Origin of the sequence: Larkinella bovis, from assembly GCF_042655385.1 — a bacterium.
GTDB lineage: Bacteria > Bacteroidota > Bacteroidia > Cytophagales > Spirosomataceae > Larkinella > Larkinella bovis.
In genome coordinates this window covers 192640-250310 of the sequence record NZ_JBHSMA010000007.1, presented here as the reverse complement: position 1 = coordinate 250310, position 57671 = coordinate 192640, and the positions used below count along the sequence as shown (strand labels likewise).

44 protein-coding genes and 1 pseudogene (1 of these 45 running past the window's edge) are annotated in these 57671 nt (G+C 53.1%); 34 read left to right on the top strand and 11 right to left on the bottom strand.

Translation table 11 applies throughout. The features are described from left to right. Together ACFPMF_RS20500 and ACFPMF_RS20495 are read right to left on the bottom strand one after the other, a co-directional pair. Positions 1-1948, bottom strand: the 5' portion of a protein-coding gene (locus ACFPMF_RS20500; protein ID WP_379848602.1) for a glutaminase family protein. Its footprint begins 548 nt before the window's first position; 1948 of the gene's 2496 nt are visible here — the first part of the coding sequence; it begins with the start codon at positions 1946-1948; its stop codon lies beyond the left edge, outside the window. Between the two features lie 104 nt (positions 1949-2052). Next, complete coding sequence (locus ACFPMF_RS20495; RefSeq protein ID WP_379848601.1) at positions 2053-2499, bottom strand: pyridoxamine 5'-phosphate oxidase family protein; 447 nt, start codon at positions 2497-2499, stop codon at positions 2053-2055. A gap of 235 nt (positions 2500-2734) precedes the next feature. Between ACFPMF_RS20495 and ACFPMF_RS20490 the strand changes: the two genes are divergently transcribed. Together ACFPMF_RS20490 and ACFPMF_RS20485 are read left to right on the top strand one after the other, a co-directional pair. Then, positions 2735-3553: a universal stress protein gene (locus ACFPMF_RS20490; RefSeq protein ID WP_379848600.1), complete on the top strand. Its 819-nt coding sequence runs from the start codon at positions 2735-2737 to the stop codon at positions 3551-3553. A gap of 20 nt (positions 3554-3573) precedes the next feature. Then, complete coding sequence (locus ACFPMF_RS20485; RefSeq protein WP_379848599.1) at positions 3574-4461, top strand: universal stress protein; 888 nt, start codon at positions 3574-3576, stop codon at positions 4459-4461. Between the two features lie 11 nt (positions 4462-4472). On the opposite strand, the gene ACFPMF_RS20480 is transcribed toward ACFPMF_RS20485, so the two are convergent. Then, complete coding sequence (locus ACFPMF_RS20480) at positions 4473-5819, bottom strand: D-arabinono-1,4-lactone oxidase (RefSeq protein ID WP_379848598.1); 1347 nt, start codon at positions 5817-5819, stop codon at positions 4473-4475. Positions 5820-5910: 91 nt separating this feature from the next. Continuing rightward, a complete protein-coding gene (locus tag ACFPMF_RS20475; protein WP_379848597.1) occupies positions 5911-6606 on the bottom strand; it encodes a porin family protein in 696 nt (231 codons plus the stop codon). A gap of 262 nt (positions 6607-6868) precedes the next feature. On the opposite strand from ACFPMF_RS20475, the gene ACFPMF_RS20470 reads away from it, so the two are divergent. Both ACFPMF_RS20470 and ACFPMF_RS20465 read left to right on the top strand, forming a co-directional pair. Further along, a complete protein-coding gene (locus ACFPMF_RS20470) occupies positions 6869-7054 on the top strand; it encodes a hypothetical protein (protein ID WP_379848596.1) in 186 nt (61 codons plus the stop codon). A 114-nt stretch (positions 7055-7168) separates the two neighbouring features. Next, positions 7169-7438, top strand: coding sequence for a hypothetical protein (locus ACFPMF_RS20465; RefSeq protein WP_379848595.1), 270 nt, complete (start codon positions 7169-7171; stop codon positions 7436-7438). Positions 7439-7546: 108 nt separating this feature from the next. On the opposite strand, the gene ACFPMF_RS20460 is transcribed toward ACFPMF_RS20465, so the two are convergent. Together ACFPMF_RS20460 and ACFPMF_RS20455 are read right to left on the bottom strand one after the other, a co-directional pair. Further along, a complete protein-coding gene (locus tag ACFPMF_RS20460) occupies positions 7547-7867 on the bottom strand; it encodes a hypothetical protein (RefSeq protein WP_379848594.1) in 321 nt (106 codons plus the stop codon). 118 nt (positions 7868-7985) lie between these two features. Next, entirely contained in the window at positions 7986-8453 is a 468-nt protein-coding gene (locus tag ACFPMF_RS20455) for a GNAT family N-acetyltransferase (RefSeq protein ID WP_379848593.1), read from the bottom strand. 104 nt (positions 8454-8557) lie between these two features. On the opposite strand from ACFPMF_RS20455, the gene ACFPMF_RS20450 reads away from it, so the two are divergent. Beyond that, entirely contained in the window at positions 8558-9331 is a 774-nt protein-coding gene (locus ACFPMF_RS20450) for a MerR family transcriptional regulator (RefSeq protein ID WP_379848592.1), read from the top strand. 70 nt (positions 9332-9401) lie between these two features. On the opposite strand, the gene ACFPMF_RS20445 is transcribed toward ACFPMF_RS20450, so the two are convergent. Then, the gene (locus ACFPMF_RS20445; RefSeq protein ID WP_379848591.1) at positions 9402-10226 is read right to left on the bottom strand and encodes an alpha/beta hydrolase; all 825 of its coding nucleotides are present in this window, start codon (positions 10224-10226) and stop codon (positions 9402-9404) included. Between the two features lie 128 nt (positions 10227-10354). Between ACFPMF_RS20445 and ACFPMF_RS20440 the strand changes: the two genes are divergently transcribed. Further along, positions 10355-12358, top strand: coding sequence for a prolyl oligopeptidase family serine peptidase (locus tag ACFPMF_RS20440; protein ID WP_379848590.1), 2004 nt, complete (start codon positions 10355-10357; stop codon positions 12356-12358). A gap of 54 nt (positions 12359-12412) precedes the next feature. On the opposite strand, the gene ACFPMF_RS20435 is transcribed toward ACFPMF_RS20440, so the two are convergent. From ACFPMF_RS20435 to ACFPMF_RS20425, 3 genes are all read right to left on the bottom strand, one after another. After that, positions 12413-13684, bottom strand: a complete 1272-nt coding sequence (locus tag ACFPMF_RS20435; protein WP_379848589.1) for a replication-associated recombination protein A — start codon at positions 13682-13684, stop codon at positions 12413-12415. Positions 13685-13796: 112 nt separating this feature from the next. Further along, complete coding sequence (locus ACFPMF_RS20430; protein ID WP_038123154.1) at positions 13797-14387, bottom strand: RNA polymerase sigma factor; 591 nt, start codon at positions 14385-14387, stop codon at positions 13797-13799. 158 nt (positions 14388-14545) lie between these two features. Then, a complete protein-coding gene (locus ACFPMF_RS20425; protein ID WP_379848588.1) occupies positions 14546-16333 on the bottom strand; it encodes an adenine deaminase in 1788 nt (595 codons plus the stop codon). Positions 16334-16456: 123 nt separating this feature from the next. On the opposite strand from ACFPMF_RS20425, the gene ACFPMF_RS20420 reads away from it, so the two are divergent. The 4 genes from ACFPMF_RS20420 (at position 16457) to ACFPMF_RS20405 (ending at position 24276) form a co-directional block, all read left to right on the top strand. After that, positions 16457-18124: a UxaA family hydrolase gene (locus ACFPMF_RS20420; protein WP_379848587.1), complete on the top strand. Its 1668-nt coding sequence runs from the start codon at positions 16457-16459 to the stop codon at positions 18122-18124. An 82-nt stretch (positions 18125-18206) separates the two neighbouring features. After that, entirely contained in the window at positions 18207-18980 is a 774-nt protein-coding gene (locus ACFPMF_RS20415) for an SDR family NAD(P)-dependent oxidoreductase (protein WP_379848586.1), read from the top strand. 357 nt (positions 18981-19337) lie between these two features. Then, positions 19338-22658 (top strand): SusC/RagA family TonB-linked outer membrane protein, encoded by a 3321-nt coding sequence (locus ACFPMF_RS20410; protein ID WP_379848585.1) that lies wholly within the window; start codon positions 19338-19340, stop codon positions 22656-22658. A 19-nt stretch (positions 22659-22677) separates the two neighbouring features. Further along, a complete protein-coding gene (locus tag ACFPMF_RS20405; protein ID WP_379848584.1) occupies positions 22678-24276 on the top strand; it encodes a SusD/RagB family nutrient-binding outer membrane lipoprotein in 1599 nt (532 codons plus the stop codon). 96 nt (positions 24277-24372) lie between these two features. Here the strand turns inward: ACFPMF_RS20405 and ACFPMF_RS20400 are convergent, their stop codons facing one another. Beyond that, entirely contained in the window at positions 24373-25932 is a 1560-nt protein-coding gene (locus ACFPMF_RS20400) for an FG-GAP repeat domain-containing protein (RefSeq protein WP_379848583.1), read from the bottom strand. A 546-nt stretch (positions 25933-26478) separates the two neighbouring features. On the opposite strand from ACFPMF_RS20400, the gene ACFPMF_RS20395 reads away from it, so the two are divergent. The 24 genes and pseudogenes from ACFPMF_RS20395 to ACFPMF_RS20280 form a co-directional block, all read left to right on the top strand. After that, positions 26479-29589 (top strand): SusC/RagA family TonB-linked outer membrane protein, encoded by a 3111-nt coding sequence (locus ACFPMF_RS20395; protein ID WP_379848582.1) that lies wholly within the window; start codon positions 26479-26481, stop codon positions 29587-29589. A 9-nt stretch (positions 29590-29598) separates the two neighbouring features. Then, entirely contained in the window at positions 29599-31185 is a 1587-nt protein-coding gene (locus ACFPMF_RS20390) for a SusD/RagB family nutrient-binding outer membrane lipoprotein (RefSeq protein ID WP_379848581.1), read from the top strand. Positions 31186-31297: 112 nt separating this feature from the next. Next, the gene (locus ACFPMF_RS20385) at positions 31298-34645 is read left to right on the top strand and encodes a VCBS repeat-containing protein (RefSeq protein ID WP_379848580.1); all 3348 of its coding nucleotides are present in this window, start codon (positions 31298-31300) and stop codon (positions 34643-34645) included. A gap of 5 nt (positions 34646-34650) precedes the next feature. After that, positions 34651-35967, top strand: coding sequence for a vanadium-dependent haloperoxidase (locus ACFPMF_RS20380; protein ID WP_379848579.1), 1317 nt, complete (start codon positions 34651-34653; stop codon positions 35965-35967). A gap of 70 nt (positions 35968-36037) precedes the next feature. Further along, complete coding sequence (locus tag ACFPMF_RS20375; protein WP_379848578.1) at positions 36038-37477, top strand: alpha-L-fucosidase; 1440 nt, start codon at positions 36038-36040, stop codon at positions 37475-37477. 27 nt (positions 37478-37504) lie between these two features. Continuing rightward, positions 37505-37858, top strand: a complete 354-nt coding sequence (locus ACFPMF_RS20370) for a hypothetical protein (RefSeq protein ID WP_379848577.1) — start codon at positions 37505-37507, stop codon at positions 37856-37858. Continuing rightward, positions 37859-39976 (top strand): carboxylesterase family protein, encoded by a 2118-nt coding sequence (locus ACFPMF_RS20365; protein ID WP_379848576.1) that lies wholly within the window; start codon positions 37859-37861, stop codon positions 39974-39976. It abuts the gene before it with no gap. Between the two features lie 128 nt (positions 39977-40104). Then, entirely contained in the window at positions 40105-40959 is an 855-nt protein-coding gene (locus ACFPMF_RS20360; RefSeq protein WP_379848575.1) for a fumarylacetoacetate hydrolase family protein, read from the top strand. A 48-nt stretch (positions 40960-41007) separates the two neighbouring features. Beyond that, entirely contained in the window at positions 41008-41412 is a 405-nt protein-coding gene (locus ACFPMF_RS20355) for a four helix bundle protein (protein WP_379848574.1), read from the top strand. 18 nt (positions 41413-41430) lie between these two features. Then, positions 41431-42255 (top strand): amidohydrolase family protein, encoded by an 825-nt coding sequence (locus ACFPMF_RS20350; protein ID WP_379848614.1) that lies wholly within the window; start codon positions 41431-41433, stop codon positions 42253-42255. 86 nt (positions 42256-42341) lie between these two features. Continuing rightward, positions 42342-43124, top strand: coding sequence for an L-fucose dehydrogenase (locus tag ACFPMF_RS20345; protein ID WP_379848613.1), 783 nt, complete (start codon positions 42342-42344; stop codon positions 43122-43124). Positions 43125-43176: 52 nt separating this feature from the next. Further along, a complete protein-coding gene (fucP, locus tag ACFPMF_RS20340; RefSeq protein WP_379848573.1) occupies positions 43177-44472 on the top strand; it encodes an L-fucose:H+ symporter permease in 1296 nt (431 codons plus the stop codon). Between the two features lie 81 nt (positions 44473-44553). After that, positions 44554-44880, top strand: a complete 327-nt coding sequence (locus ACFPMF_RS20335; RefSeq protein WP_379848572.1) for an L-rhamnose mutarotase — start codon at positions 44554-44556, stop codon at positions 44878-44880. Between the two features lie 75 nt (positions 44881-44955). After that, entirely contained in the window at positions 44956-45741 is a 786-nt protein-coding gene (locus tag ACFPMF_RS20330; protein WP_379848571.1) for an endonuclease/exonuclease/phosphatase family protein, read from the top strand. Between the two features lie 67 nt (positions 45742-45808). Continuing rightward, positions 45809-46546, top strand: a complete 738-nt coding sequence (locus ACFPMF_RS20325; RefSeq protein ID WP_379848570.1) for a (Fe-S)-binding protein — start codon at positions 45809-45811, stop codon at positions 46544-46546. 81 nt (positions 46547-46627) lie between these two features. Then, positions 46628-47137 (top strand): hypothetical protein, encoded by a 510-nt coding sequence (locus tag ACFPMF_RS20320; protein WP_379848569.1) that lies wholly within the window; start codon positions 46628-46630, stop codon positions 47135-47137. After that, positions 47134-47334 (top strand): helix-turn-helix transcriptional regulator, encoded by a 201-nt coding sequence (locus ACFPMF_RS20315; protein ID WP_379848568.1) that lies wholly within the window; start codon positions 47134-47136, stop codon positions 47332-47334. Before ACFPMF_RS20320 ends, ACFPMF_RS20315 begins: the two co-directional genes overlap by 4 nt. Positions 47335-47372: 38 nt before the next feature. Then, complete coding sequence (locus tag ACFPMF_RS20310; RefSeq protein WP_379848567.1) at positions 47373-48734, top strand: lactate utilization protein B; 1362 nt, start codon at positions 47373-47375, stop codon at positions 48732-48734. Between the two features lie 55 nt (positions 48735-48789). Next, positions 48790-49380, top strand: a complete 591-nt coding sequence (locus tag ACFPMF_RS20305) for a LutC/YkgG family protein (RefSeq protein WP_379848566.1) — start codon at positions 48790-48792, stop codon at positions 49378-49380. Positions 49381-49438: 58 nt separating this feature from the next. After that, complete coding sequence (locus tag ACFPMF_RS20300) at positions 49439-50002, top strand: GNAT family N-acetyltransferase (protein WP_379848565.1); 564 nt, start codon at positions 49439-49441, stop codon at positions 50000-50002. A gap of 30 nt (positions 50003-50032) precedes the next feature. Then, positions 50033-50749 (top strand): (d)CMP kinase, encoded by a 717-nt coding sequence (cmk, locus tag ACFPMF_RS20295; protein WP_379848564.1) that lies wholly within the window; start codon positions 50033-50035, stop codon positions 50747-50749. Next, entirely contained in the window at positions 50746-51822 is a 1077-nt protein-coding gene (locus tag ACFPMF_RS20290) for an NAD(P)/FAD-dependent oxidoreductase (protein ID WP_379848563.1), read from the top strand. The genes cmk and ACFPMF_RS20290 overlap by 4 nt, the downstream gene beginning before the upstream one ends. A 57-nt stretch (positions 51823-51879) precedes the next feature. Continuing rightward, positions 51880-55107, top strand: a complete 3228-nt coding sequence (locus ACFPMF_RS20285) for a hypothetical protein (protein ID WP_379848562.1) — start codon at positions 51880-51882, stop codon at positions 55105-55107. 675 nt (positions 55108-55782) lie between these two features. Then, positions 55783-57671, top strand: a pseudogene (locus tag ACFPMF_RS20280) (hypothetical protein); the annotation flags it as partial.

Below are 57671 nucleotides of genomic sequence, written 5' to 3'. Positions count from 1 at the left end.
GGGCGAGGTGCCCCGCGAAGTCGTCGGTGCAAAGCTGGTTGGCCGGGTCAAAACCGTCTTTTTTGAGGTATTCCACCCAGGTCGTCAGCGTCTGCCAGTGTTGCCGGGCATACTCGGCGTTCTTCTCGACGACGGCAAGGGCGGCTGTCAGGATGATCATGTTCCCACTCTCTTCCACGGGCATGTCTTCGCCGTAGGTTTGTCCGTTGGCCAGCGGATAGGTGCCCACATCATGGGCCGCAAACGGTTTGGTCCACTTCCCGCTTTTCGAATACTGGAAAATCGGCTCCATCATGCCTTTCAGCAGGGTCGGATTATAGACCAGAAAAAGCGGGGCCGACGGGTACGTGATGTCTACGGTACCGATGGAGCCGTTGCTGAAATTTTCTTTCGAGAAAAACAGCACTTCTCCCTTCGGTCCGGCGACGGTTTTATGGGCCGCAATCGATTGGCGGTAAGCCAGCTGGCAAAGATCGGCGTATGCTTTTCCACCCGATTTCTCGGCGTCGGTATAGAGTTGCTGGTCAAACTGCCGGCATTGGGTCAGCAGTTGCGGGTAGTCTTTTTCGGCGGCCGCCAGCATCCTTTCAGCGGTCATGGATTCGTCGCGACGCCACCAGCCGCGCAGGTTTTTGCCGAAATACTGGACCGAATAAATGTCGTCGTAGCCCAGGATAACGTGGGCGGTTTTTGGGGTTTGCGTGACCGTTCCGAGCGACTGCGAAACCGCCAGGGAACGGTTGTCGGCGGGGGCCGGCCGGCTGCTTCCGCTGGCGACCTTGCCCTGACTGATAAAGCTGCGGAACAGCGCGGCCGGTTCACCAATGCCCGTTTGGGTGGTCGGGGCCGATGGCGCGGCCAGCAAGGCGTACCCCCAGTCGATCCGAACGTCATCGCCCTTGCGGCCCAGCACGTTCTGTTGCGTGGTGCCGATGGACAAAACCGTCAGACCCTCCACCGTCGAACGTTTCCCGGCGACTTCCTGCAGCGGCTGGTGAACACTCAGCAGGCCCGAAGCCGCCGTGAAGACCTGCACCGTATGCGGTTTGCCATCGGTCGATCGGGCCGAATAGGTAATATACGAAGCCGGACGCGCAGTTACCTCCAGATTGTTAAGCAGGAAAGGGGTGGTAAACGTCACGGTCAGGGCGACCGGTCCGGCGGCAAACTGGTACTCCGTTTGGGTCGCCTGAACGTTTACACTTTGCTGGTTGGCGATCTCAACCGGACCGCCGAGTTTGACCGTCTGCTCATCCACCAGACCGGCATCGACGTAAGCGCCCCCTCTCGGATTGATGCAATGGACGGCCAGGAGGTTGATGCCTTTTTTCAGCGCAGCTTTGGCGGCCGGATCGAGCGGAAATACTTTGTAATCACTGACGTGACGGTGACCGCTATCGAAGGCTTTTACGCCGTTGATATACACCACCACATCGTCGTCGTGGCTCAGGTACAGGACGAGGTTCTCGAAATTCAGATCCGAAACCGTTACCGTCCGGCGGTACCAGACTTCTTTGGTTTTCCAGATCGTGGCTGGTTTGATCGGGTTGCTGGATGCACCGTCGCCGATCGGCGCTTTACCGGCTTTCCAGTCGCCGGAGGGGTTGAAATCCGGTTTCTCCCAACCATCTGACGGTTTCTGAAACGTATAGGTCAAATCGTAGGCGGTCGTTTGCGCCGTTGGAACCACGGTTTTCAGGGTGGTCAGGGGGGCACCCATAAACCGGTAGGTGCGGTTATCGACGCGAACCAGCCCGTCGATCGGGAAGTTTTTACCGGTCCAGTGGCGGGTGGGCGAGTCGGTCAGCCGGTCGTTGAACGACCAGATGCTGGTGTACGGATCGAGGGTAATCAGGGGATAGGCGGGCGGACGCTGGGCGAGCGCCGACGAACCCGCCAGCACCCAAAATAGAAAGAGAAAAGAGGAGTTGAATCGGTGCTTCCGCATCATAAAACGAGATTAATTGCGTACAATTCCATCGGGAAATTGGTCAAAAAATAGCCAGACGGTGCGAATGTAGCAAAAATCATTGGATGGTGCCGGGCTCTCCGCTATTTTGGTGCCGTATAGCACCGCCCGGTTTTGTGCTGAATCCGAATCCGAAAAACGACCGGGTAAACCGCTTTATGCTCAACGGGTTCAATTTCGCCGGGGTATCCCATTTTTTCGTCGGCAAAAACCGGGATTTTTCGGTTTCTCAGCAGATAAAGGGCATAATCGCGTTCATCCCCCTGCAATTCTTCGAAAATCCCTTCAATCACCACGCTGCGCCAGGTGCCGGGGCTGAGCATTTCGTCGATTTCAAACGCGACCTGCGGGTTTTTTCGGACCAGTTCGGTTTTGGTACCTTCGCGGGTCAGGCCCAGAATGAAACAGCCGTCGAAGTAATACATCAACGGTTCGACGAGAATTCGGCCTTCGGCAGCACAACCAATCCGGCCAAAATACTGGTTGACCAGCATCGCATCGATGACTTCGGGAGTAAGTTCGCTCAGCATAACAGGAGAAGCGGCTGGGTGTGAAAACCGCATCGTTAAAAGTACCAAGAACCTGAGGTCGGAAACATGCCGTTTGTCAGGCGAAAGACTGACTTTTATCCCGGAGGAACTTGAGGAGCATCAGGGCCTGAAATGGGCACTTCCGATACCTTTGCTGCCAGGAAAACCATTCGGATTCCGACCCGAAAACGCCTTCGATTTACGCACCTATCCGAGTTTAACCCTTGTTCCGCTCATGAAAGCCATCGTTTTAGCTACTGATTTTTCCGAAAACGCCCGTTCTGCATCCGAATTTGCGGGACAACTGGCGGCTCAACATAACGCCAGGCTGATACTCCTACACGTCTACCAGCACCCTCTGCAACTGGAACTGCTCCGGACGGTTTTTACGCCCATGGAAGAAAAAGTGAAACGAAGTGCCCGGCGAAAACTGTACCGGTTGCGGGACAAACTGCAACAGGTTGCGGGTGGACAGCTTTCCATTACGGTTCTGGCACGCGAAGGGGCTACGCTCGAAACGATCGAACGGGTAGTGAACGAAGAGAAGGCGGATTTGCTGGTGATGGGGACTGCCGGAGCGCGGTCTGCGGGTGTTCGCTATTTCGGTAGTCAGGCTACAGACATGATTCCACGGACCACGGTTTCCCTGCTGCTGGTTCCGCCGGGTGCGAAATTTGTGCCATTCAAAAACATTGTGCTGGCGGTCAACCTGGAAAAACCGGTCAGTGCGCATGCGCTGGACGGCGTGATGCGGTTTGCCAAGCGGTTTGAAGGGTGTCTGAATCTGATTTGTGTCAGCCAGAAACCGGGCGATCCGCTGGTGCAGCAGGCTGCCGAAGAACTCCGGCAGTTGCTCAAACACCAGCCGCATACGGTCAGCCTGGTTCCGGGCGAGGATCTGACGACCACCATCCTGCACTTTGTCGCCGAAAACCGGGCCGATCTGGTTATGATGTTACCCAAGTCGCGGAACCGCATCCTGCGGTCGCTGCTGGAAACCCGTACCCAACGTCTGGCGCGCCAGTCCGATGTGCCGGTTTTAGCCGTTGTTTAACCACCTATCCTCTAAGCTCTATGAAAAAGATTTTGTTGCTGACCGATTTTTCGGAAGCGTCCGAGAAGGCCATCCATTTTGCCCAAAAACTGTTTGACGATACGGCGGTTGAATTTGACCTGCTGCACGCATACCCCATCGAACCCGAAACGATGTACGAAGTCGGTATTCGGATGAAAGAAGCCGAACGGCTGGCATTCCGGAGTTTGCAGACCCAATTGTCGGAACTTACGGCGCATTTTCACCCGCCGTTTCATGCCTATCATCTCCTGACGGTTCCGGGAAACCCCGTTGATGCGGTGGAAGCTGCGCTTGAACAGAAGGCTTACGATTTCGTGGTGGTGGGAGCCAGCGGGGCCGGTTTTTTGCCCGTTCTGGGTAGTGTGGCCACCGGTCTGATCCGGCATGCCAAAACGAACGTGCTGGTGGTTCCGAAAAATGCCGCGATTCAGCCCCTGCGGGACGTGGTGCTGGCCACGGACTATGCGACCTTGCTCGACCCGACCTGCCTGGAACCGCTGAAGGAGCTGACGACGCGCAAAACCGCCCGGTTGACGGCGTTGGCAGTCGTCGATCAGCCCGCTAAAACAGCAACGGCGGAAGCTCTGGAACGCTACCAGCAGCAAATCGAGCCGGTTTTTGACACTATTTTTACCGAGCCGTATTTTCTCCGGGATGAGGATGTTGACCGGGGAATCGATACGTATCTCGATACACATACGGTGGATTTGCTGGTGACCGTTCCCTACCGGAAATCCCTGCTGGATGCCGTCTGGAACCGCAGCCTGACGCGTCGGCTGGCGTATAATCCCCGGGTTCCCTTACTGGCGCTGTATGATCCCGAACCGGCGGAACGCTCCGCACCGGAAGCGCTTCACCCAAAAGCAGAAACCGAAAAACCGGCCTGATCCGACCGCCGTTATTTTCCAAAAATATTCGTGTTCAGAAACGCGTTGCGGAATTTGCCTTTCGGGTCGTAGTCGGTCAGCAGTTTGCGGAATTCGGGTAGTTTTTCGTAGCGGGTCTGAAGCTGGGCGGGCGTGATGCTGAATAACTTGCCCCAGTGGGGACGCACGCCGAACGGCGCCAGTTCTTTCTCGATCATCGGCAGGAGGTTTCGGACGGCAGGCCATTCCGGTTTCCAGGTGAAGTGAATGGCGACGGACGGCTGCTTATAACACGGACTCATCCACAGATCGTCCGCGTCGATGGTGCGGATTTCCGAAATAAACAGGTGCGGGCTGATGCGATCACGCATTCGCTCAACCGCCAGAATGGCTTCGACGGCGTTTCGGGCCGGCACAAAATATTCGGATTGCAGCTCTTTCCCGCTACTGGGTGTGAAGCCCATCCGGAAGTGGGGCAGCCGTTCGTACCAGGGACCGGGGACGCCCATCTGTTCGGTGCAGTTCACGGCCGAAAGCTCGGCGATGGGGTGGAGGTTTCGGGTTGCCAGTCTGGCTCCGTAAAATTCCGGTTTGGCAGCCGCCGGTTTTCCGGCACCCATGCGCTCTTTCAGCCAGACTTCGTTGACGCGTTTCTTCTGCCAGTCAGTAAACAGGCTCACACTATAGGCGCTCTTCTCGATGGCGTCAAAATGATTTTTAAGCTGGTCCAGCGGCAGGTTTTCGTACACAAACTGGCGCATTTTGAACGTCGGCTGAATGTCGAGCGTGACTTTGGTGACGACGCCCAAACCGCCCAGGTGTACCACCGCAGCCCGGAATGCTTCGCCATCTTTCGCGCGGGATAACGTCCGGACTTCGCCATTCGCCAGCACGATTTCCAGGGCGGCTACGGCGGTCGATAAGTTGCCGTTTTTGACGCCGGAACCGTGGGTGGCCGTGGCACAGGCCCCCGCAACGGAGATATGGGGCAGCGAAGCCAGGTTGTGCAACGCAAATCCTTTGCGATCTAAATAAGTTGCCAGATCGCCGTATTTCAGATTGGCATCGACCGTCACGGTTTTCGCCTTTGGGTCCAGCGCCAGCACCTGGTGCATCTCCAGCAGCGAGATCATCTGGTGCGTGCTGTCGGCAATTCCGTTGAAGCAGTGACGTGTCCCCAACACCTTGAGTTTGTCGTACTTTTTGACCAGTTCCTGAACCTGCTGAAACGTCCGGGCCGGGTAGAGTTTATCCGTGCTGTACTGATAATTACCCGCCCAGTTTCGGGGTTTGTCATCGGCGATCCAACCGGTTAAGGGAGGCAAAACGGGCGCTGCCAGGAGCGTCGAAGACAGTTTCAGGAAGGTTCGCTTTTTCATGACGGGATTACGGCGTTGGTATCGTTTGACCGGTTATTCCTAAAAAGGCGACAGGCGGTTTTTCATACTGAGTATGACTTGCGAAATCCAGTTAAAAACCGAATCCAACGGTCAGTTGCCAGAGGTTTGAACGCGTCGATGACGTTTTGTTCAGGTCGTTTGCTTCCGAAATCGTGGGTTTGCCCAGGCCCCCTTCGTATCGAAGGTCAAGTTGCATTCCGGCTAGTGATAACCCAATCCCGGCCTGATAGCCAAACTGAGCCTGTTTGGTAGTCTCCCGGAAGGCCTGCGTCGTGTAGTGTTGGAGCGACTCTTTCAGGTTGCCGCTGAGAACCGGCAGCGAAGCCATCGGCCCTGCATTGAGCCGCAGCGGTCCCAGCCGGACGCCCAGCAAAACCGGCACGTCGATGGTCCCGACCTTGACGTTTACCGACTGCGTGGCCAACCCCTGGCGAATGATATCGAACTTGCCACCTTTCACCGAAAACAGCACTTCCGGTTGCAGGTAAATCTTGCTGCCAAACCGGGCATACAAACCGCCCGTGATGCCGAGGGTGTGGGTGTCGTTTTGCTGAAAAAAGTCGTAAACAACCTGCCCGCCCGACATCACCGGCAATCCGTTACCATCCAGGCGGGGTGTCTGGTAGGACAGGTCGTTGAGCTTGGAGAAATTGGCCCCGGCTTTCAGGCCGAACGAAAAGCGTTTGCCGGACGATTGAGCCCGGCTCACGGCCGGAACCAGCAGGAAACAGAGCCATACAAGGAGAAGAGAATACGGTTTTTTCATGGTATTTGTTGTTGCATCAGCGCGTTATCTCCCAAAATAGCGGCCGAAAACCGGGCGGAGAAAGCCAATACGGGATGAGTTGCGAAGCGGGCTGCGCCAACTGTTACAAAAACCACCTGGATTGATTGGGCCGGAAATTCGTTTCGGGGGTTTCATGACGGGGCTGGTCCCGGTCCGTTTCGACGATGGTTTGTTTTGAAAACCGATTTTACCGGACTAACTTTCAGCCCATCGAAAACCGCATTGACCTTATCAAGATCGTATGAAAATAGCGTTTGAAACCACCCCGAAAGAAGTCGAAATTGTGCAGCTTACGCTTAGTAAGCTGGTCAACGAGCTAAAAGGAAACCCCGAAGCGCTGGCGAAATGGGGGTTAACGCAGGTCGATCTGGGGCGGATCGAGCGGTTTCGGGATACAATACGCGCAGCGCCGTTGACAGAAGAATAAGGTGGATGGAAAGACCGGAAGGTAAGCCGGTTCTGGTGTCTGGTTTTCCGGGTGCCTGACTCTGGAAATCAAACCGTTGGGGTGACTTTCGACGCAGGGCAACGTCTTAGGAGTATGAAAATACTCCTGCTTTCCGGGCTGCTATTGGCCGGACTTCGTAATGCTGGCGACGCGCTCCGTACGCCTTCTCTTTCCTTTGTTTCGGATACGGTTTTCGTTGAGACTGGTCACCGGGATCTTTACCTGCATCCGTCCGCCGACCGTCCGTCGGCGGTTCGTCAACCCGCACGGCCGTTGAAACAAACGAAGCGGTTTGCCAAAGGCTTGCTTTTCTCGATGATGGTGCTGGTGGTCATCGGATGGCTCCGTCAGCGCGAACGATAAGGACCCGTTACCGGACAGGTTTGTTTTTTCGTCAGGTACGCCAAAAGAAGGGAGGGCGGGGAAAGACGAGGAGTGTTCTTCCCGCCAGCGTATTTTGGGAAAACACCCTTAGGCGGCTTCCTCAAATAACGTCACATTCGTGACGGCCCACTCCCCCGCAACCATCGGCATGCCGCGCAAAACGCCCCGGTTATTCGTACAAATCAGGTAAAGGTCACCGGACTGAAAAATGGCGACAATCGTTTCGCCGGAGGTTTCGGACGGTTTTCCCACGGTTTCGGTCAGGCTAAACCCGTTGTCATCGAAGGTAATCGAATAAATCCGCTGATCGGTGGTTTCGTACCGATGTTTCAGCATCGATTTTCGCAGAATGCCGTACACTTTCTCGGCTTCATCCGCATTTTTAGTCGAAGGAACGAAGAATTTCATTTTAAAACAGTTTTCAGTTTTCGGTATACGGTTTTCAGTTTTGGGTGGGGTAAGGTCGGCGAAACAGCGTGCGTCAGCGACTGAAAACCGTAAACGGAAAACGGCGTACCATACAGGCTTACTTCTTCCACATCAATGTGCTGCGCTCCTGATCGACGAAGCCGAGGGATTCGTACAGACGCTTGGCGCGGACGTTGTATTTTTCGGTTTGCAGCAGAACGACCGACACGCCAATCTGATCGGTCAGTTGCTGAATGCCCCGCAACACCCGGCCCCCCCGGCCCACGCCCCGGTGGGCTTCTTCGATAAAGAGTTCGTCGACCAGGGCGGTTTTTCCGCCAAACTCCAGGGCAAAACCGTAGGTCAATACCACGTAGCCCACCGGTTGCCGGTCGTGGTCGATCAGCCAGAGTGATCCCAGCGACGGAGTATCCAGCATCTGCCAGATCAGGTCCCAGCGTTGTGCGCGGTCGAACGGGTAATTGAAATGCTGGCAAAACGTCTCCATCATGCGCAACAGGGTGTTGGCATCGGCGGCATTCTGGGCCGGGCGGAGCTGATCGGTAGTGGGCTGATTGGTTTCCAAGGCCGTTAAAATAGAAAAACTTTAAAGAAACTTCATTTTTTTCTTGACTCTCCCCTTACGTCATAGCCTACATTTACGGCATCAATTCCAGTAAGAAGGTGATAATGAGAACGTATTCGGTAAAAAAACTGGCAAGTCTAGCGGGGGTCAGTGTGCGCACCCTTCACCACTACGACCGGCTGGGTCTGTTGAAACCATCCGTCCGCACGGAAGCCCGGTACCGGCTTTACGGCGAAAAAGAGCTCATCCGACTGCAGCAGATTCTCTTTTACAAGGAGCTGGATTTTTCGTTACTGGAGATCCGGCAGGTACTTGAAGACCCCGAATTCGATCTGGTAACCGCACTTCAGAGCCACAAAACCGCGTTGTGCGAACGTCGGGACCGGCTTACGACCTTGCTGGGCACGATTGATAAAACCCTTTCAAAACTAAAAGGAGAACAAATCATGTTAACCGACGAAGAATTATACGCAGGTTTCCCGAAAGAACAAGCGGAAGCCTACCGGCAGGAAGCCGTTGCCCAATACGGAGAAAAAGTAGTGAAAGAATCGGAAAACAAACTCCGCCACCTGAGTAAAGCCGAATTTGAGCAGTTAAAATCCGAAGGTGAAGCGATTTACCGGACTTTGGGCGAGTTGATGCATAAAGACCCCGCCGATCCGGCAGTGCAGCAGCAGATTGCCCGGCATTTTGCGCACATTCGTAAAATGTGGGGCCCGTCGGTCGGCAACGGCAATCCGCTGGCGGCTTATCGGGGGCTGGCCCAATTGTATGTCGATGATCCGCGCTACACCAGCCAGAACGGCGAACCGAATCCGGCCTACGCTCACTTTCTGAACCAGGCCATGGTGTACTTTGTGGATTCGCAGGGGAAATAGGGTTTAAGGTTTGAGGTTTAACGAGTTGTGCATTGCCTGCGTCAGCCCGTTAAACCTTAAACCTCAAACCTTAAACGTTTTTATCAAAATACTGCTGCATGAATAGCAACTGGTAGTTGAGGGCGCTGGTCCAGTAGGGCCAGTTGTGGGCACCGGGGCGGGTAATGTAGTCGTGGGCAATGTTTCGCTCCAGCATTTTCTCGTGCAGGTGGTTGTTCACCCGGAAGAAAAAATCCTCCGTTCCGCAGTCGATGATCAGCGCCAGCGAACCCGGTGTCAGCAGATGGAGCATGTTAATGACGGTATTCTGCTCCCAGCGGTCGGGGTATTGGGCGTAGGGGCCGAGCTTTTTGGCCATGTCCCAGTTGTTGGGAAACGGCCGGATGTCGACGCCCCCGCTCATGCTTCCGGCGGCCCCGAACACGTCCTGGTGTTTAAACGCCAGGTACAACGCCCCGTGACCACCCATGCTCAGGCCGGTTATCGCCCGGCCTTTGCGGTTTTTGATGGTTTTGTAACGCCCGTCCACCCAGTTCACCAGTTCGGTAGCCACGTAGGTTTCGTATTTGGACGACGGATCGGCCGGGCTGTCAAAATACCAGCTGGAGAAATTGCCATCCGGGCACACGATGATGGTTTGGTAGGTATCGGCGGCCTGGTGAACCGAAGGCGCTTTTTTGACCCAGTCGGCGTAGTTGCCGCTGTAGCCGTGCAACAGATACACCACCGGAAATTCCCGGCCGCTTACATAGGAGTCGGGCGTCAGCACCACCGCTTTGATGGTTTTCTTCATGGCGGCACTGTACGTTTCGACGGTATCGACTTTCGACGCCAGCGCGGCCTGACAGGTTAGGAAAAGAAGGGCAAGAATGCGTACAAGACGGTTTTTGAACATACGGTTTTCGGTTTTTTAGTCGAGGGAAGGAGGGAAGCGAATGCTTCGGACGCGTGCCTCTTCACTCAGTCCGCCAAAAATAAAACTTTTTGTATCTTCACCGGCGCATTCCTCTTCAGAACAAACGCATGAGATCCATTTTCTTTCTTTGCCTGCTAACGGGCACTGTCCTGGGGCAACCACCTGTCAAACGCCCGATTCAACCAGCCGACATTCTTCGACTTCAGACGATCAACGACCCACAGGTATCGCCCGATGGCGCCTGGATAGCGTATACGCTATCGTCGGTCGACAAGGAAAAAGACAAGCGGAACACCGACCTCTGGATGATCAGCTGGGATGGCAAACAGTCGGTGCAGCTGACGAATGGCCCCGAGGGCGAATCGTCGCCCCGCTGGAGCCCGGATGGGCGGTTTTTGTCGTTTGTGGCGACGCGTAACGGAGACAAAGACTGTCAGTTGTGGCTGCTTGACCGGCGGGGAGGAGAAGGTAAAAAAGTGACCGAGCTCAAGGGCGAACTCGAAGAATATGAATGGGCCCCCAACGGCAAAACGCTGGCGCTGGTCATTCGGGACAAGGATTATTCGGATTCGGCGAAAACCAAAATCCGGAAACCGTACGTCATCGACCGCTACCATTTCAAGGAGGACACCAAAGGCTACCTCGATCGGCGGGCGGCTCACCTGTATCTGTTCGATGTGGATACCCGCAAACTCGATACCTTGACGAGCGGTACGTACGATGAATCGTCACCGGTTTGGTCGCCCGACAGCAAGCAAATTGCTTTCGTTAGTAACCGCACGGCCGATCCCGACAAAAATGAGAATACCGATCTGTTCGTTATCGATGCCCGACCCAAGGCCACAGCGAAGCAGTTGACAACCTGGGCGGGTTACGACCGGAGCCCGGTCTGGAGTCCCGACGGGCTGCAGATCGCGTACCTGCGTTCGACGGCGGCTACCCCTTTTATCATGTATGATCAGCCGGTTTTGGCCCTGCTTTCGCCCAACGGCGGGGAGCCTAAGCTGCTCTCGGCAGCGCTGGATCGCCCGGTTCGGAATCCGCGCTGGTCGCCCGACGGGAAGTCGATTGCGGTTTTGGTCGATGATGACCGGCGGACCTACGTGGGCGCGTACGACCTGGCAACCGGTCAGCTCAGCCGGTTGGCCGGGGGCGACTGTGCGTTTGCCGATCTGGAGCAAAACCCGAAAGGCGGTTGGGCTACCTTGATGAGTAAACCGCAGTTACCGGCAGAAATTTACGTTGTTGAAAAAGGCGAAACCCGCCGGTTGACCACGATTCAGGATGATTTTGTGGCACCCCTTATGCTGGCGAACGTGGAAGGGTTTACCTCACGCAGCAAGGATGGAACGCAGGTATCCAATATGCTGTTCCGGCCCGCTCACGTTCCGGCGGGGCAGAAACTACCGACGATCCTGTTCATTCACGGTGGTCCGGTTGGGCAGGATAATTTCGGTTTTGACCTCTCGCGGCAGCTTCTGGCGGGGGGCGGTTTTGTCGTAGCCGGGGTCAATTACCGGGGCAGCAGCGGGCGCGGGCTGGCGTTCTGCAAAGCTATTTATGGAGACTGGGGGAATAAGGAAGTGGTTGATATTCTGGGGGCTACGGATTATCTCGTTGCCAATGGTATTGCCGATCCGGCCAGGCTGGGCATCGGTGGATGGAGTTATGGCGGGATTCTGACCAACTACACCATCACGACCGATCAACGGTTTAAGGCAGCTGCCAGCGGAGCCGGAAGCTCGTTGCAGATAACCATGTACGGATCCGATCAATACGTCAACCAATACGAAAATGAATTGGGGCTTCCCTGGAAAAATACCGATAAATGGCTGAAAGTGTCGTTTCCATTCCTGAAAGCCGACCGCATCAAAACACCGACGTTATTTATGGGGGGCGAAAAAGATTTTAACGTGCCCATTGCCGGCAGTGAGCAGATGTATCAGGCGCTGCGTTCGCTGGGCGTTCCGACGCAACTCATCGTCTACCCGAATCAGTTTCACGGCCTTTCGGTTCCGAGTTACCAGGTCGACCGGTTTGATCGCTACCTGAAATGGTTTGATCAGTACCTGAAAACCTCCGTGGCGGTTCTGGAACCCCAAAAACCGTAAGGCTAACCGACTCGCCGGTTTTTCTTCTAAAAACCGGCGAGTAATTGGGTTGTTTTAGTAGTCATACCACTCACCCCACCAGCGTTGGAGCTGCTTCCGGATTTCGTTTTCGCGGGCATTCTGGCCGGGTTCGTAAAGTTTGGTGCCTTTCAGGTCGTCGGGCAGGAAATTCTGCGGAGTAAAATTGCCTTCAAAATCGTGCGCGTACTGGTAATTTTGGCCGTAACCAATCTGTTTCATCAGCTTCGTGGGAGCATTGCGCAGGTGTAGCGGCACGGGTTGATCGGCGGTTTTCTCGGCCAGGGCCATCGCATCGTTGATGGCCACGTAACTTGCGTTACTTTTGGGGGAGGTTGCCAGGTAAACCGCCACTTGCGACAACACGATCCGGCATTCGGGATACCCGATGGCTTTCACGGCCTGTATGGCGTTGGTGGCCATGATGATGGCCGTCGGGTTGGCGTTTCCAATGTCTTCTGAAGCCAGAATCAGCATCCGGCGGGCGATAAATACGGGATCTTCCCCCGCGACCATCATGCGGGCCATCCAGTACAAAGCCGCGTTGGGATCGCTGCCGCGCAGGGATTTGATGAAGGCCGAAATGATGTCGTAATGCTGTTCGCCGGATTTGTCGTACCGTGCAATCTGCTGCTGGGCTACGGTGGTTACCAGCTCATCGTCGAGGGTCATCTCCTGGTTATCCGGACGCGACGTAACCACTAATTCCAGCAAATTCAGGAGTTTACGGCCATCACCGCCCGAAAGCCGCATCAGCGCGTCGTACGATTGAATGGTGATTTTTTTCGCTTTGAGGTAACTGTCTTTCTGCAAGGCGTTGTCGACCAACTGCTTCAATTCATCGACCCCCAGTGACTCCAGAATATACACCTGGCAGCGGGATAAAAGGGCCGAATTGACTTCAAACGAGGGATTTTCGGTGGTGGCACCGATTAGGGTAATCGTGCCCTTCTCAACGGCTCCCAGCAGCGCATCCTGCTGGCTTTTATTGAAGCGGTGAATTTCATCAATGAAGACGACGGGCGGGAACAGTCCTGACGGGCGGCTCAATACGTCACGAATGTCTTTAACGCCCGAACTGATGGCGCTCAAACTGAAAAAAGGCCGTTTGGTGGCTTCTGCAATCAGTTGAGCGAGGGTGGTTTTGCCAACCCCCGGCGGCCCCCACAAAATCATGGAAGGAATGCGGTTGGATTCGATCGCCCGTCGTAACGCCCGGCCGGGGCCAATCAGTTTTTGCTGACCAATGACATCGTCGAGGGTGCGCGGGCGCATCCGTTCGGGGAGGGGCGTGGTAATCGGGTTCATGCAGGATTTGCTGTTTGGCGTTTGTCGATTCGGGGTACAAAGGTAGAGAACCTGAAACGGTAAACGCCAAACAGCGGGCAATAGTTAAACCCGTTGAGCCGAAAAAGGGCGGTTAAAGGACCACCTTCTCCGGCGAAATGTATTTTTTAAGATTGGTCAACGCGCCGAAAATCAGGTTGTAAACCGACTGGATATTGATCTGCATCAGCGACGAGATTTCTTCGTTGCTCAGATTCTGGTAATACCGCAGATAAACGGCTTCGCGCTGACGGCGGGGGAGCTTTTCGATGGCTTTGGCGACACAGGAGTTGACGTGGTCGTCCTCTTCGAAGGAAATCAGCGTCGATTCGTGGGACGGGGCACAGCCCGGGAGCCATTCCCGGTCATTTTCCACGTCGTCCTGGCTGCTGAATTTCATCTCGGCGTTCAGGTGGCGAACCAGCTTGCGCTTGATCGACGCCATCAGGTAAAACCGGACGGAAGTAGTCTGGCCGATGGTTTGCCGGTGTTTCCAGAGCTCAACAAACAGGTCGTGAATGCAATCCTTGATTAAAGCCCGATCGGCGGTGAAGTGGGCGCAGTAGTGATAGAGAACCTGCACATATTCCTTATAAAGCCGGGCAAAAGCCACTTCATCGCCACTCCGGAACTGATCCCAGAGTTGCTCTTCGTCTATACCGGACGGGGTGCGGTAACGAGGCATAATAATGGTTTAGGATGGGTCAATACAAAGCACTCGATGTACGGAATGTAAACTTATTAACAAAACTTGTTAATAAAAAAAGTTGGGACTTTTTTTTACAAAAACTTGTATAAATAGGATTATTTTTATTTTAGTATGCAAGCATACGACCCCGGTTTTTAGGGCGCCATCAAGGGCGTAAATCGGAAGTTTTGCCCGTCAAATAGTCCTTTGTCGCTGAGTTTCAGGGATGGAATGACCAGCAGCGCCATGAAGGACAACGTCATAAACGGGGAGGTCAGTGTGCTGCCCAATTCATTCTTTACAAACCGGTCAATCGTGGTGTATTGGTCAGCGACGGTGTATCCATCACCATCAGTCATCAACCCGGCGATGGGCAATGGGAGTAATTGACAAGTAGCCGGGTCGGCAACCGCACTTAACCCGCCTTTGGCTTCGATGACCAGATTGACCGCCTGGCAGAGGCTCTCATCGTCGCAGCCGACGGCAACGATATTGTGCGAATCGTGTCCGACCGACGAAGCAATCGCGCCTTTTTTCAGGCCAAAATTTTTGATAAATGCCAGGGCAGGAGCCGTATTCTGGTAGCGGTTGACGACGGTTATTTTTAAAATATCCCGCGCAACGTCCGCAACAAGGCGGTTTTCCGAAAGGGTCGGGGGAAGCAACAAACGATTGGTGATTAATTGCCCGTCCAGGGCTTCGATCACCCGAAGCTGCTTTGGATGGGTCAGCTGAGTCAGATTTGCAATCCGACTCGCAGCTGCCGTGGATTTTGAATCTGCTGGCTCGTCAGATGCATTGTTGCCTGCTGATTGTAAATCAGCGGCAGTTTTGGATGCGGATTGCAAATCCGCATCAGCATTCTGATCCTCCTTCTCCAGCCACACCGCAAAATCCGCCGGTTTTTTCGGCAGGCAATGGAATTGATTGACGTGTTCGCTGCGTAAATCCGGCAAGTGAGAAATTCCGTTTTCGGCGACCACTTCGCCCTGGATGACGGTTTTCAGGACGGAGAAAACCGCCAGATCGTCCACCAGAATGAAATCGGCAGGGTCGCCCTCGCGCAGCAGGCCAACGGGCAGACGGTAGTGTAAAACCGGGTTCAGACAGGCCGCCCGCAAGACATGGAACAACTCCTGGCCCTGGGCCAGCGCCCGTTTCACCAGTTGGTTGATGTGGCCTTCAACCAGACTATCGGGGTGCTTGTCGTCGGAGCAGAACATGATTTTTTCCGGAAAATCGCGCAGCAGCGGAATCAGGGCGTCGAAATTTTTGGCCGCGCTGCCTTCCCGGATGAGAATATTCATGCCGCGTTGTACTTTGTCCAGTCCTTCGTCGTACGTAAAACATTCGTGGTCGGTGCTCATCCCGGCGTCGATGTAACGCTGGGCGTCGTCTCCCCGCAAACCGGGGGCGTGCCCGTCGATGGGCTTGTTAAAGGCTTGGGCGAGTGCAATTTTGGCCATCACCTCAGGGTCGTTGTGCAGAACCCCCGGAAAATTCATCATCTCGGCCAGATAGCCTATTTCTTTCAATCCGAGTAATCTTCTTAGATCCCGGACGCCGATGGTGGCTCCGGCGGTTTCGAACGAGGTGGCCGGCACGCAGGAAGGGGCTCCGAAACAGAATTTGAACGGGGTTCGCTGGCCGTCGGCAATCATGTATTCGACGCCCTTAACGCCGAGAACGTTCCCGATTTCGTGGGGGTCCGATACGGTCGCGACCGTTCCGTGCACCACGGCCAGCCGGGCAAACTGGGCGGGCGTGAGCAGGGAACTTTCAATATGGACGTGGGCATCGACAAAACCGGGGAGCAAATAGGGTTCGCCCGATCGTTCGGGCCCTAGTTCGTTAATGTGATAAATCCGGCCCTGCTCAATAGTCAGCTGGCTGAAACGGATCGTTCGGTCGAAAAGATTAAGGAGATTGCCGGAAACTTGCATGTATGGGTAAAGAATCTTGCTTTTTTTCTTTCAATATTAGTGATAATTCACAGACTTTTGTCCCCGAATTCAACCGTGATTCGAAGGGTCGGAGTCGCGACCTTATTCCTACTCGTTATAACTATGCAGCATAAAGTTCTGAAAGTACACCCCGCCGATAATGTAATTGTTGCCCTCCAGAATTTCCAGCCCGGTGAACAGATTGATTTTGAGGGACAAACCTATACGTTGCCGGTCGGCGTCGGGATCAAACATAAATTTGTGACCGAAGATTTGAATACGGGGGACTCGGTTATTATGTACGGCGTCCTGGTTGGAAAGGCCACGCAACCCATCAAACGCGGGGAGCCGATTACCACCTTCAACCTCAAACACGATTCGGACGAATACGGAATTGAGAAAAAACAACCGTATTCCTGGCAACCGCCCGATGTGTCGGCCTGGCAAAACCGGACGTTCATGGGCTACCACCGCGCCGATGGCATGGTCGGAACGGCGAACTACTGGCTGGTAGTGCCGCTGGTTTTTTGCGAAAACCGCAATATCCTGATTCTGAAAGATGCCTTCGAGCGGGAGTTGGGCTATGCCCAGTCGGAAATTTACCGGGAGCAGGTGCACGAACTGCTGCAACTCTACAAGGCCGGTGAAGTGGATAAGGTGCATAAAATGGAGCCGTTTGCGGATCCTTCGATCATGCGGACCCTCGAAGAACCGACGGTCAAGCGGCCCTTCAAAAACATCGACGGCATCAAATTTCTGACGCACGAAATGGGGTGCGGAGGAACGCGCCAGGATTCAGAAGCCCTTTGCGGTTTGTTTGCCGGTTTTATCAATAATCCCAACGTGGTGGGCGTCACGGTGTTGAGCCTGGGTTGTCAGCATACGCAGACGTCGATGCTGGAGGACGAGGTTCGGAAACGCAATCCGAAATTCAACAAACCCATGCTGATTTTCGAACAGCAGGAGGGCACCGAATTCGCCATGCTGACGAATGCCATTCGCGAAACCTTCCTCGGCCTGATCGAAGCCAACAAAATCGAGCGCCAGCCAGCGCCATTGAGCAAACTGACGGTTGGGCTGAAATGCGGTGGTTCCGACGGTTTTTCGGGCCTGTCGGCCAATCCGGCGGTCGGGCATTTGTCGGATATTCTGGTGACGCTGGGGGCTAAAACCGTGCTGGCCGAATTTCCGGAACTGAACGGTGTGGAGCAGGAACTGATCAACCGCGCCACCTCGGACGAGAAAGCGTTGAAATTCATTCATCTGATGCGGGATTATTCGGCCAAAGCCGAAGCCGTAGGGTCCGGTTTTGACATGAATCCGTCGCCGGGCAACATCCGCGATGGGTTGATCACCGACGCTATTAAATCGGCGGGGGCCGCCAAAAAAGGCGGTACGTCGCCCGTTGCGGATGTTTTGAATTATACCGAACCGGCCACTACGCCTGGTTTGAGCCTGTTGTGTACGCCCGGTAACGACGTGGAAGCCACTACGGGGATGGCCGGTTCGGGCACGAATATTATTCTGTTTACCACCGGTTTAGGGACTCCGACGGGGAACCCGATTTGCCCGGTTGCCAAAATTTCGACGAATACCGCGCTGGCTAAACGGATGCCGGACGTGATTGACTTCGACAGCGGACCGATTATCGAAGGCAAGGAAACGATTGAGCAGAACGCGGAAGCCATGCTCGAATACGTTATCCGGCTGGCCAGTGGCGAAGTCCGAACCAAAGCCCAGCAACTCGGCCAGGACGATTTCATTCCGTGGAAGCGGGGCGTTTCACTTTAGTTAACGAGAGAGTGAAAGAGTGAAAGAGCGAATTTACACTGCGCTCTTTTATTCTTTCGCACTTTCACTCTTTCATAAACCCATGTTCAGCTTAAACGATAAAGTTGCTATCATAACCGGTGGGGCCAGTGGGATTGGGCTGGCGATATCGCAGACCTTCGCACAGGCGGGGGCGCTGGTGCATATTCTGGAATTGAATGCCGATTTGGCCCGGCAGGTTGCCGAGGAAATCAATGCCAACGGCGGGCGGGCGCACGCCCACGCGGTCGATGTATCGAACCAGGCGCAGGTGGTAGAGGTGATCAATCAGATTGCCACGGGCGGGGCTATTCATATTCTGGTCAACAACGCCGGAATTTCGCATATCGGGACGGTGGAAACCACCACGGAAGCGGATTTCGACCGCGTCTTTACGGTGAATGTGAAAGGTGCTTACAACTGTCTGTATGCTACCGTTCCGCATTTAAAAGCCAATGGCGGGGGCGTGGTGCTCAACATGGCCTCGATTGCGGCCACGGTTGGCATCCCGGACCGGTTTGCCTATTCGATGACGAAGGGAGCGGTGGTATCGATGACGTTGTCGGTGGCCAAGGATTACCTGAAGCACAACATTCGCTGCAACTGTATTTCACCCGCCCGGGTGCATACCCCGTTCGTAGACGGTTTTCTGGCGAAGAATTACCCCGGTCGGGAAGCTGAAATGTTTGCCAAACTGGCCGCTACTCAACCGATTGGCCGCATGGCCAAACCGGCTGAAATTGCCGGACTGGCCTTGTACCTCTGCTCCGATGAAGCCGGTTTCATCACCGGCTGCGATTACCCCATCGACGGCGGTTTTGTACACCTGAATAATTAATCCCGTACACTATTTAGAAGAGTGGTTCGTGGAAAGTACCGGAAGGAATAACTTTCGGGCTTTTCATGAACCCTTTTCCGCTTTTAGCCCATTTGGCCGGACTGGGCCTGCCGGGTGTTTTCATCATTTTCAGGCGGTTACCTACAAAAACCGACCTCACCCAGCCCGCCTTTTCTTCTCCTGTTGGTCTTTCGGGCAATACGCAGAATTCCCTCTTGGCCTACCTCTATTTTTAACTATAATTTAAAGTTTTGACAATAATTAGCCAAATTATTTATTTAACGAAAGCCTATTTTTAAAAAAATTATTAATATTGTGGTTAATATCTAGTCAATTAAACTTCACTATCTTTATTTTATGTCAAAAAAATTACTCAGGCTTATTATCATGCTCCTGGTAATAAGCGGCCCCGCATTCGCTCAGACGATTACGGGAACTGTAACAGCAAGCAAGGATGGACAGCCTTTGCCAGGGGTTTCGATTGTTGTGAAGGGGACTACTTCGGGTACCTCGACTGATGCAAATGGTAAGTATAGTGTGTCCGCCAGCAAAAATGGAACGCTGGTTTTTTCTTTCATCGGTTATAAAACGCAGGAAATAGCCATCGCCAACCGGTCTGTTGTGGACCTTACGCTGGACGAAGAAGCTGGAGTGCTCGACGAGGTAGTCGTCACCGCTTTTGGGGTTTCGCAGGAAAAAAAGGCGTTGGGGTACGCTACGACGGTTGTTAACAACGAATCGCTGGTCAAAGCGGCATCGCCCAACTTTGCAACGGCCCTTTACGGAAAAGCTCCCGGGGTGGTTATTAACGCAACGCCGGGTGGGGCAACCAGTGCGGTTAGCATCAGCATCCGGGGTCTGACATCCATTACGGGAAACACGCAACCCCTGATTGTGATGGATGGTATCCCCATCCGGAACGGGGAGGCTCGCAACAACGATTACTGGGGCGACCAGCGTATACGCGGTAATGGTTTGCTGGATTTGAACCCGGCCGATATCGAAAACATCTCCATTCTGAAAGGTGCTTCGGCGGCCGCTCTGTACGGTTCTGAAGCCGTGAACGGGGTGGTGCTGGTGACGACGAAAAGCGGAAAAGGCAAAAAAGGACTAGGAGTTGATTTCAGTGCCAACTACAGTGTCGATAAAATTGCGTATCTGCCTCGTTATCAAAATGTTCGTGGACCTGGTTACATGCTGAACTACCTGGATGGTGGACAGGATGCCAACGGTTTTATCATGTATGATACGGATGGCGACGGCAAGGGTGATACCCGCGGTTTGCTGAATGCGTCGGTAAACTTCGGGCCGAAGTTTGACGGTCAGCCGGTAATGGCATTCGATGGCGTGGTTCGTCCGTACGTGGCTTCCAACAACAGCTATGCCGACCTGTTTGATAACGCCAGCAGTTCAAACATCAACCTGGCGGTTTCGAAAGCAACGGATAATTCGAACCTGCGGTTTTCGTACACGCGTCAGGATAACGGCATGATCAGCTACAATGCAAAAAACAGCAAGAACATCATGAACCTGAACTCGAGCTTCTCTATTAATCCGAAGCTGCGGACCGAGTTGATGGTGAACTTTGTGAATCAGTATACGCACAACCGCCCCTACAAAGTGGATCGGATGATCAACAACTTTACGGGGATGATGAACCGCTTTGAATCCGCTGACTGGTATTTCAACAAGTACCAGACCAGCCAGGGCTACAAGTTTGTAACCGGAACCAACCAAAGCCTGACCCCGGAAGAAAACATCATTCGGAACGGTTTCAAGGCAGATATCGGGGATTACGTATGGAGCACCCGGGCGAACACGTATGATGAATACAGCAACCGCGTGATTGCCAGCCTGACCCAGCACTGGGATATTATCGAAGGGCTGAACCTGCGCGGCCGGATTGCGACCGACATGACCTCGGAGCGGATTGAAGATAAAAAGCGGAGCGACCGACCCCTGGCGTTTGGTTACTCAGGAGAGTTCCGGATGGACAACAATCTGTACAACAGTGTCTACGGAGATGCCTTCCTGACGTATACCCGCAAACTGAACGAGGCCATGACGCTTTCGGCCCGAGCCGGTTATACCGCCCGCAAGGACCTGAATACGTTTCTGAGCCGTTGGACGAATGGCGGTCTGAGCACGGAGAACTTCTTCGACATTTCGGCTTCCGTCAATACCGCCGGTGGTCAGAACACCCGCTACCGGTCCGTCCGGGATGCGTACATGGGATCGGTAAACTTCGATTATAAAAACTTCCTGTTTGTGGAAGGAACGATCCGTCGGGACCGCACTTCAACGCTGGCTCCGGGTAACAATGCGTTTACTTATCCTTCCGTCAACGCCAGCTTGGTATTCAGTGATTTCCTGGACTTGCCAGCAGCCTTTACCTACGGAAAACTGCGGGCGTCTTACGGGATTGTGGGGAACTATCCGGAAATTTACCGGGCCAACAACGCTTACAGCCAGGGCAACCTGAGCCTGCAGCAGGCCGGTGGTAGCTCCGTCCTGTACACGACGATCAGCAGCGAGTACGGCAATGACAAAATCCGGCCGGAGCAGAAACGCGAGTATGAGTTCGGTCTGGAAGCCCGGTTTTTCAGAAACCGCCTGAGCGCCGATCTCTCGTATTACAATGCCCAGATCGTTGACCAGATTCTGCCGTTGACCATTGCGGCTACTTCGGGCGCGAAAACGGTACTGGCCAACATTGGTACCCTGCGTAACCAGGGTCTGGAACTGCAACTGAACTACGCGCCAATTCGCGGCAAAAACGATGACCTGAACTGGGACATTACGCTGAACCTGGCTAAGAATAGCAATAAGGTCGAAAAACTGGCCAACAACTCCACCGAACTGCTGCATGCCGATTACGACGGGAACGCGGCTCAGCTGCGCTCAGTCGTCGGTCGTCCAATGGGTGATATTTACGTACACGGAATCCTGAAAGATGCACAGGGCCGGAATGTAGTAGGAGCGAATGGTCTGTATCAGCTGGATGCCGACAACTGGATTAAAGCCGGAAACGCCATGCCGAAACTGACGGGTGGTTTGATCAACAACTTCTCATACAAAGGTTTCAACCTGGATCTGGTGGCCGATTTCCGGTTTGGGGGACACATTATGCCAACGGGTATCAACTGGATGACGTCCCGCGGATTAACCGAGGAAAGCCTGAACGCCATGGATAAAGAACACGGTGGCTTGAGCTATTACATCGATGCGAACGGCAAAGGCGTTCAGACGACGGCGGCTACGGGTCCTAACGGTCAGGTGGTGTACCACGACGGGATGCTGATGGAAGGCGTACTGGCCAACGGCGAAACCAACACGAATGTTGTGCCCCAGGCAACGTATTACAATGCTACCTACAACTGGGGTGGACCGCAGTACGGAAATGCCCGGTATGAGCTTTTTGTGAAGGAGAATACCTACATTAAAATGCGTGAGATTTCATTTGGCTACCGGATTCCGGCCAACATCACCCGCCGGATTGGTACGCAGAACCTGAACGTATCGGTATACGGTCGTAACCTGTTCTTTTTCTACCGGACCATCAAGGATCTGGATGCTGAACAGACCAACTCCAGTACCCGGTGGGTTGACAACATCAGCAACGCAGGAAACAACCCGTCGTTCCGTACGATGGGGGTAATGTTGAGAGCCAGCTTCTAATTTTAACGCAATCATGAAAATGAAAAAAATATCACTCGTATTAGTTGCAGGGCTTTTGCTGGGAACCATTTCCTGCAAGGAGTCTGAATTTACGGAAGCTTACCCAGACCCGGCTAAAATCGCTGAATCAACGGTTGAAAAGCAGTTTACCGGCGTCATTTATGCCAGCCGTGACTACGTATTACCGGCATACCGGCACTATTTTGTGACCCTGAGAACGTCGATCAATCACTATACCCAGGCTACGGGCTGGATCAACGAACCCGCACAGTATGTGCCGGGGTCTTCGGGGATTGAGGATGTGTGGTACAATTATTATAACGTGCTGGCGCAGTACCGCGAACTGCAAAAAATCTATAACTCAAAGCCTGCAGACCAGCAGAAGGATCGCCGGATTTTCATGCTGGCAGCCGCGATTTACGTGTATGATTACACGCAACGCATGGTGGATGTGCATGGTTCGATTCCGTTTAGTGAAGCCGGAATGCTGAGCACCAACGGGGGAGAGTATGCTTCTTCTTCGGCTAAATTCGATACCGCAGAAGGAATCTATACGTTCATGCTGGACGATCTGAAAAGCATCGCTGCCGAGTTGAACACCATTACCCTGAATGCGGGTTATCAGAAATCGTTCCAGACCCAGGATTTTCTGAACAAGGGTGATCTGACTGCCTGGAAACGGTACTGTAACTCACTGCGCCTGAGAATGCTGAACCGGGTTTCGGATGTGGATAGCTTCAAGTCGCGTTCCAACACCGAAATGGCTGAAATTCTGGGCAATGCAGCCACCTATCCGATTGTTGAAACCAACGCTCAGAACATCCAGATGAACGTGTATGATATCAACACGGATATCAATTCAAAAGGATTCCGGGATGGATTGGAGTCAACGGACTGGTTTGGTAACACCGCCGGGAAAGCGATGATCGACCACATGAACACCAACAAAGATCCGCGGTTGCCGATTCTGTTTGAGCCGGGTGCCAATGCCGCTGGTGTGTACGCTGGAATTGACCCGCTGGGTACGGAAGCCACGCAGCGCGCTGAGTATAATGCCGGAAAAATTGCGATCTATAACCGGTATACCCTGAGCCGTAACCAGTTTTTCCCCGGTATCCTGATCAATGCTCCGCAAATGAACCTGATCAAAGCGGAATATTACCTGCGTACCAACAACGATGCACGGGCCAAAACCGCCTACGAAACCGCCATCGAACAATCGGTTCAGTTCTATAACGGTATTTTAGCATTGACCAACGCTGAAGGAATTACCGGCGTGGCGAAACCAACACCCGCAACGGCCGCTTCCATCACGGCTTACATCGCGGGTAAAGGGGTGAGTTGGAGTAGCGCAGCGAACAACGCTGACAAACTGAAACTGGTTGCGACGCAGAAATGGCTGCATTACAACCTGGTTCAGCCTTACGAAAACTGGGCGGATACCCGTCGGTTGGACTATCCGGCACTGAGCTTCGTGACTGACAATGCCAACAACCAGACGCTGCCACCGGTACGCTGGACGATTCCCGGCAACGAAATCACGTACAATGCTGCGAATTACGCGGCTGTGAGAGCGTCGGATAACCTGAAAACCAAGATTTTCTGGGATGTAAAGTAAGCATAAACGATGAGTCGCTGTGTGATCAGCGACTCATCCCAATAAAACAGGGAGAGGCAGGCCGGTCGGTCTGCCTCTCCCTGTTTATGAGCGGTTCTATTTTTTCTGATTCTCCAGCACGAGCAGTTGCGGAAAGGAGGTGATTCCCCTGAAAAGTAACTGGGTCATTTCACCAACCGTGTGAAAGTAGGAGCCCAGCACAATATCAAGGTCGCCATCCTGATCAACGTCAGCGGCTTCCATCGTCAGCCATTTGCCAAAAGCGGCTTCCGGCGTACTAAATGGTTTGAAGTTCAGGCGACCTTCGTTGGAGAGATAAATAAAGCTTTGTTCGGGCTGGGCCAGATTGGCATAGAAGGAAGTGGCCGCAATGTCGAGATCGCCGTCCTGATCAAAATCACGGGCAACGGCTTTGCTGGCACCGTAAAGGGGATAAAACCAGGCTTCTTTGAAGTTGTTCTTCCGGTCGTTCAGAAAAATGCGTACGCCGTGGTAGTTTTTTTGGGTTGCCGAGTAATCCCAGTTATCGCCATTGGTTAGCAGAATATCCTGAAAACCGTCTTTGTTAAAATCGACGAGTTCGAAATAACTGGCGCCAAACAGGGGCGAAAACTGCAAGACGGTTTTCTCTTTAAACGTTCCGTTTCCCTGATTATAAAAAATGACGACTTCTTCCCGCGCCTGAGCCATCAGTACCATGATATCCGGTTTTTTATCCCGGTTCAAATCGGCAATCTCCACTTTTCGGGCACCGGGAAACGCTTTCAGAATGTGTTCTTTGGTAGGGTCAAAACCGTCGTACCAGAACAGTTTGCCCGCGTTATTGCCAAAACCGCAAATGACCACATCTTCTTTGCCATCGCCGTTCAGATCGCCGGAGGCAAATTGCACCGGCCGGGGCAACCCCCGGATATTCACAACGGAAGAACCGGGTTTGGTGGCTTTTTCGAGCGTCATGAGCCGGCCCAGGCGCTGGTCGGAAGGACTGAAAATACCGATCGTCAACAGGCGCGGAGCCGCATTCTTCGGAAAATCAAGGTCGGTCGGGGGCGTATCAATCCACCAGGTAGCCTGGGGTTGCAACTGCCGGTCGAGTACATAAAGTGCATTCTGGGCATCGCCCACGTAGAGTTGGGCGGTATTTGGGTCGTACTTCAGAAGGGTGGTTTGCGGTACCTGTTTATCACCAACGGTTAGTTCCTTCGCTTTGAACAGCGGAAGGTGCGGAGTAATGGGGGCAGAGGGCTTCTGGGGTAACGGTTCGGCGGGGGCGCTGATCTCGTAATAGCTGACAATTTTTTCCCACTCATCGACCGAAATCTGGGCGGTTTCGGGGTAAATAGTTAGTTCGGCAATGGCCTGCTCTTCTTCGGGAGAAAGCGGTTTCAGGGTATCCTGGCCGGGCAGTTTGAGGCCCAACCGCAGGGCCATATTCGGGAGCACACCGGTCAGCCAGGTTTTTTTGTCCAGCAGGTGGGGCTCCGGAAAGAGGTGGCAGTTGCCGCAATATTGCTGAGCCAGTTGCCGGCCCGCGCTCGAATCTGCGCTTCCGGTCTGACTGATAAATCGGGTTGCGGACGGTTTTTGGTCCACAAAAGCGAACGAAGCCGCCCAAAGAGCCACAAACACAAAGAGAGCGATTTTATGAAAAGGCATTAGAAATGCTGGTTGCTGGATAAACAGCAAAGTTACGTTTTTCGAACGTCGCTCACTTTGCTCATTCCAGAGAAAAGCAGCCGTTTTTGACGCCGATCCGGCGCTGAGGAAACCTTTCCTTTGCTCACGAAAATAGACGCTATCGGGTGCGCATCGTCTTTATTGGAATAATGCTAATTGCCGTCGCCCATCCTTTCAGTGGGAAATTCTCCATGTATGCGGCTTTTTTTACCAAATAGCAGTATGGCAGGTTTGGTGCTATTTGATAATCCCTATTTGGTATGGGAACAATCTAAATTTAATATTAATTTAAAATTAATCGTACGATTAATAAATTTTTTAAAAAAGGAATATATTTGCAGTTGTTTCCCCATTAGGCCGAATCTTCTTTGGTGTTTTAAAAATTTTCCAGCAAAATCTACAGTAGTACGGGAGTTTTGTTTGTCTGAAACCTGAAAAGTACGAGTGTTAATTTATATTTTTCAAAGTTTAGTCGAATGCCCTGTTTTTTCATATTTCACCTAAAAAATCTTAATAATGAAGTTTATGAAACAAAAACTACTGAAAACCTGCTTACAGGTTTTTGTCTTTTTTGGTGCCTGGCTGTTAGTTGCCGCTTCGCCTTCCTATGCCGTGGATAAAGAAGTGACGGGGACGGTGTCAGACGAAAAGGGCAACGGGTTGGCGGGTGCCACCGTAACTATTAAGGGAACCACGAGGGGGACCAATACAAACGGTGAGGGAAGTTTTCGGCTGGTGGTTCCCGACGGCAACGCAGTTCTGGTGGTCTCGTACATTGGGTACGCCAAGCAGGAGATTACGGTGGGGAACCAGTCCGTGATTAATGTACAGCTGCAACCGGGTGAAGGCACGCTGCAAGAAGTGGTTGTGACGGCCCTGGGGATCAAGCGTGATACACGCGCTCTGGGGTATTCGGTAACGACGATCGAATCGTCGGCCCTGAACCAGGCCCGCGAAACCAACGTCATCAACTCCCTGCAGGGCCGCGTGGCGGGTCTGAGCATTACCCCCGGAACCGGTGGGCCGGGTTCGTCGTCGCGGATCAACCTGCGCGGGGTCAGCAACTTCAGTGGAGGAAGCCCGCTATTCGTTATCAACGGGGTGCCGATGGACAACACCTCCCGCGGAAACGCCGGGGAGTGGGGGGGCAGCAACAACGGGGACGGGATTGCGAACATCAACCCGGACGACATCGAAACGATGACGGTCCTGAAAGGAGCAACCGCAGCCGCCCTGTATGGTACGCGGGCGGCCAATGGGGTTATTCTGATTACAACGAAAGGCGGTACCAAAAACTCCGGTCTGTCGGTGGAGTACAATGGGAATATCCAGTTCGATAAGGTGATCAACTGGACCGATTATCAGTATGTATACGGACAGGGTACCCAGAACAAACGGCCAACGGATGTGAACAGCGCCCGCAACTCCGGGATTTACAGCTGGGGGGAAAAAATGGACGGCGCCATGTACACGCAGTTTGATGGCAAACAATATCCGTATTCACCGGTGAAGGACAATATCGAACAGTTTTACCGGACGGCACCAACCCTGACCAACACCGTGGCCATGTCGGGTGGAAATGATCAAACCAGTTTCCGCCTTTCCCTGTCGTCGATGGATGCGCAGGCAACGGTGCGAAACAGCGGAATAAAACGGAAAACCATCAACCTGAGCGTCAATCAGAAGGTAACGGAGAAGTTCGATGTAACGGTGATGGGGAACTACATCGATCAGCAGGACAGCAACCGGCCGGCGCTGAGCGATGCGCCCCAGAACCCGAACTACGGAATTATGTTGCTGGCGACGAGCTTCAACCAGGTGGCCCTGAAACCGGGTTATGATCCGTTGACCGGCAATGAGTTGACATTCAGCGATGATACGTACAAAACGAACCCCTGGTTTGTGGTCAATCAGTACCGCAGCAAACTGGATCGGAAACGGTTGATCTCGGCGCTAACTGGTAAATACCAGTTTGCCGACTGGATTTATCTGCAAGGTCGCGTGGGGTATGATGTCATCAATGATGGCAGTTTTAGCGTAACGCCCTACGGGACCGCCTACTCCCGGCTGGGCAGTGTCAACAATGGCAAGGAACAGCGGCACGAAATGAACATCGACGGCTTGTTGGGCATCAACCGAAAAATCGTTACCGATCTGAACCTGAACGTGGCACTGGGTGCCAACCTGCGGAAAAACAAGTTCGAAAGCGTTGGCGTTTCGGGCGGAAGTCTGAGCATTCCGTACCTGTACACGCTGTCGAACACGCTGACCAAGGGACAGTCGTATGGGTACAACGAGCGGCAGGTACAGTCGGCCTATTACACGGCGGATTTTGATTACAAAAACTTCCTGACGCTGTCGACGACCGGCCGTTACGACGTGTATTCAACGCTCCCGGCGGCTAACCGCGGCATTTTTGCTCCCTCGGTATCGGCCAGCTTTGTGTTTTCGGAGTTAATGAAAAACCGGGTGCTGGAGTTTGGGAAGCTGCGGGCTTCCTACGCCCAGACCAGTGGTGAAGCCTTCGACGCTTACCTGACGAGCCAGTATTATTCGTTGGGAAATACCTACAACGGAATTCCCCAGGGCGGTTTTAGCTCACAATTGCCGAACCTGAACCTGAAGCCGTTCCGACTGACGGAATTTGAAGTCGGTTTTGAAACCAGATTCCTGCAAAACCGGCTGGGTATTGACTTTGCGTACTTCAACCGGGTGACCAATGATGAAATTGTGAGCGGTCCGTTGTCACCAACTACGGGTTATACCTCGCGGGTGTTGAACCTGGGATCGACGAAAAATACCGGGATTGAGTTGCTGATCACGGGAACGCCCGTCGTGAGCAAGTCCTTCAAATGGGATGTTTCGTTTAACATCACTAATGTAAAAAACACCATTGTCAGGATCGATGGGGATGGTCCGGATGCTACCCAGACCCTCGGTTTGGGAACCTACCGCCCGTTGAACGGAAACATTGCTCATGTGAAGGGTATGGCGGCTGCGCAGGTAATGGCCTATGATTACAAATACAACGCCAACGGCCAGGTTATTATCGGTGCCAACGGGGTTCCGGAACGAGGAGACCTGAAGCCGATGGGGTCGGCGATTCCAAAAGTATACGGCGGTTTGAACAACAGCCTGAATTACGGCAACGTTTCGCTGTCGTTCCTGTTCGACTACAAGTTTGGAGCGAAAGTACTTTCGGCCACCAATCACTACTCCATCGTGGACGGGTTGAACAAAATGACGCTGGAAGGCCGCGAAACCGGTGTTGTAGCCGACGGGGTGCTGGCAACGGGTGAGAAAAATACGACCAACGTTCCGGCGTATACGTACTACCCGGCTCTGGTGACCAACATCTCGAAGCTGAACGTATTCAATGCGGATTTCATCAAGCTGCGTCAGGTGGTTCTGACCTACCAGTTGCCCGACAAATGGTTCTCAGCGAGCAAAATGCCGTTCGAATCCATTTCGCTGTCGGCTGTTGGACGGAACCTCGCCACCTTGCTCAAACATACGGAGAACTTCGATCCGGAAGCCGGTTTTTCGTCCGACCTGCGTTATGCCGGGACGGAAGGGGCCCAGTTGCCTTCAACCCGCACGTTTGGCTTCACCTTGAACGCCCGCTTCAAAAAATAATTGAGAACCATGAAGAAAACATCCCTCTATATCGTTACACTGGTATTTCTCTGTGTAACAGCCTGTACCGACAAGTTTGACGAGATCAACACCGACCCGACCCGGTCGAGTGAGTCAACCTGGGACCCGAACTTCTTTTTGCCCAACGCCCAGATGACGTATATCAACCTGGGGTACGACGGTATTCTGTACCAGGCTACCGGCATGCAGGTGCTGGCGTCGACCTTCACCTATTACGGCAACGGCGACAAATACGTGAACACGCAGAACTCGACCAGTTACCAGGGAAGCTTGTTCAGCCGGGCGTATAGCATCGGTACGGTTCTGACCGAAATGATCAACCTCACCAAGGGCAAAGAGCAGTATGCTAATCTGTATAACATTGGCCGGATCATGCAGGCCATGAACATGCAGCGGGCCACGGATGTCTACGGCGATATTCCGTATTCGGAAGCGTTTAAAGTGAAAGAAGGCATCGCCAATCCGAAGTATGACACCCAGCAGTCAATTTACACCTCGATTCTGACGGAACTGGAGCAGGCAACGGCGGCTCTGGACCCGGCCAAACCGAAACCGACGGGCGATTTGTACTACGGGGGTGACATTGCCAAATGGAAAAAGCTCGGCTATTCGCTGATGCTGCGGGCGGCCATGCGATTAACGAAAGTGGACCCGGCTACCGCCAAAACCTGGGCCGAGAAAGCCGCAGCCGGGGGCGTATTTGCTTCGAACGAGGATAATGCGAAAGTGCTCACCGATCCTGCCAATGCCTCCTCCGGGATTTACAACGTCTATCAGGTGGCCGATGATTTCCGGGAGTTGCGGTGGTCGAAAACGTTCATCGACGCTCTGAAATCAACCAACGACCCCCGGCTGAGTGCCATTGCCGAAGTACCGCAGGCCGGTTTGGCCGCCAACCAGAACCAGACGCTAGTAGGCGATAATACACCGGCAATCCAGATGGGCCTGCCCAATGGATACGACCTGAGTGGTGGGGCACGTGATATTCGGACATCGGCCGGTTATCCCGGTGCTACCGGAACCGGGAATGATGTGGCGCCCCTGGGTAAGTATTCTAGAATGCGGATTTCGGTCTACCTGAAGCGCAACGGAACCCTGGAAACCTTCACCTACGCCCAGACCGAACTGCTGCTGGCCGAAGCCAAGGTGCGGGGCTGGAACGTACCGGGAACCGCGGCCGAGCATTATGCAAACGGCGTTACGGCGGCCATTACGTCCCTGGCGCAACTGGATGCAACAGCGGCCATTACGCCGGCGGTTGCGGCCGCTTTTGCGGCAGCCAATCCATTGACAACGACTTCGACGGAGGCCTCGCTGAAGGATATCAACACGCAATACTGGCTGGCTACGGGCACGTACGGCGATTATGTCGAAACCTGGATCAACTGGCGCCGGTCGGGCTATCCGGCCCTGACACCGGTTAATTACCCGGGCAACGTGACGAATGCCACGATTCCGCGTCGCATGATTTACCTGTCGACGGAAGTCATCACGAACAAAGCCAGCTATACCGAAGCCATCGGCCGGTTGACGGGGGGCGATTTGCTCACCAGCCGGGTTTGGTGGGATAAATAAGAAACGGGACGGACGGTAAGGCAGCAGGTGGTTGCCTTACCGTTTATTCTTTCAGAAATTAGTTTTAACTTCAACTTCACCCGTTGAAGTTTTTCGTTTTACGCATCTCATCATGGTTCTTCGCTCAGGAAATTCGCTACGGTTTTTGGGGTTTAATGTGTTCACCGCCAGCAGAGCAGGACTATTTTTTATCTGTCTTCAGGTCGCTGCGGCCCAGGGACAATCGACGCTGTTTCAGTTACTTCCGGCCAAACAGACCGGGATTGATTTCAGCAACGACATCGACGAAACCGAGAATCTGAACGTGCTGGCGTACGAATACTTCTACAACGGCGGTGGCATTGCCGTGGGCGATGTGAACGGCGATGGGCTGGACGATCTGTTTTTCACGGCCAATATGAAGCCCAATAAACTCTACCTGAACCTGGGTGGCTTGACGTTTAAAGACATTACCCGAAGCGCCGGTTCGGGTCTGGCCGGAAAACCGGGTAGCTGGAAAACCGGCGTCAGTATGGCGGATGTCAACGGCGACGGGAAGCTGGATATTTATGTCTGTTATTCCGGGAAGGTAGACGATGAGAAACGCCGGAATCAATTGTTTATCAACCAGGGCATTTCGAAGGATGGAAGCGTGACTTTTGCCGAACAGGCCAGACAATACGGCCTTGATGATCCAGGATACAGCACGCAATCGACCTTTTTCGATTATGACAATGACGGCGATCTGGACATGATGCTGTTGAACCATAATGTCAAGAAATACGACAATATGGAACTGGCCAAACTCCGGAACGAAACCGATGAACGGGCCGGTAATAAACTCTACGAAAATCAGAATAACCGCTTTGTGGATGTTTCGAAAAAAGCCGGGATTCACCAGTACCCCCTGACGTTTGGCCTGGGGATTTGCATCGCCGATGTCAATCAGGACGGCTGGCAGGATATTTACGTCACCAACGATTACAACGAATCCGATTATTTGTATATCAATCAGAAAAACGGCACGTTCAGGGACGAAACCCAGCAGTGTTTCCGGCACCTCGCGCAGTTTTCGATGGGCATCGATATTGCCGATTACAACAACGACGGTTTGCCGGATATCATGTCGCTGGATATGTTGCCGGAAGATAACCGGCGGCAGAAATTGCTGCAATTGCAGGAGAATTACGAGTCATTTGAGCTGATGATGCAGCAGAAGTTATACCGGCAATACATGCGGAATATGCTGCAATTGAACAACGGTAATGGCACGTTTAGCGAAATTGCGCAGGTGGCGGGTGTATCCAATACCGACTGGAGCTGGGCACCATTGCTGGCCGATTTCGATAACGACGGGTTTAAAGATTTATTTATCACGAACGGTTATCTGCGCGATTACACCAACAAGGATTTTCTGAAATACTGGGGTGATTACAAAGTACAGAAAGCGATTAAACGCGAGTCGGTGCAATTAATGGACCTGATTCGGGCAATGCCATCTACCAAATTACCCAATTATATTTTCCGGAATAACCGGGATCTTACTTTCAGCAATAAACAGGCGGATTGGGGTTTTCAAACGCCCACGATTTCGAATGGGGCCGTATACGCCGACCTGGATAATGATGGGGATCTGGAACTGATTGTCAACACCATCAACGAACCGGCTTTGGTGTACCAGAACCTGAGCCGGGAGCAAGCAAAAACCGCCTATCTTCAACTCAAACTGGTGGGTGACGGCAAGAACAGGAATGCGCTGGGGGCGAAAGTGACGGTGTATTCGCAGGGTAGGTTGCAGTACCAGGAACAGCAGCCGGTTCGGGGCTATCTTTCGTCGCAATCCCACCGGCTTCATTTCGGGCTGGATCAGGCCACCGGGGTCGATTCCATCAAGATCATCTGGCCCAACCTGAGCGAACAGAAGCTTACGCAGGTTCCGGTCAATCAGGTGTTGACGGTTACGCAGCAGGAAACCGGTGCCAAAACCGGCAGCCTGCTTGCTGAGAAAAATGGGCCCGGTGTTTTTCGGAAAACCGACTCAATCCTTTCCTTTCAGCACGAAGGCTACAGTGAAAATGATTTTAAGCGGCAACCGTTAATGCTGTTTATGTACTCCCAGGTCGGGCCGGTTTTGGCAAAAGGCGATGTGAATAAAGACGGCCTGGACGATCTTTTTATCGGTGGGGATAAAAATATAAATGGAAAAATCTGGGTGCAGCAAAAAGATGGCTCATTCAAAAAAAACGAAGAATTAACCATCGGCGACGAAGCGAATTCGGCCCTTTCGGCGGCTGTTTTTTTCGATGCCAATGGCGACGGATTTGACGATTTATACGTAGCGAAAGGCGGATATTCCTTATTCGAACCGAACTCGCCTTCGTTGCAGGATGCCCTGTATATCAACGACGGAAAAGGAAATTTAAAACTGATCACGACGGCGCTACCGGTGCTGAATGCCAGCAGTAAATCCTGCGTTCGGGTGCTTGATTTCGACGGCGATGGGGATCTGGATTTGTTCGTAGGGGGGCGGGTTATTCCCGGGCGGTATCCCGAACCACCAACCTCTTATTTGCTGGAAAACAATGGAAAAGGTCAGTTTAAAATCGTCAAAACCCCGTTCGCAAACGGGGGAATGGTGACCGATGCGCAGTGGGAAGACCTGGATGGCGACGGTCGGAAAGACCTGGTATTGTGCGGTGAATTGATGCCGGTTAAGGTATACGCTAATACGAAAGATGGTTTTGTCGATCAGACGAGCCGGTATTTTCCGGAAGAGGAAACGGGCTTCTGGTTTTCCATTACAATTGCCGACGTAAATGGCGACGGGCAGAAAGACATTATCGCCGGTAATCTGGGAGACAATTCCCAGATTAAATTTTCCAGAAAAGAACCGGCGGAACTGGTTTATGCGGATTTCGATAACAACGGTTCCATCGATCCTTTTTTCAGTTTTTATATTCAGGGTACGTCTTATCCGTTCGTAAGTCGGGATGAACTGAACGATCAGATTTTTCCGATGCGCCGGAAGTTTGGCTATTACAAAGATTATGCAACGGCGACCCTCCAGACTATTTTTTCGCCGGAGGACCTGGGTAAAGCGAAAAAAATGACCGTAACGGAGTGTCATACCGTTTGCTTCCTCTCGAAAAATGGCCGGTTTGAAAAGCGGGTACTTCCGTTGGCCGCGCAATTTTCTCCCGTTACCCAATCCCTGGTGGAAGACTTCGATCACGACGGTTTTATGGATCTGTTGCTGCTCGGAAACAAGTCTGATAACCGGCTGAAAATTGGCAGCATGGATGCCAGCTACGGCTGTTTTTTAAAGGGTAACGGGAAAGGAGATTTTACCTACGTAGATCAGAAAACGGCGGGTTTATCGGTCATCGGTGATGTGAAATCTGTCGTTGAATTGCAGGTCCAGCAGCAGAAATACCTGGTCATCGGTGCGTTTAACGAACCTCTTCAGGTTTACAAGAAATAAGAAGAATGCGGTATTTTATCCTGATTAGTTTAGTGTTCATTCATACCGCCCGGGGCCAGAAACCAACGCCTGACCCGGTTCAGCATTTGCAACCGACGGTTTTTGCGCTCACGATGGTGATGATTCACGACGTGGCCAATCCGCCCGCTGCCAGTCGGTTTTACACGTACTGTTTGCTGGGCGCTCACGAAATTGTGGCGCAGCATACGCCCGAAATTCCCCCGGCCACGCAATTCATCCGCAGCTTTAAAACGATTCCGGTTGAATCGTCGGCTCCGTATAACCACCAGATTGCCGCTCTTTTTTGCATGCTGGAAACCGGTCGGCTGATGCTGCCGTCGGGGTATATGCTGGAAGAGGAACAGCAAAAACTGACCGAATCGCTCCGGAAAGAAGGGTATACGAACGCCATGATTACGCAGGCGAAAACCGTTGCGGATGGTGTTGCCAAAAAAATAGTAGCGTATGCGGCCGCAGATCATTACCTGAAACTGAGTACCCGTTTGCGCTACCGCCCGATCCGGGGCGACGGTTTCTGGTATCCGACGCCACCGGGCTATATGGAAGCCATTGAACCCCACTGGCGGACCATTCGCCCGATGCTGATCGATACGTGCAGCCAGTTTAGGGCCGAACCACCCGTGGCATTTAGCAACGATTCGACCAGCGCGTTTTATAAACTGGCCTACGAAGTCTACCACGAGGGAAAAAATCTGGATGAGAAAAAACGGTTTATCGCTTCCTACTGGGATTGTAACCCGTTCGCGATCAATACGTCCGGACACATGATGATCGGATTTAAAAAAATCAGTCCGGGCGGCCACTGGATGAACATTACCAGCATTGCCACCCGCAAAGCCGGGCTGGATTTTGCCAGATCGATTCAGGTCCATACCTTAGTGGCGGCAACCTTGATGGACGCTTTTATCAGCTGTTGGGACGAAAAATACCGCAGCAACCGCATCCGGCCCGAAACCGTCATCAACCGGTTCATCGATCCGCGCTGGCAGCCGCTCCTGCAAACGCCACCGTTTCCGGAATATACGAGCGGCCACAGTGTGATTTCGACGGCGGTGGCCGAAGTGCTGACCTACCTGATGGGCGATCATTTTGCGTTTACGGATGATACGGAAGTGCTGTTTGACATGCCGACCCGCGATTTTCAATCGTTCCGGGAAGCGGCCGCCGAAGCCGCTATTTCCCGGCTCTACGGCGGGATTCACTACCGCGACGCCATCGAAAGCGGGCAAAAACAAGGCAGCGCCATCGGCGCGTTTGTGATCGAAAAAGTGAAGAAAGCCGGTATTAAGCCCATTCGTTAACAGACCGATCGGTGAACCTGGTCATCGGTGTTGGCCCTCCCACCCGAAAAGTAATCTAACCAACCAATTCATGAAATACAGGATTATCAGTTTAAGTGTAGCTCTTTTTGTCTCAATTTCCGTTTTGGCGCAGCAGCATTCCGAACAGAATCACTCCAAATATGTCTGGCCGAAAGATGAACAGGTGAAGAAAAAACTGGATCAGTGGCAGGATGTCAAATTCGGTTTGCTGATGCACTGGGGGACCTACAGCCAGTGGGGAATTGTCGAATCCTGGTCACTCTGTCCCGAAGACGAAGGCTGGTGTGAGCGCCGGGGACCCTACGCCAACGACTGGTATGGCTACAAAAAAGCCTACGAAAACCTGCAGACTACGTTTAATCCGACCCGTTTCAACCCCGAACGCTGGGCCGAAGCCGCCAAAACCGCCGGGATGAAATACATGATTTTTACGACCAAACACCACGACGGTTTCTGCATGTTCGATTCGAAGCAGACCGATTACAAAATCACCAGCTCGAAGTCGCCCTTTGCCTCGAATCCCCGCAGCAACGTGACGAAAGAAATTCTGGGCGCTTTTCGGAATCAGGGCTTTATGGTTGGAACCTATTTCTCCAAACCGGACTGGAACGTGGATTCCTACTGGTGGCCGTATTTTCCGCCGAAAGACCGCAACGTGAGCTACGATCCGAAAAAATACCCCGAACTGTGGAAGAAGTATCAGGATTTTACCTTCAACCAGATTCAGGAGCTGATGACGGATTACGGGAAAGTGGACATTCTGTGGCTGGACGGGGGCTGGGTGCGCCCGGCCAGCACGATCGATTCGACGGTGAGCTGGCAACGGACCATTCCCTACAGCCAGGACATCGACATGGCCCGGATTGCCGGGATGGGGCGCCAGAAACAACCCGGTTTGCTGGTGGTGGATCGGACGGTTTCGGGCGAATTTGAAAACTATGTCACACCGGAGCAGCAAATCCCCGATCATTACCTGCCCATTCCGTGGGAGACCTGTCTGACGATGGGCGATAGCTGGTCGTACATTCCGAAAGAAAACTTTAAACCAGCCCGGAAACTGGTGCAAATGCTGATCGATGTGGTGGCTAAAAATGGTAATCTGCTGCTCAACATTGCCCCCGGTCCCGATGGCGAATGGCACGAGGAAGCGTATGTCCGACTGAAAGAAATTGGCGACTGGATGCAGGTGAACGGCGAGTCGATTTACGGCACGAAACCGATGGCACCGTATCGGCAGAACCAGTGGGCCTTTACGACCAGCGGAAAAACCGTGTATGCGTCATACCTGCCAGCGGAAACGGAAACGACCCTGCCCGCAACCGTGACCCTGCCCATAGCGCCCGGACAGTCGAAAGTCAACCTGACCATTCTGGGTACCAAACAACCCCTGAAATGGAAAAAAGCGGGTAACGGAGTTGAGGTGACGGTACCGGAAAAAGTCCGGCAGCAACTGGCCGGAAAACCGGCCTGGGTGTTTAAAATTAGCTAATGATCCTTCTTCCCCTCCTGTTGTCCGATGAAAAATTGCCTGCTCACCTGTTGTCTTTTTCTGCTGAGTGGCTGTCTGGTTATTCAGGCGCAACGCGTGCACCTCTTCAGTCAGGGTTTGGCCATTGGGCCGTGTCACCAGTACGGACGCGAAGCTTTGTATACCGACCGGCTGGCCTATCATTTATACCGGGGCGATCTGAAAAAACCGGCTGAATCTCAGAGCCTCACGGCAGTCGGGGGCGATTCGCTGCGTTGGCAAACCGTTACGCCGGATTCGCAGGGGAAATTTCGCGGGCGCTCGTTCAATAACGGGTATCTGTATCTGACCTACACCGCCGATCGGGACCAGGTGGCGGTTTTACACGCTACGGGGCATTAGATGGTCTATGTCAACGGAGCTCCGCATGCCGGTGATCCGTATGCGCTCGGTTGGCTGTATGTGCCGGTGGCGTTGAAAAAAGGGCTGAACGAACTGTATGTCCGAACCTCCCAGTTTTCGCGGTTTCAGGGCTTAACGGCCCGGTTGATTTTTCCGGAAAAACCGGTGGCGCTGAACACTGAAGACCCGACATTGCCGAGCGTAGTGCCGGGCAATCAGACGGAACCGTTGTGGGGGGCGGTGGTCCTTATCAATACAACCCGTAAACCCCTGACGGGCCTGCAACTGAAAAGCCGGTTGGCGGGTAAAGAGCTGATTACCGAACTTCCCACGGTTCCGGCCCTGACGACCCGCAAGGTCGGGTTCCGCATGGATGCGTCGGCGGTTTCCAAAAAGGAAGATGGCAAAGTTGCTCTGAGTTTACTACAGGCCGGAAAACCGGTCGATGAAAAAGAACTAAGCCTGAGCGTGGCCGGACCGGGCGAGCACTACAGCCAGACGTTTATCAGCGAGATCGACGGTAGTGTGCAGTATTTCGGTGTCGCTCCGCAAAGCAAACCGGATGGCAAGGCGCCCGCCTTGTTTCTCTCCGTTCACGGGGCCGGTGTCGAAGCCATTGGGCAGGCGCGGGCGTACCAACCCAAGGACTGGGGGGTTCTGGTGGCACCCACAAATCGCCGGCCACGCGGGTTTAACTGGGAAGACTGGGGGCGACTGGATGCCCTGGAGGTGTTCAATCGGGCCAAAAAACAGTTCAGGCCCGATCCGCAACGGATTTACCTGACGGGGCACTCGATGGGCGGCCACGGCACCTGGTACCTGGGGGCGACCTTTCCGGGTAACTGGGCCGCCATTGCCCCCTGTGCCGGTTATCCGACCCTGGCCGGTTACGGTTCCCACGACGGAAAAATCCCGGAAGAAGGTGGCAACGCCATGGAAAAAATGCTGTTGCGGTCGAGCAACCCGAGCAACGTGCTCAGGCTGGCTTCGAACTACAAGCCGCTGGGCGTGTACATTCTGCACGGCGACGCCGACCGAACGGTTTCGGTGGAATACGCCCGCCAGATGCGCCAATTGCTCGGGACTTTTCACCCGGACTTTACGCACTACGAATACCCGGGCGGTTCGCACTGGTACGGCAACGAGAGCGTCGACTGGAAACCGCTTTTCGATTATTTCAGCTGGCACCGGATCAAGGCCGACAGTGCCGTTAACACCATCGATTTTACGACGGCCAACCCGGCGATTTCATCGACCCTGCGCTGGGCATCGGTGGAGCAGCAACACCATCCGTTGCAGTACAGCCGGATCGAGTTGAAACGGGATAAAAAAGCCAGAACCATCACCGGAAAAACCGATAATGTGCAGCGGTTATCGCTGAGTCTGGCTGATTTTGCGCCGGGAGAAACCGTATCCATCACGCTGGACAGCCTGAAAACCGTCAGTTATTCGGTCAGGAATGCCGATGATCGGTTGTATCTGATTAAGAATGAGCAGTGGAAAATTGGGGCAAAACCGGCGGTCCATCAGAAAGGGCCGCACCGCAACGGCACATTTAAAGAACCGTTCAATCACCGGATGGTGTTCGTATACGGTACCGCCGGAACAGCCGCCGAAAACGAATGGGCATACAACAAGGCTCGCTACGACGCCGAAACCTGGTATTACCGGGGCAATGGCGCGGTCGATATGGTATCCGATAAAGAATTCACTCCGGCCCGATATGCCGACCGGGGCGTGGTCCTTTTCGGAAACGCCACAACAAACCGGGCGTGGAGCAGTTTGCTGGCGACGTGCCCGATTCAGGTGAGCCGGGGGCAGTTGACCATCGGCACCGAACGCTATGCGGGGGAGGATATCAGCGCGTATTTTGCGTGGCCGCGGCCGGATAGCCCGGTGGCTTCGGTGGCCGCTGTGACCGGAACCGGTTTGGCTGGGCTGAAAGCAGCCGATGCCAACCAATATTTTGCCGCCGGTAGCGGTTTTCCAGATTTTATGATTTTCGGCCTGAACATGACGAAAGACGGTGTCAAAGGCGTCTGGAAAGCCGGTTTCTTTGATAACAACTGGCAGTTGGTAAACCGGGAATCCGTCGGCCAGGAAGTGGGAGGGCGTTAGACGAAAATGCTTGCCGGACGAATAAGATTTAGCCGGAACCGTGGCAATCCGGTTCCGGCGCTTTATTTTTGCGCGCACGGTTATAAATCGCGTTTTTGTCTCTTTATTTTTAAAAGTAAACCCTCCACATGAAACTATTTCGATTTGGTGCGCCGGACCAAGAGCGCCCCGGTGTGATGCTGCCTTCGGGGGCCAGTCTGGATGTATCGGCATTTGGACAAGATTACGACGAAGCTTTTTTTACCAATAATGGGCTGGAAAAACTGGCTGAATGGTTGAAAACCAACGAAGGCAATTGCCCGTCGGTGCCCGGAAACGTGCGTCGTGCGTCGTGCATCAAACGGCCTTCCAAGATCGTTTGCGTCGGCCTGAACTACGCCAAGCACGCGGCCGAAACCAACGCCCCGGTACCGGCGGAACCCATTCTGTTCTTCAAATCGACGACAGCGTTGGTAGGCCCCGACGATAACGTCATTATTCCGAAGAAATCCGAAAAAACCGACTGGGAAGTTGAGCTGGCCATCATCATCGGCAAAAAAGCGACCTACGTTTCCAAGGAAGAAGCCTTCGATTACATCGCCGGTTACGCCGTTCACAACGATTACAGCGAGCGGGCGTTCCAACTCGAGCGGGGTGGGCAATGGGTGAAAGGCAAAAGCGCCGATACCTTTGCTCCGCTGGGTCCGTTCCTGGTTACGACAGACGAAGTGCCGAATCCGAATAAATTGGGTCTCTGGCTGCGGCTCAATGGCGAAACGTTGCAGGATTCCAATACCGACGACATGATTTTTGACGTTCCGACGCTGGTCAGCTATATTAGCCAGTTCATGACGTTGTTACCGGGCGATGTGATTTCTACGGGTACTCCGGCCGGGGTAGGGATGGGCCTGAAACCGCAACGGTTCCTGAAACCGGGTGACGTCGTTGAACTGGGCATCGATGGCCTGGGAACCCAAAAGCAGACGGCTGTTTCTTATAGTTAAAAATGAAAAGTTATGAGTTAAGAGTTTGAAAAACGGCATTGAGTGCTTATGGACCGTAAGGAAAGTATTGTTCAGGGAAAAACGTTTGCGTTTGGGGTTCGGACGGTCAACCTGTATAAATGGTTGGTCGATACTAAGGTGCCTTATAAAATTGCAGAGCAATTACTAAGAAGCGGTACGTCAATCGGAGCGAATGTCGAGGAAGCCGCTGGCGGATATAGTCGCAAAGATTTCACCGCTAAAATGGGTATCGCTTACAAAGAAGCGCGTGAAACCCGCTATTGGCTTCGGTTACTTCAAGCTACCAATTACCTGAATGAGCGTATGGCAACCTCCATGTTGAGTGACTGTGAGGAATTGATAAAAATCTTAAGTTCCATCTTACTGACGACTCAGGAAAATACGAACATTGTCCGTGAGGATGATCCTGAATATTTAACTCTTAATTCTTAACTCATAACCCTTACCTAAATAATGATTGATTCTCACCAGCATTTCTGGCTCTACAATCCGGAGCGGGACAGTTGGATTACGGAAGATATGCAGCGGATTCGGCGGGATTTTCTGCCCGCCGATCTGGAGCCGGTTTTACGACAGAACGGGATCGATGGCTGTGTAGCCGTGCAGGCCGATCAGTCGGAAGCGGAAACGTTGTTTCTGTTGCAACTGGCCGAAGCCTACGGGTTTATCAAAGGGGTGGTCGGCTGGGTCGATTTACGGGCTTCAAATCTGTATGACCGACTGGAGTTTTTTTCGCAGTACGAGGAACTGAAGGGCTTCCGGCACGTGGTCCAGGCCGAACCGGAAGACTTTATGACGCGTCCGGAATTCATTCGGGGTGTCCGGCAACTGGCGGCTTTTGACTTTACCTACGACATCCTGATTTATCCCAATCAGCTCAAAGCCGCCTTCCATCTGGTGCGCGAAGTGCCGGAAGTATCGTTCATCGTCGATCATCTTGCCAAACCGTACATCAGGGACCAAAAAATCCGCACCTGGTCGAATTACATGACCGAGATTGCGAAACACCCGAATGTTTACTGCAAAGTGTCGGGGATGGTGACGGAAGCCGACTGGCAGCACTGGAAACCGGAAGACTTCCAGCCGTATCTGGATGTGGTTTTCGAACAGTTCGGACCCGACCGGCTGCTGTTCGGCTCCGACTGGCCGGTTTGCCTGGTGGCTGCGGAGTACGACCGGATGAAAAGCATTCTGGAGAATTACGTTGCGCCCTGGGGCGAGGAAGTCCGGCAGAAGGTGTTTGGGGCCAACGCGGTCAACTTTTACAACTTATAGTACCACGAGCCGGTTTGGCTCGTGTCAATTTTAGTGGAAACTGTTTATTGAAAACTCGTCACGGCCTGAAGGCCGCGTGTACCTTTATGAACCTGAACCTGAAAGAGAAAGTCATTATTGTAACCGGTGGAGCCAAAGGAATTGGCGAAGGAATTTCGTCGGTCCTGGCCGCCGAAGGCGCCATCCCGGTCATTGTGGGGCGCAACGAAGCCGACAACCAGCGGGCGCTGGAAGCCCTGACGGCGATTGGCGCGCAGGCCTTCGCGATCACGGCCGAACTGACCCAGCCGGAGGAATGCAAGAAGGCCGTCGACCAGACGCTGGCGAAATTCGGGCGTATCGACGGGCTGGTCAATAATGCGGGTGTTAACGACGGCGTTGGGCTCGAAAAAGGGGATTACGAGCGGTTTATGCAGTCGCTCCACAAAAATATGGTCCATTATTACCTGATGGCACACCATGCCCTGCCCGCGCTGAAAGCATCGAAAGGAGCGATTGTCAACATTACCTCCAAAACCGGCGAAACCGGACAGGGGAATACCTCGGCCTACGCGGCTGCCAACGGGGGACGGAGCGCCCTGACGCGCGAATGGGCGGTGGAGTTGTTGCCGTACAGCATCCGGGTGAACGCGGTGGTGGTGTCTGAATCCTGGACGCCCCTCTACGAAAACTGGATCAAGACCTTCGATGATCCGCAGGCCAAGCTGGACAGCATCCTGTCTAAAATTCCGCTCGAAAAACGGATGACGACGCCGGAAGAAATCGCCAATATGGTGGTCTTTCTGTTGTCCGACAAATCAAGCCACACGACCGGGCAGTTGATCTACGTCGATGGCGGGTACGTCCACCTGGATCGGGCGCTGACGTAAGCCTTGTCGATGGCTCTGCTAGAATTTTAACCTTCCAACTGCTAACCCTTTCATGGCATCCGTACCTTCTTCCACCAAGGCGTCGGCCCCTGGTACCACACGTAACTACACGATGGCGTTTGCGCTCGTGACGAGTTTGTTTTTTTTGTGGGCCTTCGTTCATAACCTGGAACCCATCCTGATTCCGCACCTCAAAAAAGCCTGTCAGTTGACGGATTTGCAGTCGGCGCTGATCGACTCGGCCGTGTATCTGGGGTATTTTCTGATGGCGCTTCCGGCGGGGTACGTGATGAAGAAGTACGGGTACCAGCGGGGCATTATTGCCGGTTTGCTGATGTACGCGGTGGGTGCGTTTCTGTTCGTTCCGGCGGCTGATACGCGGCTATACGGTTTTTTTCTGGGGGCGCTGTTCATCATTGCCTCGGGCTGTGCGTTTCTGGAAACCGCGGCCAATCCGTACGTGACGATCCTGGGCGACCCCGCGACGGCGACGACCCGCCTGAATTTCAGCCAGTCGTTTAATGGCCTGGGCGCGTTTCTGGCTCCGCTCGTGGGCGGAAAAGTGATTCTGAGCGGAATCGAACATTCGGAAGCCGAGCTCAGCGCCATGGCGCCGGCGCAGCTCAACAGTTACCTGCAATACGAGGCTGATCAGGTCAAGATGCCGTACGTAATTATCGGTGTGGTGGTGGTCGCGGTGGCGGTTTTGTTCATGTTTACGAAGCTGCCCGACATCAGCGAAAACGAAAAGAAAGCGCCTTCGACCCTGGGGTCGGTATGGCGGCACCGGCATTTGCGCTGGGGCGTGATCGCGCAGTTTTTCTACGTCGGAGCGCAGGTCTGCGTGACGAGCTTTTTCATCCGGTTTGCCAAATTTTCCAGCGATGTGCCGGAGAAAACCGCAGCCGAATGGCTGGGCTGGGCCATGCTGGGCTTTCTGATCGGCCGGTTTATCGGTACCTACCTGACGCGGTTCATTGCGGCCAACCGCCTGCTGACGATTTATTCGCTGATCAGCGCGGGTCTGCTAGCGGTGGCCATGACGATGCAATCGCAGATTGCGGTCTGGGCGGTTTTTGCCGTTCCGTTTTTTGAATCGATCATGTTTGCCACCATTTTCTCCTTAGGAATCAACCGGCTGGAAGAAGATACTGAACTCGGTTCATCACTGCTCGTGATGGCGATTGCCGGTGGGGCTTTATTCCCGGTTTTGATGGGGTATATCTCCGACCAGAGCAACATCAAACTCGCCTACATCGTCCCGCTGCTCTGCTTCCTGGTCGTGGCGTATTATGGGTGGAAAGAATACCAGCCGGTGGCGTTAAGAGGTAAGAATGAAGAGGTATGAGTAAAAAAACAAAGAAGGCGTCAACAAGCGCCGGGTAAATTCATTAACTCTTCATTCTTACCTCATAACTCTTCACTCTGTATGCGTTACTGTTTAGCCCTTGACCTCAAAGACGATCCGGCGCTGATTGCCGAATACGAAAAATACCACGAAAAACTCCGGCCCGAAATCGAAGAAAGCATCCGGTCGGCGGGCGTTACGGCGATGGAAATTTACCGCATCGGAAACCGGCTGTTCATGATCATGGAAACCGATGAGTCGTTTTCATTCGATAAAAAAGCCGCCATGGATGCTGCCAACCCGAAAGTACAGGAATGGGAAAACCTGATGTGGACCTACCAGCAGGCGTTGCCGATGGCCAAACCGGGTGAAAAATGGTTGCTGTTGGATAACATTTTCCGGCTTTAAGCATTGACCGAAACCTAAAAGGCGGTCAGGAATGGGAATTGTGCGTACTTTTGGCGTAAACCAACCGTACGAACCATGCAGAGAGTGTATCTGTTCCTGATTGTGCTGGTCAGTGGATTTTTTCGGGAAACGAACGCGCAATCAACCATTACCGTTTTAACCTACAATATTCACCACGGCGCCAATGCAAAAGAGCACAACACCATTGTGCAGATTGGTCGGCTGATTCGGGACTATAGTCCGGATCTGGTGGCGCTGCAGGAAGTCGATAGTGTGACCACCCGTAGCCGGAAGCAGGACCATCTGAGCCAGTTGGCGCGGCTGACATCCATGAATCCGTTGTACGGAAAAGCCATCGATTTTCAGGGAGGTAAGTACGGGACAGCTATCTTGTCGAAGTATCCTATCATTGCCAGTCAGAAGATGATGTTGCCGAATCCGGACAAAACCGAGCCGCGGATTTTGCAGTGTGCGTACGTGGAATTGCCGAATGAGAAAACCATCCGGTTTTGCAATACGCACCTCGATCACCAGTCGCCGTTGAACCGGAACCTGCAACTGGCGTTTGTGAATAACACGCTGGAAAACAGCATTCAGCCGGTGATTTGGTGCGGGGACCTGAATACGGATCCCGACGATCCGGAGATCGAAAAGCTGATGGACCGCTGGGTGGATGCCGGAAAAGATTCGAAAACGCCGACGCTGGTGGATTCCGGTGCGCGGATCGATTACATTCTGAGCCTGAAAAAAGGGGAACTCGAACTGGTTCGCTACCGGGTGCTGAATGTACCGAAGCTGTCGGATCACTTGCCGGTTCTGGCAACCTATCGCTTCCGAAAACCCAAAAATAACGGGCGTTGAGGGCGGGTTGGGACGAAAAGCAATCCCATTCGGCCAGTGAACGTTCCTATTAACTGCTCACTAAACGATGAAAGTCGCCCTTTTTTTGCCGTGCTACGTTGATCAGTTTTACCCCAAGGTCGGCATTGCGACGCTGCAACTGTTGGAAAAACTCGGGTGTACAGTGACGTATCCGCTTAATCAGACTTGTTGCGGGCAACCCATGGCAAACTCCGGGTTTGAAAATCTGGCCCACGACTGCAACGAGCTGTTTGTCAATAATTTTGGTGATAATTACGACGCGATTGTCTGTCCGTCAGGAAGTTGCGCGTTGCATATCAAACACCACCTGCATTCTGATAAGCGGGAGGCTGACGCCCAGCAAATCCGTAGCCGGATCTACGAACTCACTGAATTTCTGACTGATGTGCTGAAAGTGGAGGCCCTGCCGGCGCGGTTTCCGCACAAGGTTGGCCTGCACCAGAGCTGCCACGGCCAGCGCGGCCTGCACCTTTCGCAGATGTCGGAACTGGTGGCGGCTCCGTTTTCCAAACCGGAAAAACTGCTGCACATGGTCGATGACCTGGAGCTGATCGACCTCGACCGGAAAGACGAATGCTGCGGTTTTGGGGGAACGTTCTGCGTGTTTGAAGAAGCGGTTTCGGCCCGGATGGGTGTCGATCGGGTGGAAGATCACGTGCGGAACGGCGCCGAGGTGCTGACGGGGGGCGATATGTCGTGCCTGATGCATCTGGAAGGCATTGTTCGCCGGAAAAAACTGCCCGTGAAGGTGATGCACATTGCGGAAATCCTGAATCAGGACTAACCGGATAAAAAATAGTTGTAAAATTTCTTTGACTGTATGTAAAGTGTGTTTTACATTTGGTCAACTAAATTTGATATGACTATGAAAACACGTTGGTTATTTCCGTACCGTTACCAGTTGATGGGCTGGTTGTTGTTTATTCCGTCGGCGGTTCTGGGCCTTTTTACCCGGTATGCCGACTTTCGGTTTGCGTTTCTGGACGTTGCGTTTAACGCTCCGACGCCGGATTCGAATTTTTTGTTCCGCGCAATCTGGTGGCTGACGGACGGAGGGAGTTTTCTGTCCACTAGTGCGAATGTGATTAATTTTACCGACGAAATCGCGGCCATCGGCAGCATTATCGGTTTACTGTTTATCGCTTTCTCGAAAGAAAAAGTGGAGGACGAAATGATCAGCCGGCTGCGACTGGAGTCGTTGCAGTGGGCGGTTTACATCAATTATATCGTGCTGGGCGTGCTCATTCTCGTGGTGCACGGCGGTCTTTTTCTGGAAGTGATGATTTACAATATGTTTACGGTTTTGCTCATGTTCATCATTCGGTTTCGGCTGTCTATTCGGCGGAGTGAACGAACGGTTTTGATGGCGTTATGAAAAACCGGATTAAAGTGGCCAGGGCCGAACGGGATTTATCCCAGGCCGACCTGGCCGAACGGATTGGCGTAAGCCGGCAAACGATCAATTCCATTGAAACGGGTCGGTACGTTCCTTCCACGATTCTGGCGCTGAAACTGGCACAGGTGTTTGAGAAAACCGTGGAGGAGATTTTTCACCTGGAAGAAACGGATTAAAGTGATTTCATAGAAGAAGTCCATGACCTTTAAGTATGATGAATCATTCTCAGGCTGCTGAAGAATTCACGCACGACGTCGAGCGGACGACCTGGCACGACAAAACGCTGTGGTTTGTGCGTGAAAAACGCGACAAGGCGGTTTTCCAAATCCCGGAATGGGAAGCCCTGCGCGAAGCGGGTTCCCGTATAAAGGCGCATGCTCTATCCAATCTGGATGAGTATCTTCTTGAATTTGAACAAAATGCAATCCGGAACGGGGTAAAAGTCCACTGGGCTGCGGATGGCAAGGAGCATAACGACATTGTGCTCCAGATTCTGCAGGAAACCGGGGCCACGCAGATGGTCAAAAGCAAGTCGATGCTGACGGAAGAATGCCATCTGAACGATTTTCTGATCGAAAAGGGTGTCGATGTGGTGGATACGGATTTAGGCGAACGGGTCGTGCAGCTTGCCAAGGAACCGCCCAGCCATATCGTGATGCCCTGCATTCACAAGAAAAAAGAGGAGATCGGTGCGCTTTTTCACGAACACCTGGGCACCGAAAAGGGGGCTTCCGATCCGAAATACCTGGCCGAAGCGGCCCGTCAGCACCTGCGCGAAAAATTTATGACGCGTCGGGCCGCCCTGACCGGGGTAAACTTTGCGGTGGCCGAAACCGGCGGTTTTGTGGTGTGTACCAACGAAGGCAACGCCGACATGGGGGCCCACCTGGCCGATGTGCACATTGCCAGCATGGGGATTGAGAAAATTATTCCGAAAGCCCGGCACCTGGGGGTTTTTCTGCGGTTACTGGCCCGCAGCGCCACCGGTCAGCCCATTACGACGTATTCGAGTCATTTTCACCGTCCGCGTCCCGGCCAGACGATGCACATCATCATTGTCGATAATGGCCGGACCACCCAATTGGGCCGCCCGGATTTCCGGAATTCGCTCAAATGTATCCGGTGCGGGGCCTGCATGAACACCTGCCCGGTTTATCGGCGGAGCGGAGGACACAGCTACCATAATGCCGTCGCCGGACCGATAGGCTCCATTCTGGCACCGAACCTGGACATGCGTAAAAATGCGGATTTGCCGTTTGCGTCGACGCTCTGCGGTTCGTGTTCGAACGTGTGCCCGGTCAAGATCGACATTCACGATCAATTGTATAAATGGCGGCAGGTGCTGGCGGCAGAAGGCTACGTGGATAACAGTAAAAAGCAGGGTATGAAGCTGATGGCGAGCGTATTAGCCAACCCGAAGCTGTTCCGGTTTTCCGGGAAAGCCGGTCGGACCGTGATGCGGCTGGCCCCTTTTTCGGTTTCAAACCCGCTCAACCCCTGGTATAAACAGCGCGAAATGCCCGAGCCACCCAAGGAAAGCTTCCGGGAATGGTACGTGAAAAGAGGTAAGAGTTAGGAATTAAACGTTAAAACGGGAGAATGGCGGATTCGCTGGTCATTCCTGATACACTATGAGCAGTCGCGAACGTATTCTGGCCGCCGTCCGGCAGAACAAACCCGAGTTTCAGCCCTTGCCGGAGACGGCTACTTTCCAGGCTGATTATCCCGATCTGGTTGCCAAATTTTCGGAAATGCTCCGGTTTATCGGCGGAACCCCCGTCGTTGTGGCAAATTTCGGCGAAGCGGAAACCTATATCCGGCAGACGTATGGCGATCTGTCCAACATCGTCAGCAAGGTGCCTGCGCTGGATCACCTGGCTACCGCCACCGCCGATGTCGAGGATCCGCACCGGTTGGAAGCCGTCGATCTGGCGATTATTCAGGGGGTGCTTGGCGTGGCCGAAAATTCAGCCATCTGGGTGCCGGAGGAGCGCGGAGGCCATAGGGTATTGCCGTTTATCTGCCAGCATCTGGTGTTGCTGCTGCCTACGACGGCTCTGGTGCCGAATATGCACGATGCGTATGACCGGCTGAACGTCGGCGAATCCGGTTTTGGCGCTTTTATTGCCGGGCCGTCGAAAACCGCTGATATTGAACAGGCTTTAGTTATTGGTGCGCACGGTGCCCGGAGCCTTTCCGTGGTGCTGGTGCAAAATTCATAACCAAAAAGTAAAAAGCCGTATTGTAAAAAGCGTATATTGGCCAAAAACGCCCCGCAAGTTGGCAACGATTTATCTGGATACCTGTGCGCTACGTCCCTGGCGCGATGGCGATGAGTTTTCGTTATCGGAGCACGCCAATAACCGTAAAATCTGGGACCGTGTTCGTGACTTTTTTCCGCATCCTTACACCGTGCGGGATGCCAGTTCGTGGATACGGATGAACCGGTCGTACCAGCAGCCGGTTAATCTGGCCATTGATATTGGTGGGAAAGCCGTTGGCAATGTGGGTTTTACCATTAAGGAAGACATTTATCGACACAATGCCGAAATCGGTTACTGGCTGGGTGAATCGCACTGGGGACAGGGCATCATGACGGAGGTCGTACCGGCCATGGTCAATTACATCTTCGTTAATTTTCAGGTCAATCGCCTGTTTGGCTGTGTGCTGGAGGGCAACCATGTCTCGATGCGGGTGCTGGAGCAGGCCGGTTTTCGACCGGAAGCTATTTTGAAAAAAGCTGCGTTCAAAAATAACCAATACCTCGACGAACACATCTTCGCCATGCTCCGGGCCGAATTTGTCGCCCGGCAGAATGCCATTTCCTACGCGCGGAAGCAGTAGAGTTCCCCGGAAAGTTGTTTCTTTGCACTCATGCCAAAAATTGTCATTGCCATCGACGGCTATTCCAGTTGCGGGAAAAGTACGACGGCCAAACAGGTGGCGGCCCGGATGGGCTATGCCTATATCGACACGGGGGCGATGTACCGGTCCGTTAGTTTGTATTTTAGCCAGCACCATGTAGCATTGACCAATCCCAAAGCGGTGGAAGATGCTCTGCACGATATTCATATAACCTTCAATTTCAACCCAAAAACGGGCCGGAATGAAACCTGCCTCAATGGGTTAAATGTGGAGGAGGAAATTCGGAAAATGTATATTTCCAATATCGTTAGCGAAGTAAGCGCCATTCCGCAAGTACGATATGCCCTGGTAGCGCAGCAGCAGCGGATGGGCCGGAAACGGGGCGTCGTTATGGATGGCCGCGATATTGGAACGAAAGTATTTCCAGACGCTGAGTTGAAGATTTTTATGACCGCCGACCCGGTTATTCGGGCGCAGCGCCGACAAATCGAGTTGTTGCAACGGGGCGAAATGGTTGGTCTGGACAGTATCCTCGAAAACCTGAAAAAGCGGGATTTTATCGATAGTAACCGGACTGAAGGCCCGCTCCGCAAAGCAGAAGATGCTATTGAGCTCGATACGTCGTACATTACACTCGACGAACAGACCGAATGGGTCATTCAGCTGGCCGACGAAAAAATCTCGAAACTTCACCGCAAAGGGCATTTCAACCCGTTGACTACATGAACGCCGATTACCTGATTGTCGGACAGGGCATTGCTGGCTCGGTGCTGGCCTGGACGCTGGATCAGCGGGGTAAAAAAGTGGTTCTGGTGAATGCCTCCCAACGCCCCTCGGCATCGATGGCGGCCGCAGGGATTTTTAACCCGTTAACCGGCAAAAAACTGGTCCGGACCTGGAAAGCGGATGTGTTGTTTCCCTATCTGCACCGGTTTTACGGCGATATTGGTAAGCAGTTGGGCGTTCCCTTGCTGCATTCGTCCACCATTTACCGCCCTTACCGTTCCGTGGAGGAACAAAATACATATCTGGCCCAGACCGCCGATGAGGGTATTCGCCAGTATGTGCTTGAACCGGTAGACGATCAGACCTATGCACCTTATATTCGTAATCCCTACGGCGGGTTGGCGGTCACCCAGTCGGGCTGGCTGGATGTGCCGGTTTTTCTGGAAGTCATCCGAACATTTTTTCGGGAGAAGGAGCAATATATCGAAGCGGTTTTTGATTATAAGGAAGTAGAAATCAGTGAGAAGGCGGTTTTCTGGCAGGGGCAGACGTTCGATAAACTGATTGTGTGCGAGGGGCCGTACGCCAGCCAGAATCCGTGGTTCGACTGGTTGCCCTATAATCCGGTGAAAGGGCAGACGCTGGATGTTGAGATGGACCAATACGGAATTTCCGATATCGTTAACCAGGGAGTCTTTATAATGCCCGTTCAATCAAATTGTTACCGGGTTGGGGCCACTTATACCTGGCACGATATCGACTGGCAAACAACCGAAGACGGAAAAGCGTTCTTAGAGCAGAAATTACAGCCGTTGTTAAAAGTGCCTTACCGGGTTGTCGGGCAGCGGGTTGGCATCCGCCCGGCTACGAAGGACCGGCGTCCGTTAATTGGGCTGCATCCGGCTTTTTCGACCCTGGGCATTTTTAACGGATTGGGTACCAAAGGGGTATCTTTAGCGCCTTTTTTTGCCGGTCAGTTTGCCGACTTTCTGGAGGGCCGGAAAGAATTAGATCCGGAGGTGAATATTGCGCGTAGCTTTTCGTTATATTACAGTGGAAAAAAAGATGTCTAGGGTTGGCTGTCCGCCGGTTTAGGTCAGACCCGAAACGATGCCTAAAAGTAGTTTAATATGAGTAAGCAAGTTATACTGTGCATTGCCGGACTGTTGCTGGGTGTGGGGGCGATGGCCCAGAATTATCCTTCGCAGGAACAATTCGGCCGAAACCGCATCCAGTACCGCAAATTCGACTGGAAGGTCATCAAGACCTCCAACTTTGAAATTTACTTTTACCAGGATGGTAATCAGATTGCCAACCTGGCCGCGCAGTATGCCGAAACCGATTTTGACCGCATTACGGAAATCCTGGGGTATACTCCTTATAATCGGATCAAGGTATTTATTTACAACTCGCCCCAGGAACTGGCCCAGAGTAACATCGGTCTGAGCGCTCCCAGCGGCACCAATTACAAGGAATTGAGCCTTGCCAAATCCCGGCTGGAACTGGCTTTTACGGGTGATCAGATTAGTTTCCGCAAGCAACTCATCAAAGAAGTTTCGTTACTTTTTGTGTACGACATGCTGTATGGTGGTAGCCTGAAGGATGCCTTGCAAAGTTCGTTGCTGCTTTCGCTGCCGGAATGGTACATGCCCGGGATCGCATCATATATTGCCGATGGCTGGAGTGTCGATATGGATGATTACATGCGCGATGTTGCCCTGACGCGTCCGGTTCGCAAACCGTCGTCGCTGGTTGGCGAGGAAGCCATGTACATCGGTCACTCGATCTGGAACTACATTGCCGAACGGTACGGGAAAGACAATATTTCCAACATTCTGAACCTGACCCGGATTATCCGGAATGAGCAGAACAGTATCGCCAGTACCCTTGGCGTTCCGTATTCCCGGTTTTTGCGGGAATGGCGCGAATACTACGCATCAATGGCCAAGCCCATCAGTGAAGCGTATAAGTCCGGTGATGATACCTTCCAGGTAACGGTTTCAACGTCCAAAGAACCGTCGCAGCTGACCAGCCTGAAGCTCAGCCCCGATCAGAGCCATTATGCGTACGGCACGGCCTGGCGCGGCAAATACGAAGTCGTGCTCGTCAACACCCAAACCCAGAAAAAATACGTCATTCGGAAAGGCGGTTACAAGCAGGATGAATCCCCGGTCAAACCGGCTTCCCCACTCGTGACTTTTCAGCGCAATAATCTGCTCGTCTTGACGGAAGAAAAAGGACAGACTTATCTCTATATCTATACCGAACTTGATAAGAAGCCGAAACTCAAGCAGCGGGTTATCGTTCGGGGGGTTAGTCAGGTGGTGGATATGGATGCGTCCGACGACGGAGCAAGTGTGGTTTTCAGCGCCGACCGCCGGGGGCAGAACGATTTATACCTGTTTAGTATCGGACGGGGGACGGCTCAGCAGCTGACCAATGATTTGTACGACGATCTGTATCCGCAATTTGTGGGCCGGACCCGTCAGATCGTCTTTGCGTCCAACCGCCGGATCGACTCGCTGGGCGTTGACAAGGGAACGTATAAAACCATACGCAACCAACTCAGCCTGTTCATGCACGATGGGACACCCCGGGCCGAAGCAGTCACGCGGTTGACCGACTCCCTGAGTACGGCCATTCGTCCGGTTGCCTCGAGCGAAAACACCATCTATTTTCTTGATGATGCAACGGGGGTTCGGAACCTGGTCCGGTTGGATCTGGAAAATAAAACGAAAGAGCTGGTGACCGGTTTTAGCCAGGGCATTCGCCGGTTTGATCTGAACCCCACTTCGGGGGCCATGGTTTACAGCCAGATCCGGAACGGGAGTGAAGTGATCGGTTTCCGTTCCCGCGTCAACCTGAGCCAATCGCTACAGCTTCCGCTAACGCGCCGGGCGACGGTGCTGGAAGTACCCAAAGCGGAAGTAACCAGCAAACAGTTGGCCCCGGTAACCAATGCCCCGGCTCCGGCCGCGGTTGATTCGACCGCCTTATCGTCTTCGTCCACTATGAAACTGGAACCGGGGGAGGTGGATACGGACAATTACCAATTTGATAGCGATGTGGCCAAGTCCATCGAATACCGGCAACGCCGGCCCACGCAAAGTACAACCGCATCCCTGTCGATTCCCCGGACCCGCCGGCGCGAAAACGTAACCATTCGCGGACCGTTCAAGTATCAGGGGTTATTCGTCGCCAGTGATGCCAGTTCCGACTGGCGCATCGATCCGATTCGGGGCTTCGGTTATTTTCAGTCCCTGACGATGAACGACCTGCTGGAGAATCATATCATCCGGGCCGGTTTATTTATCACCACAAACCTGCGCAATAGCGACCTGTTTGCCGAATACCATAAACTGGTAGACCGGATCGATTATAGCGTTCGCTTCGATCGCAAAACCATCTTCTCCGACGCCAATCCCAGTTTTTACCAGAAATACCGGTTTAATAAAGTGACCATGTCGGCTTCGTATCCGATCTCCGTCAACAGCCGGTTTACGATTGCGCCTTTCTACGTCGTGACGCGTTACCTGGATCTGTTGCAACCGGGGGGAGCGTCGTCTGATTATACCGGCGCGAAAGCGGAATACGTTTTCGATAACACGTCCCTCAACGGCATGAACATGATCGAAGGAACCCGGTTTAAGCTTCGGTACGAGAATTATGTTGGGTTGACGGAACGGGTGGAAAACGGTGTTCGGCGGGGCGCGGGAAGCTTTGACCGGATCGCGCTTGACCTGCGGCATTACCAGCGTATCCACCGCGACTTTGTGCTGGCCCTGCGACTGTCGGGTAGCCACTCGGCTGGTCGGGCTCCGAAAAAGAGCACGCTGGGTGGGATGGAAAACTGGATCGGCATTTCCGAAGGTGTCAAAGATCCGAAAGCCAATAATCCGCTGACGATGCCGGTCAACCGCGACAATCGGGATGTGTTCTTCCTCGAACTGGCCGCTCCGTTGCGTGGTTTCCGGCTGGGTAAGCTGACCGGAACCAGCCATATGCTGGCGAATGCGGAGTTCCGGTTGCCGGTTATCCGGTATTTGCACCGCGGACCGGTTACGTCCAACTTCCTTCGGAACTTCCAATTGGTGGCCTTTAGTGATATTGGTACGGCCTGGGCGGGTAAAGGGCCGTTCAGCCGTCAGAATAGTCTGAATACGGAGATTGTGGGTGGTGCCGGCGATCCGTTCCAGGCGACGGTTACCAACTTCAAAAATCCGTTCCTGGTGGGCTACGGGGCTGGTGCTCGAACGATGCTATTCGGTTACTACGTCAAATTTGATTATGCCTGGGGGGTTGAAAACAATGTCGTCGGTAAACCGATCGCTTACCTGACGCTGGGGTACGACTTCTAATTTGTTCGGCACAAATCAAAAAACCGGCTACTGAGCCGGTTTTTTGATTTTAGGCCCGTCTATTCTTCAGTCCTGAACGGCTGTGGCATAATTTTCGCTTATAATAACTTGTGCATACAAGTTTAGTTGGGCTGCCATGTGGTGAAATCCTGCAACTGACGAGTGACTTTTATTGATTTGTAAAGTCTGAAATAAAGGCATACGCTGTTTGTGAGCGAAGGCATTGAAACAGACACAAAAGGTCATCAGATGAAAAGAACATCTACTTTGGATACAGGCGTTTTTCAACAACGTACAGTTGCCCATTGTACCAGCCTTGAGAATGGCCGAGGGGAGGACAGATTGATGCGATTTCAGACGCAGCCAGTATTTCCAGTGTCAGATGACAACCGTCGTAGGAATCCACACCCTGTTATGAAAGCATCAAACGGTCGATTGAAAACCATTTTCTGGTATTTCGTCCCTTTGCAGACTCATGTTCCGTTCTCAGCATTGCCTTTTAATTGTTTGGCAAAACAATTAAAAGGCCGATTTCCCTCCACTATTTCTTTTAGAAATTTCCGTCTGTGGCAACTCCTGCTTTTGCTAGTATGCAATGTCGGCATGGTGATAGCCCAGAATCCCAATCTGTATGTTCAGCAAAGAATAAATAATACGAATCCCGTCCTAAATGAAGTGGTTTCATACACCCTGGTGGTCGGTAATGATGGTACGGGAGCAGCAAGTGGGGTGTTAGTTACCAATGAATTGCCCGTTGGAGCACAGCATTCAACCTACACAATTCTCCGGGGGGGCGGTTCTTATACGCCGGCAACCGGAAATTGGAACATCGGGGCCATTGCGGCAGGCGATTCGGTTATGCTGGAACTGAAAGCCAAAGTCGTTCAGAAAGGGGTGTGGTTTAATACCACCGAAGTCGTTGCTAGCCAGGGAAACGATCCGAACTCAATCCCCAATAACCACGATTTATCGGAAGATGACATTGCCTTGACCTGCTTTTCCGTCCCGCTGGACTGGTATGCGGGTGATGAATTTACGGTCACGATTCCCATTTCGTTAACCAATGTTCAGTGGACTCGTAACGGTCAAGCCCAGTTTCCAGCCAGTCAGGCGGAGGTGTCGGGGAGTACATTAATTATCAAGTCGCCGGGGACGTATTCGTTTTCGGGAATGTTCGGAAGTTGCGCCATTAGTGGCTGTTGCGCCATTGTTGTTGTTCCGGGTCCAGCGTGTCAAATTGTTCCGACGGCCCTGATTAACCCTGCCTGTGAAGGAAGCCCATTGGTATTAAACGCTACGGCTACGGGCGGCTCCGGACCGTATCAGTATGTATGGACAGGCCCAGACGGTTTTAACAGAACCGGGCAGAGCCAGACGATTCCGGTGGCAACTACGGCCAACGCCGGAGTTTATACGGTTAAAATAACGGATGCGAACAATTGCACGGCAATTGCCACTGCCACCGCCGTAATTGGAACACTGCCGGTGGCAATCTGTAATTCCCCAGTATGCGAAGGCGGGACGGTTTATCTGTCGGCAACGGAAGGCGGAAGCAGCTATTACTGGACTGGGCCTCATGGTTTTACCAGTACGTTGCAGAGTCCCACAATCCCGAATGCGACAACGGCTAACTCAGGAAGTTACACGGTTGTCATCACCGGGACCTCCATATGTTCGGGAACGGCCATCACCAGTCTGAAAATTCTTCCGAAACCGCTTATCAATGCCCTAGTTAGCAACAGTGCCTGCATTGGGGGCGGGTTCAATTTATCGGCAACTGTTACCGGGGCAACAGAGCCTTATGAGTATATCTGGACGGGTCCCAACGATTTTTATGAAACCGGTCAGACGGTGGCGGTTTCTAACGCCCAAACCTCTCATAGTGGGAGTTATACTGTAACCGTATATAGCCAGGATGGATGTGGCAATCACGCGGTAACTGTTCCAATCACAGTAAAGGCCTGTTATTGTGATCCTGTGGCCGGAGCGATACCGCCTGCGGTTTGTGTCGGAGGAGCGATCAGTCTGACAGCCACTGCCGGGTTCACTAGTTATTTCTGGAGGGGCCCAAATAATTTTACGTCGTCTTTACAAAATCCGCTTATCACCGAAGCTCAGCTAACGCATAATGGAAGTTACACGCTAACCGTAACCGGGCCGAACTGTACCGGTTCGGCGGTTGTGAACATAACCGTGCAGGGACTACCCGTTGCGCAGGCGTCTTCCACAACGGCCTGTGCGAACGGAATCGCATCCATTCATTTAAATGCTTCGGGGGGCAGTAGCTACCGTTGGAAGGGCCCCAATGGATACGCCAGCAATGGGCAACACCCGGTGCTGAGCCCGGCCAGTGTGTCCCAGAGTGGGACCTACACGGTGGTGGTCACTAGTGGCAGTGGGTGTACGGCGGTGGCGATGACCAGTGTGAGTGTGGGCTCCTGTCAGCAGCCCTGTAGCCTGTCGGTGAGCGTGCCAACTCCTGGTGCCGTGTGTGTGGGGGGCAGTGTGGGGTTGACCGCTAGTGCCAGTGGGGGCAGTGGTAACCTCAGTTATGTGTGGAGTGG

What these genes read in the sequence shown, in the direction of transcription:
- ACFPMF_RS20495 (WP_379848601.1), bottom strand. Translation starts at nt 2,499, where the DNA reads ATGCTGAGCGAACTTACTCCCGAAGTCATCGATGCGATGCTGGTCAAC.
- ACFPMF_RS20490 (WP_379848600.1), top strand. Translation starts at nt 2,735, where the DNA reads ATGAAAGCCATCGTTTTAGCTACTGATTTTTCCGAAAACGCCCGTTCT.
- ACFPMF_RS20485 (WP_379848599.1), top strand. Translation starts at nt 3,574, where the DNA reads ATGAAAAAGATTTTGTTGCTGACCGATTTTTCGGAAGCGTCCGAGAAG.
- ACFPMF_RS20480 (WP_379848598.1), bottom strand. Translation starts at nt 5,819, where the DNA reads ATGAAAAAGCGAACCTTCCTGAAACTGTCTTCGACGCTCCTGGCAGCG.
- ACFPMF_RS20475 (WP_379848597.1), bottom strand. Translation starts at nt 6,606, where the DNA reads ATGAAAAAACCGTATTCTCTTCTCCTTGTATGGCTCTGTTTCCTGCTG.
- ACFPMF_RS20470 (WP_379848596.1), top strand. Translation starts at nt 6,869, where the DNA reads ATGAAAATAGCGTTTGAAACCACCCCGAAAGAAGTCGAAATTGTGCAG.
- ACFPMF_RS20465 (WP_379848595.1), top strand. Translation starts at nt 7,169, where the DNA reads ATGAAAATACTCCTGCTTTCCGGGCTGCTATTGGCCGGACTTCGTAAT.
- ACFPMF_RS20460 (WP_379848594.1), bottom strand. Translation starts at nt 7,867, where the DNA reads ATGAAATTCTTCGTTCCTTCGACTAAAAATGCGGATGAAGCCGAGAAA.
- ACFPMF_RS20450 (WP_379848592.1), top strand. Translation starts at nt 8,558, where the DNA reads ATGAGAACGTATTCGGTAAAAAAACTGGCAAGTCTAGCGGGGGTCAGT.
- ACFPMF_RS20445 (WP_379848591.1), bottom strand. Translation starts at nt 10,226, where the DNA reads ATGTTCAAAAACCGTCTTGTACGCATTCTTGCCCTTCTTTTCCTAACC.
- ACFPMF_RS20440 (WP_379848590.1), top strand. Translation starts at nt 10,355, where the DNA reads ATGAGATCCATTTTCTTTCTTTGCCTGCTAACGGGCACTGTCCTGGGG.
- ACFPMF_RS20435 (WP_379848589.1), bottom strand. Translation starts at nt 13,684, where the DNA reads ATGAACCCGATTACCACGCCCCTCCCCGAACGGATGCGCCCGCGCACC.
- ACFPMF_RS20430 (WP_038123154.1), bottom strand. Translation starts at nt 14,387, where the DNA reads ATGCCTCGTTACCGCACCCCGTCCGGTATAGACGAAGAGCAACTCTGG.
- ACFPMF_RS20425 (WP_379848588.1), bottom strand. Translation starts at nt 16,333, where the DNA reads ATGCAAGTTTCCGGCAATCTCCTTAATCTTTTCGACCGAACGATCCGT.
- ACFPMF_RS20420 (WP_379848587.1), top strand. Translation starts at nt 16,457, where the DNA reads ATGCAGCATAAAGTTCTGAAAGTACACCCCGCCGATAATGTAATTGTT.
- ACFPMF_RS20415 (WP_379848586.1), top strand. Translation starts at nt 18,207, where the DNA reads ATGTTCAGCTTAAACGATAAAGTTGCTATCATAACCGGTGGGGCCAGT.
- ACFPMF_RS20410 (WP_379848585.1), top strand. Translation starts at nt 19,338, where the DNA reads ATGTCAAAAAAATTACTCAGGCTTATTATCATGCTCCTGGTAATAAGC.
- ACFPMF_RS20405 (WP_379848584.1), top strand. Translation starts at nt 22,678, where the DNA reads ATGAAAAAAATATCACTCGTATTAGTTGCAGGGCTTTTGCTGGGAACC.
- ACFPMF_RS20400 (WP_379848583.1), bottom strand. Translation starts at nt 25,932, where the DNA reads ATGCCTTTTCATAAAATCGCTCTCTTTGTGTTTGTGGCTCTTTGGGCG.
- ACFPMF_RS20395 (WP_379848582.1), top strand. Translation starts at nt 26,479, where the DNA reads ATGAAACAAAAACTACTGAAAACCTGCTTACAGGTTTTTGTCTTTTTT.
- ACFPMF_RS20390 (WP_379848581.1), top strand. Translation starts at nt 29,599, where the DNA reads ATGAAGAAAACATCCCTCTATATCGTTACACTGGTATTTCTCTGTGTA.
- ACFPMF_RS20385 (WP_379848580.1), top strand. Translation starts at nt 31,298, where the DNA reads ATGGTTCTTCGCTCAGGAAATTCGCTACGGTTTTTGGGGTTTAATGTG.
- ACFPMF_RS20380 (WP_379848579.1), top strand. Translation starts at nt 34,651, where the DNA reads ATGCGGTATTTTATCCTGATTAGTTTAGTGTTCATTCATACCGCCCGG.
- ACFPMF_RS20375 (WP_379848578.1), top strand. Translation starts at nt 36,038, where the DNA reads ATGAAATACAGGATTATCAGTTTAAGTGTAGCTCTTTTTGTCTCAATT.
- ACFPMF_RS20370 (WP_379848577.1), top strand. Translation starts at nt 37,505, where the DNA reads ATGAAAAATTGCCTGCTCACCTGTTGTCTTTTTCTGCTGAGTGGCTGT.
- ACFPMF_RS20365 (WP_379848576.1), top strand. Translation starts at nt 37,859, where the DNA reads ATGGTCTATGTCAACGGAGCTCCGCATGCCGGTGATCCGTATGCGCTC.
- ACFPMF_RS20360 (WP_379848575.1), top strand. Translation starts at nt 40,105, where the DNA reads ATGAAACTATTTCGATTTGGTGCGCCGGACCAAGAGCGCCCCGGTGTG.
- ACFPMF_RS20355 (WP_379848574.1), top strand. Translation starts at nt 41,008, where the DNA reads ATGGACCGTAAGGAAAGTATTGTTCAGGGAAAAACGTTTGCGTTTGGG.
- ACFPMF_RS20345 (WP_379848613.1), top strand. Translation starts at nt 42,342, where the DNA reads ATGAACCTGAACCTGAAAGAGAAAGTCATTATTGTAACCGGTGGAGCC.
- fucP (WP_379848573.1), top strand. Translation starts at nt 43,177, where the DNA reads ATGGCATCCGTACCTTCTTCCACCAAGGCGTCGGCCCCTGGTACCACA.
- ACFPMF_RS20335 (WP_379848572.1), top strand. Translation starts at nt 44,554, where the DNA reads ATGCGTTACTGTTTAGCCCTTGACCTCAAAGACGATCCGGCGCTGATT.
- ACFPMF_RS20330 (WP_379848571.1), top strand. Translation starts at nt 44,956, where the DNA reads ATGCAGAGAGTGTATCTGTTCCTGATTGTGCTGGTCAGTGGATTTTTT.
- ACFPMF_RS20325 (WP_379848570.1), top strand. Translation starts at nt 45,809, where the DNA reads ATGAAAGTCGCCCTTTTTTTGCCGTGCTACGTTGATCAGTTTTACCCC.
- ACFPMF_RS20320 (WP_379848569.1), top strand. Translation starts at nt 46,628, where the DNA reads ATGAAAACACGTTGGTTATTTCCGTACCGTTACCAGTTGATGGGCTGG.
- ACFPMF_RS20315 (WP_379848568.1), top strand. Translation starts at nt 47,134, where the DNA reads ATGAAAAACCGGATTAAAGTGGCCAGGGCCGAACGGGATTTATCCCAG.
- ACFPMF_RS20310 (WP_379848567.1), top strand. Translation starts at nt 47,373, where the DNA reads ATGAATCATTCTCAGGCTGCTGAAGAATTCACGCACGACGTCGAGCGG.
- ACFPMF_RS20305 (WP_379848566.1), top strand. Translation starts at nt 48,790, where the DNA reads ATGAGCAGTCGCGAACGTATTCTGGCCGCCGTCCGGCAGAACAAACCC.
- cmk (WP_379848564.1), top strand. Translation starts at nt 50,033, where the DNA reads ATGCCAAAAATTGTCATTGCCATCGACGGCTATTCCAGTTGCGGGAAA.
- ACFPMF_RS20290 (WP_379848563.1), top strand. Translation starts at nt 50,746, where the DNA reads ATGAACGCCGATTACCTGATTGTCGGACAGGGCATTGCTGGCTCGGTG.
- ACFPMF_RS20285 (WP_379848562.1), top strand. Translation starts at nt 51,880, where the DNA reads ATGAGTAAGCAAGTTATACTGTGCATTGCCGGACTGTTGCTGGGTGTG.